The organism is Marinobacter nauticus ATCC 49840 (assembly GCF_000284615.1).
Taxonomy (GTDB): Bacteria; Pseudomonadota; Gammaproteobacteria; order Pseudomonadales; family Oleiphilaceae; genus Marinobacter; species Marinobacter nauticus.
On the sequence record NC_017067.1, the window covers coordinates 3,846,977 to 3,904,647 of the forward strand.

General features: G+C 59.7%; 52 protein-coding genes (2 of these 52 running past the window's edge). 26 read left to right on the forward strand and 26 right to left on the reverse strand.

Annotated features, from left to right (window positions below; translation table 11 throughout):
* From MARHY_RS17705 to MARHY_RS17720, 4 genes are all read left to right on the forward strand, one after another.
* On the forward strand, positions 1-318 hold the 3' portion of the coding sequence (locus tag MARHY_RS17705; RefSeq protein ID WP_014423038.1) for a DUF411 domain-containing protein. The gene continues 132 nt to the left of window position 1, outside the view; 318 of the gene's 450 nt are visible here — the last part of the coding sequence; its start codon lies beyond the left edge, outside the window; its stop codon occupies positions 316-318.
* 136 nt (positions 319-454) lie between these two features.
* Positions 455-2,173 (forward strand): GGDEF domain-containing protein, encoded by a 1,719-nt coding sequence (locus MARHY_RS17710; protein WP_014423039.1) that lies wholly within the window; start codon positions 455-457, stop codon positions 2,171-2,173.
* Positions 2,174-2,244: 71 nt separating this feature from the next.
* Complete coding sequence (locus tag MARHY_RS17715) at positions 2,245-4,227, forward strand: ribonuclease R family protein (protein ID WP_014423040.1); 1,983 nt, start codon at positions 2,245-2,247, stop codon at positions 4,225-4,227.
* Positions 4,228-4,288: 61 nt separating this feature from the next.
* A complete protein-coding gene (locus MARHY_RS17720; RefSeq protein WP_011787196.1) occupies positions 4,289-4,486 on the forward strand; it encodes a hypothetical protein in 198 nt (65 codons plus the stop codon).
* A 12-nt stretch (positions 4,487-4,498) separates the two neighbouring features.
* Here MARHY_RS17720 and yihG read toward each other — a convergent pair whose 3' ends face one another.
* Complete coding sequence (gene yihG, locus MARHY_RS17725; RefSeq protein WP_041655675.1) at positions 4,499-5,410, reverse strand: 1-acylglycerol-3-phosphate O-acyltransferase, YihG family; 912 nt, start codon at positions 5,408-5,410, stop codon at positions 4,499-4,501.
* A 179-nt stretch (positions 5,411-5,589) separates the two neighbouring features.
* Here yihG and MARHY_RS17730 point away from each other — a divergent pair, with 179 nt between their 5' ends.
* The 5 genes from MARHY_RS17730 (at position 5,590) to MARHY_RS17750 (ending at position 11,335) form a co-directional block, all read left to right on the forward strand.
* Positions 5,590-6,741: an alpha/beta fold hydrolase gene (locus tag MARHY_RS17730; RefSeq protein ID WP_011787198.1), complete on the forward strand. Its 1,152-nt coding sequence runs from the start codon at positions 5,590-5,592 to the stop codon at positions 6,739-6,741.
* 162 nt (positions 6,742-6,903) lie between these two features.
* Positions 6,904-7,815, forward strand: coding sequence for a LysR family transcriptional regulator (locus MARHY_RS17735; protein ID WP_014423043.1), 912 nt, complete (start codon positions 6,904-6,906; stop codon positions 7,813-7,815).
* A gap of 116 nt (positions 7,816-7,931) precedes the next feature.
* Positions 7,932-9,149: a Bcr/CflA family multidrug efflux MFS transporter gene (locus tag MARHY_RS17740; RefSeq protein ID WP_014423044.1), complete on the forward strand. Its 1,218-nt coding sequence runs from the start codon at positions 7,932-7,934 to the stop codon at positions 9,147-9,149.
* Positions 9,150-9,269: 120 nt separating this feature from the next.
* Positions 9,270-9,767: a thiol peroxidase gene (gene tpx / locus MARHY_RS17745; RefSeq protein WP_011787201.1), complete on the forward strand. Its 498-nt coding sequence runs from the start codon at positions 9,270-9,272 to the stop codon at positions 9,765-9,767.
* Positions 9,768-10,012: 245 nt separating this feature from the next.
* The gene (locus MARHY_RS17750) at positions 10,013-11,335 is read left to right on the forward strand and encodes an MATE family efflux transporter (protein WP_014423045.1); all 1,323 of its coding nucleotides are present in this window, start codon (positions 10,013-10,015) and stop codon (positions 11,333-11,335) included.
* 3 nt (positions 11,336-11,338) lie between these two features.
* Here the strand turns inward: MARHY_RS17750 and MARHY_RS17755 are convergent, their stop codons facing one another.
* Positions 11,339-11,764, reverse strand: a complete 426-nt coding sequence (locus MARHY_RS17755) for a thioesterase family protein (RefSeq protein ID WP_014423046.1) — start codon at positions 11,762-11,764, stop codon at positions 11,339-11,341.
* A gap of 295 nt (positions 11,765-12,059) precedes the next feature.
* Here MARHY_RS17755 and MARHY_RS17760 point away from each other — a divergent pair, with 295 nt between their 5' ends.
* Entirely contained in the window at positions 12,060-13,697 is a 1,638-nt protein-coding gene (locus MARHY_RS17760) for an MBL fold metallo-hydrolase (RefSeq protein WP_014423047.1), read from the forward strand.
* A 2-nt stretch (positions 13,698-13,699) separates the two neighbouring features.
* Here MARHY_RS17760 and MARHY_RS18655 read toward each other — a convergent pair whose 3' ends face one another.
* On the reverse strand, positions 13,700-13,858 hold the full coding sequence (locus MARHY_RS18655; protein ID WP_014423048.1) for a YqaE/Pmp3 family membrane protein: 159 nt from the start codon (positions 13,856-13,858) through the stop codon (positions 13,700-13,702).
* A 282-nt stretch (positions 13,859-14,140) separates the two neighbouring features.
* Here MARHY_RS18655 and MARHY_RS17770 point away from each other — a divergent pair, with 282 nt between their 5' ends.
* From MARHY_RS17770 to MARHY_RS17780, 3 genes are read left to right on the forward strand one after another with little or no spacing between them, the layout of a single operon-like run.
* Positions 14,141-15,496: a succinylglutamate desuccinylase/aspartoacylase domain-containing protein gene (locus MARHY_RS17770; protein ID WP_014423049.1), complete on the forward strand. Its 1,356-nt coding sequence runs from the start codon at positions 14,141-14,143 to the stop codon at positions 15,494-15,496.
* A gap of 17 nt (positions 15,497-15,513) precedes the next feature.
* On the forward strand, positions 15,514-16,509 hold the full coding sequence (locus tag MARHY_RS17775; RefSeq protein WP_014423050.1) for a DMT family transporter: 996 nt from the start codon (positions 15,514-15,516) through the stop codon (positions 16,507-16,509).
* Positions 16,502-17,059, forward strand: coding sequence for a carbohydrate-binding protein (locus tag MARHY_RS17780; RefSeq protein WP_014423051.1), 558 nt, complete (start codon positions 16,502-16,504; stop codon positions 17,057-17,059). Before MARHY_RS17775 ends, MARHY_RS17780 begins: the two co-directional genes overlap by 8 nt.
* On the opposite strand, the gene MARHY_RS17785 is transcribed toward MARHY_RS17780, so the two are convergent.
* On the reverse strand, positions 17,047-18,228 hold the full coding sequence (locus MARHY_RS17785) for a MalY/PatB family protein (protein ID WP_014423052.1): 1,182 nt from the start codon (positions 18,226-18,228) through the stop codon (positions 17,047-17,049). The two genes, MARHY_RS17780 and MARHY_RS17785, sit on opposite strands and share 13 nt — an antisense overlap.
* 186 nt (positions 18,229-18,414) lie before the next feature.
* Here MARHY_RS17785 and MARHY_RS17790 point away from each other — a divergent pair, with 186 nt between their 5' ends.
* The 3 genes from MARHY_RS17790 (at position 18,415) to MARHY_RS17800 (ending at position 22,877) form a co-directional block, all read left to right on the forward strand.
* Complete coding sequence (locus tag MARHY_RS17790; protein ID WP_011787210.1) at positions 18,415-19,302, forward strand: AEC family transporter; 888 nt, start codon at positions 18,415-18,417, stop codon at positions 19,300-19,302.
* Between the two features lie 28 nt (positions 19,303-19,330).
* On the forward strand, positions 19,331-20,221 hold the full coding sequence (locus MARHY_RS17795; RefSeq protein WP_014423054.1) for a prenyltransferase: 891 nt from the start codon (positions 19,331-19,333) through the stop codon (positions 20,219-20,221).
* 154 nt (positions 20,222-20,375) lie between these two features.
* On the forward strand, positions 20,376-22,877 hold the full coding sequence (locus tag MARHY_RS17800; RefSeq protein WP_014423055.1) for an acyl-CoA dehydrogenase: 2,502 nt from the start codon (positions 20,376-20,378) through the stop codon (positions 22,875-22,877).
* Positions 22,878-22,905: 28 nt separating this feature from the next.
* On the opposite strand, the gene MARHY_RS17805 is transcribed toward MARHY_RS17800, so the two are convergent.
* A complete protein-coding gene (locus MARHY_RS17805; RefSeq protein ID WP_014423056.1) occupies positions 22,906-23,853 on the reverse strand; it encodes a LysR family transcriptional regulator in 948 nt (315 codons plus the stop codon).
* A gap of 244 nt (positions 23,854-24,097) precedes the next feature.
* On the opposite strand from MARHY_RS17805, the gene MARHY_RS17810 reads away from it, so the two are divergent.
* A complete protein-coding gene (locus tag MARHY_RS17810) occupies positions 24,098-25,069 on the forward strand; it encodes a DMT family transporter (RefSeq protein WP_041655213.1) in 972 nt (323 codons plus the stop codon).
* Here the strand turns inward: MARHY_RS17810 and MARHY_RS17815 are convergent.
* The 5 genes from MARHY_RS17815 to MARHY_RS17835 all read right to left on the reverse strand — a co-directional run bounded on the left by MARHY_RS17815 (position 24,994) and on the right by MARHY_RS17835 (position 30,346).
* On the reverse strand, positions 24,994-25,569 hold the full coding sequence (locus MARHY_RS17815) for a gamma-glutamylcyclotransferase (protein WP_014423058.1): 576 nt from the start codon (positions 25,567-25,569) through the stop codon (positions 24,994-24,996). The genes MARHY_RS17810 and MARHY_RS17815 overlap by 76 nt on opposite strands.
* A 35-nt stretch (positions 25,570-25,604) precedes the next feature.
* Entirely contained in the window at positions 25,605-26,237 is a 633-nt protein-coding gene (locus MARHY_RS17820; RefSeq protein ID WP_022991362.1) for a MarC family protein, read from the reverse strand.
* Positions 26,238-26,322: 85 nt separating this feature from the next.
* Positions 26,323-27,321, reverse strand: coding sequence for a 23S rRNA pseudouridine(2604) synthase RluF (gene rluF, locus MARHY_RS17825; RefSeq protein WP_014423060.1), 999 nt, complete (start codon positions 27,319-27,321; stop codon positions 26,323-26,325).
* Positions 27,322-27,416: 95 nt separating this feature from the next.
* A complete protein-coding gene (locus tag MARHY_RS17830) occupies positions 27,417-28,559 on the reverse strand; it encodes a sterol desaturase family protein (RefSeq protein WP_041655217.1) in 1,143 nt (380 codons plus the stop codon).
* Between the two features lie 203 nt (positions 28,560-28,762).
* Complete coding sequence (locus MARHY_RS17835; RefSeq protein WP_014423062.1) at positions 28,763-30,346, reverse strand: flavin-containing monooxygenase; 1,584 nt, start codon at positions 30,344-30,346, stop codon at positions 28,763-28,765.
* A gap of 169 nt (positions 30,347-30,515) precedes the next feature.
* On the opposite strand from MARHY_RS17835, the gene MARHY_RS17840 reads away from it, so the two are divergent.
* Positions 30,516-31,154 (forward strand): TetR family transcriptional regulator, encoded by a 639-nt coding sequence (locus MARHY_RS17840; RefSeq protein ID WP_014423063.1) that lies wholly within the window; start codon positions 30,516-30,518, stop codon positions 31,152-31,154.
* Positions 31,155-31,178: 24 nt separating this feature from the next.
* Here the strand turns inward: MARHY_RS17840 and bamE are convergent, their stop codons facing one another.
* Complete coding sequence (bamE, locus tag MARHY_RS17845; protein WP_041655220.1) at positions 31,179-31,490, reverse strand: outer membrane protein assembly factor BamE domain-containing protein; 312 nt, start codon at positions 31,488-31,490, stop codon at positions 31,179-31,181.
* A gap of 150 nt (positions 31,491-31,640) precedes the next feature.
* Positions 31,641-32,753, reverse strand: a complete 1,113-nt coding sequence (locus tag MARHY_RS17850) for an NADH:flavin oxidoreductase (RefSeq protein ID WP_036148773.1) — start codon at positions 32,751-32,753, stop codon at positions 31,641-31,643.
* A gap of 89 nt (positions 32,754-32,842) precedes the next feature.
* On the opposite strand from MARHY_RS17850, the gene MARHY_RS17855 reads away from it, so the two are divergent.
* Both MARHY_RS17855 and MARHY_RS17860 read left to right on the forward strand, forming a co-directional pair.
* On the forward strand, positions 32,843-33,313 hold the full coding sequence (locus MARHY_RS17855; RefSeq protein ID WP_011787226.1) for a winged helix-turn-helix transcriptional regulator: 471 nt from the start codon (positions 32,843-32,845) through the stop codon (positions 33,311-33,313).
* Positions 33,314-33,470: 157 nt separating this feature from the next.
* Positions 33,471-34,184, forward strand: a complete 714-nt coding sequence (locus MARHY_RS17860; protein WP_014423066.1) for an OmpW/AlkL family protein — start codon at positions 33,471-33,473, stop codon at positions 34,182-34,184.
* A gap of 101 nt (positions 34,185-34,285) precedes the next feature.
* Here the strand turns inward: MARHY_RS17860 and MARHY_RS17865 are convergent, their stop codons facing one another.
* A complete protein-coding gene (locus tag MARHY_RS17865; RefSeq protein ID WP_014423067.1) occupies positions 34,286-35,617 on the reverse strand; it encodes a DEAD/DEAH box helicase in 1,332 nt (443 codons plus the stop codon).
* A 346-nt stretch (positions 35,618-35,963) separates the two neighbouring features.
* Between MARHY_RS17865 and MARHY_RS17870 the strand changes: the two genes are divergently transcribed.
* Positions 35,964-36,803, forward strand: coding sequence for a TlpA disulfide reductase family protein (locus MARHY_RS17870; RefSeq protein WP_014423068.1), 840 nt, complete (start codon positions 35,964-35,966; stop codon positions 36,801-36,803).
* Here the strand turns inward: MARHY_RS17870 and MARHY_RS17875 are convergent.
* Positions 36,778-38,082 carry a hypothetical protein gene (locus MARHY_RS17875; protein ID WP_014423069.1) on the reverse strand — a complete coding sequence of 435 codons (1,305 nt, stop codon included), beginning with the start codon at positions 38,080-38,082 and terminating at the stop codon, positions 36,778-36,780. The two genes, MARHY_RS17870 and MARHY_RS17875, sit on opposite strands and share 26 nt — an antisense overlap.
* 94 nt (positions 38,083-38,176) lie before the next feature.
* Entirely contained in the window at positions 38,177-38,545 is a 369-nt protein-coding gene (locus MARHY_RS17880; protein WP_014423070.1) for a MerR family transcriptional regulator, read from the reverse strand.
* A 79-nt stretch (positions 38,546-38,624) separates the two neighbouring features.
* Between MARHY_RS17880 and MARHY_RS17885 the strand changes: the two genes are divergently transcribed.
* Positions 38,625-39,695 (forward strand): SDR family oxidoreductase, encoded by a 1,071-nt coding sequence (locus MARHY_RS17885; RefSeq protein ID WP_226374362.1) that lies wholly within the window; start codon positions 38,625-38,627, stop codon positions 39,693-39,695.
* A gap of 1 nt (position 39,696) precedes the next feature.
* Here MARHY_RS17885 and MARHY_RS17890 read toward each other — a convergent pair whose 3' ends face one another.
* From MARHY_RS17890 to MARHY_RS17900, 3 genes are all read right to left on the reverse strand, one after another.
* A complete protein-coding gene (locus MARHY_RS17890) occupies positions 39,697-41,223 on the reverse strand; it encodes a flavin-containing monooxygenase (RefSeq protein WP_014423072.1) in 1,527 nt (508 codons plus the stop codon).
* 116 nt (positions 41,224-41,339) lie between these two features.
* Positions 41,340-41,630: an encapsulin-associated ferritin-like protein gene (locus tag MARHY_RS17895; RefSeq protein WP_011787234.1), complete on the reverse strand. Its 291-nt coding sequence runs from the start codon at positions 41,628-41,630 to the stop codon at positions 41,340-41,342.
* A gap of 78 nt (positions 41,631-41,708) precedes the next feature.
* Entirely contained in the window at positions 41,709-42,281 is a 573-nt protein-coding gene (locus tag MARHY_RS17900; protein ID WP_022991375.1) for a YgjV family protein, read from the reverse strand.
* A 114-nt stretch (positions 42,282-42,395) separates the two neighbouring features.
* Here MARHY_RS17900 and MARHY_RS17905 point away from each other — a divergent pair, with 114 nt between their 5' ends.
* Positions 42,396-43,427 carry a histone deacetylase family protein gene (locus MARHY_RS17905; RefSeq protein WP_041655231.1) on the forward strand — a complete coding sequence of 344 codons (1,032 nt, stop codon included), beginning with the start codon at positions 42,396-42,398 and terminating at the stop codon, positions 43,425-43,427.
* A 40-nt stretch (positions 43,428-43,467) separates the two neighbouring features.
* On the opposite strand, the gene MARHY_RS17910 is transcribed toward MARHY_RS17905, so the two are convergent.
* Positions 43,468-44,634: an ABC transporter substrate-binding protein gene (locus tag MARHY_RS17910; RefSeq protein ID WP_050999031.1), complete on the reverse strand. Its 1,167-nt coding sequence runs from the start codon at positions 44,632-44,634 to the stop codon at positions 43,468-43,470.
* Between the two features lie 187 nt (positions 44,635-44,821).
* Between MARHY_RS17910 and MARHY_RS17915 the strand changes: the two genes are divergently transcribed.
* The gene (locus tag MARHY_RS17915; RefSeq protein ID WP_041655233.1) at positions 44,822-45,493 is read left to right on the forward strand and encodes a transglutaminase-like domain-containing protein; all 672 of its coding nucleotides are present in this window, start codon (positions 44,822-44,824) and stop codon (positions 45,491-45,493) included.
* Between the two features lie 81 nt (positions 45,494-45,574).
* On the opposite strand, the gene ahpF is transcribed toward MARHY_RS17915, so the two are convergent.
* The 6 genes from ahpF to betI all read right to left on the reverse strand — a co-directional run bounded on the left by ahpF (position 45,575) and on the right by betI (position 53,389).
* A complete protein-coding gene (gene ahpF / locus MARHY_RS17920) occupies positions 45,575-47,140 on the reverse strand; it encodes an alkyl hydroperoxide reductase subunit F (RefSeq protein ID WP_014423077.1) in 1,566 nt (521 codons plus the stop codon).
* Positions 47,141-47,362: 222 nt separating this feature from the next.
* Positions 47,363-47,926: an alkyl hydroperoxide reductase subunit C gene (gene ahpC, locus MARHY_RS17925; protein ID WP_011787240.1), complete on the reverse strand. Its 564-nt coding sequence runs from the start codon at positions 47,924-47,926 to the stop codon at positions 47,363-47,365.
* A 196-nt stretch (positions 47,927-48,122) separates the two neighbouring features.
* Entirely contained in the window at positions 48,123-49,379 is a 1,257-nt protein-coding gene (locus MARHY_RS17930; RefSeq protein WP_011787241.1) for a BCCT family transporter, read from the reverse strand.
* 171 nt (positions 49,380-49,550) lie between these two features.
* Positions 49,551-51,236 (reverse strand): choline dehydrogenase, encoded by a 1,686-nt coding sequence (gene betA / locus MARHY_RS17935; RefSeq protein WP_011787242.1) that lies wholly within the window; start codon positions 51,234-51,236, stop codon positions 49,551-49,553.
* A gap of 27 nt (positions 51,237-51,263) precedes the next feature.
* Positions 51,264-52,733 carry a betaine-aldehyde dehydrogenase gene (gene betB / locus MARHY_RS17940; protein WP_041655238.1) on the reverse strand — a complete coding sequence of 490 codons (1,470 nt, stop codon included), beginning with the start codon at positions 52,731-52,733 and terminating at the stop codon, positions 51,264-51,266.
* Positions 52,734-52,795: 62 nt separating this feature from the next.
* Positions 52,796-53,389 (reverse strand): transcriptional regulator BetI, encoded by a 594-nt coding sequence (gene betI / locus MARHY_RS17945; protein WP_023008748.1) that lies wholly within the window; start codon positions 53,387-53,389, stop codon positions 52,796-52,798.
* 196 nt (positions 53,390-53,585) lie between these two features.
* On the opposite strand from betI, the gene MARHY_RS17950 reads away from it, so the two are divergent.
* Both MARHY_RS17950 and MARHY_RS17955 read left to right on the forward strand, forming a co-directional pair.
* On the forward strand, positions 53,586-54,395 hold the full coding sequence (locus tag MARHY_RS17950) for an enoyl-CoA hydratase-related protein (protein ID WP_041655249.1): 810 nt from the start codon (positions 53,586-53,588) through the stop codon (positions 54,393-54,395).
* A 153-nt stretch (positions 54,396-54,548) separates the two neighbouring features.
* A complete protein-coding gene (locus tag MARHY_RS17955; RefSeq protein WP_041655677.1) occupies positions 54,549-57,152 on the forward strand; it encodes an EAL domain-containing protein in 2,604 nt (867 codons plus the stop codon).
* On the opposite strand, the gene MARHY_RS17960 is transcribed toward MARHY_RS17955, so the two are convergent.
* On the reverse strand, positions 57,149-57,671 hold the final stretch of the coding sequence (locus MARHY_RS17960; RefSeq protein WP_041655251.1) for a cytochrome P450. Its footprint extends 893 nt past the window's final position; the window shows 523 of its 1,416 coding nt (coding positions 894-1,416); its start codon lies beyond the right edge, outside the window; its stop codon occupies positions 57,149-57,151. The genes MARHY_RS17955 and MARHY_RS17960 overlap by 4 nt on opposite strands.

Below are 57,671 nucleotides of genomic sequence, written 5' to 3' on the forward strand. Positions count from 1 at the left end.
GACCATCTGGAAGAAAATGGTTTTGATGTCACCGCCACCAACAGCGACGACATGGGCAGGATCAAAGCCGAAGCCGGGCTGATTCCGGGTCTGGGCAGTTGCCATACCGCCTTTGTCGACGGTTATGTGATTGAAGGCCATGTGCCGGCAGACGACATCAAGCGCCTGCTGGCGGAAGCCCCCAAGGCCACCGGCCTGAGCGTACCGGGTATGCCGGCGGGCTCTCCGGGTATGGAGATGGGCGACCGGAAAGATCACTACAAGGTTATTCTGTTCAACGACCAGGGCCAGACGCGGGTGTTCAACCAACACAACTGATGGTTGTGCCTGCGAGGCTGGGCTGGGGCGCAGATTGCAAGTCTGCGCCCAAAGTCTGCCTATTTTTTCTACACGATAGCCCCGCTCTGTTCTATGATGGAGTATAGATTCAGAACACGATTGGCAAGGACACATTTTGAGCCTCAAAACCCGCATTCTCGGGCTGGCCGCGCTGTTGATCATAGCGGCAGGAACCGCTTCCTGGCTGGCCTATCGGGCATTATCGGAAGATATTATTGAACGCTGGGGCCAGCAGGTCGCCGAGATCCAGGTACGCTATGACAGCGCCCGACTGTTGCAGTCCCTGGAGCGGGAAATCGGGCTGGCCCGGCAAATGGCCCGCTCCTCCACACTGATTCAGTGGGCCCAGTCACCGGAAGACCCCGCGCTGGAAAACCAGGCCATCCGCCAGATGGAGAGTTTCCGCAGCAACTTCCGGGATAACAGCTATTTTGTGGCCCTCCGCTCCAATGGTCATTACTACTACAACAACGCCTCCAACGATTACGCCGGCGACCAGTTCCGCTATGTGCTGAGCCCGGACAAACCCGACGATGCCTGGTTCTTCCAGCTCATTGACGAAGGCCGCGACTTTCACCTGAACGTCAATCCCGATACCGAACTGGGCGTTACCAAGCTGTGGATAGACGTGCTCATGCGCGATGCCGACAACAACATCGTCGGCATGGTGGGTACCGGCCTGAATCTGGACGACTTTCTGCAGGACATTGTCGACATCGGCCAGGATGGCATTACCACCCTGTTTGTGGACTATAACGGCGCCATCCAGCTGTACCGCGATCGCAACTACATCGATTTTGCCACCATCATCAAACCCGAAGGCCAGAAAAACACCGTGGATCTGCTGTTCGACGATCCCCAGGACAAACAGCAGATTCTGGGCATGCTGCAGATGCTCAAACAGCGTAATGGCGAAGATGGCGCGGTGGAAAGCGGGTTTGTGTCGGTGGATGGCCGCAAGCATCTGGCCGGCGTGGCCTTTCTGCCCGCCATTGGCTGGTTTGAGATTACCCTGCTGGACCTGAACACACTGATCCCCCGGAGCTATCTCTGGCCTCTGGTAGCGGTGTTTCTGGTCAGCCTGCTGGTCACCCTGGTGCTGTTCCACCAGATCATACAGTCCCGCATTCTGCGGCCGGTCATCAGCCTCGAGGAAGCCGTGCACCGGTTACGGGACGGTCGCTTTGATCTTCCCTACCTGCCAAAACCGGAAAACGAGATCGGCCGCCTGGTGGATCATTTCGAAAAAATGTCCCACTCCCTGCAAGATACCACCCGCGAGCTGGAACAGAAGGTGGCCCACCGCACCGAAGAACTGCAGCGTCTGGCCCGGGTCGATGCCCTGACCGGCCTGAAGAACCGGCGGGGCCTGGACGAGGTGATGAATGAGGAAATTCAGCGCGCGGAAAGGGAGCAGAAGGGCTTCGGGCTTCTGTGGCTGGACATAGACCACTTCAAAGCCATCAACGACAGCCAGGGCCATCAGGCCGGAGACGAGATTCTGTGCCGGGTTGCGCTCTGGCTGAAAGCGGCGGTTCGGCCCTACGACCACCCCGGTCGCTGGGGCGGCGACGAGTTTGTAGTCCTGCTCTCACCCTGCGATGCCGCCACGCTGGAGCAGATTGCCTGTCGTATTCGCGCCAGCGTCGAGCAGGAAAGCCAGCGCACCGGAACACCAGTAACCATCAGTGTTGGCGGCTATTTTTGCCAGCCCGGTGAAGATCTCGATGTCCTGCTGCGCAACGCCGACCAGGCTCTTTACGAGGCCAAGCGAAACGGCCGGAATCGGGTCTGTATCCGCACGGGTGCCGGCGAGGCCATTCATCCGGCCTGACAGATCTGACTCGCACTGGCAGAACCGTTATACTCCGCTGCAACACACTTTTTTATTCAGGTTATCTCTTCATGCTCAACGCCGACGCTCTCAATCAGTTGCGCCAGCTGAAAACCGACATCAAACAGAACAAGGTGGTCTTCCCCGGTACCGTCAAGTCCACCAACGGTCGTTTCGGCTTTGTGGCCCTGGATGAAGGGCGGGATGTGTTTCTGCCTCCCGAGGAAATGCAGAAAGTCCTGCCCGGTGATCGGGTCAATGTCACCGAACACGAAGTGGAAAAAGGCAAGACCCAGGGCGTTGTCGACGAGCTGCTGGAATCGCACCTGACCACCTTCGTGGGTCGCTATCTGATCAAGGGCAAAGGCCACTTCGTGGCACCGGAAACCCCGGGCATTAACCGCTGGATTTTTATTCCGCCGAAAGAACGCAAGGACGCCCAGCCCGACGACTTCATCTACTGCCAGATTCACCGCCATCCGATCAAGGACGGCAAGGGCCAGGCGAAGGTGCTGCGGGTGATCGGCAAGGCCGGTGAGCCGGGCATCGAACGGGCCTTCACCCTGGCCAACTTCGATTTGGCCGATGCCTGGCCGGAAGAAGTGCAGAAGCAGGCCGACACCCTTACTGAGGAATCCGTTACCTCACACCGCGAGGGCCGGGAAGACCGTACCGAACAGCCCTACGTGACCATCGACAGTCCCGGCACCCAGGATATGGACGATGCCCTGATGGCCACCCCGAATGCCACTGGCTGGACCCTGTCCATCGCCATCGCCGACCCGACCGCAATGATCGAGCCGGGCAGCCCGGCCGAAGAAGAAGCCTTTAACCGCGCCACCGCCATCTATTTCCCGGGTGAGCCTCTGCCGATGTTACCGGACGCCATCAGCACCCGCCTGTGCTCGCTGATGCCAGAGGTACCCCGGTTGGCCCTGGTGTGCGACCTGCAGGTGAACAACGATGGCAGCCTGGGCGACTACAGTTTTCGCCAGGCCGTCATCCGCTCCCAGGGCAAGCTGAGCTATGAGCTGGTGTCACACCTGATTGAAGGTCGGGAAGACGATGACATCAAGGCCTTGCCCGAAGCCGTCGCCAACAGCCTGGACCAGCTGCATCAGGCCGCCACTGCCCTGCGCAAATGGCGCTCGGAGCACGCGTTACTGAGCAATGATCGCCCCGAATTCCGGTTGCGTCTGGACGAAAACAAGCGGATCCGGGTGATTGAACCGGCAGTGCAGAACGAAGCCCACCGGCTGGTGGAAGAATGCATGGTTGCGGCCAATCGTTGTGCGGCCGATTTCCTGCAAAAGCAGGGGCAAGGCCTGTTCATCCAGCATCCGGGGCTGCGGGACGACCGCGCCGACAATATCCGTAAACTGCTGGAAGGTTACGCCCCACATCTGGCCGAACTGGATGCCACCAGTGCCGAAGGCTTCAAGGCGTTGATGAAACACACCGATGGCCTGCAGGCCGATGTGCCGGTCAAGTCCATTCTCTCGCGCCAACTGGCCCGGGCCGAACTGGGCTTCGAGCCTGCTCCGCATCAGGGTATGGGACTGGCGGCCTACACCACCTTTACTTCACCGCTGCGCAAGTTCTCGGACTTCTACGTGCACCGTCTGATCAAGGCCGCACTCTGGGATCAACCCATCAAGGCCCTGAACCCGCAGCAGCTGGAGAGTCTTCAAACCACCCAGTTCCGCGCCCGCATGGCTGCCAACACCCTGGAGGCCTGGCTCAAGAGCGATTACGCCAAAGGCCTGCCGGCAGATCCTATGGAAGGCACCATTACCCGCACCATGCCGTCGGGGTTTTTCGTCCGCCTGGATTGCAACGGCCTGGAAGGCTTTGTCAGTTGCAAGGATCTGGAGGGCAAGTTCAGCTTTGATCCGGTTACGCTGCGCCTGGTTCACAACAAGAACGGACGGATCTTCCAGCTGGACCAGCGGGTAACCGTGAGTTTTTCCGGTGTGGACGAAGAGCGTCGGCAGATCAACTTCAAACTGCTCGAGGCCGAGGACATTAATCCCGGAACCGACGACAAGGGTTGAAAACCAGCCGGGCAGACACACCGTATCTGTTCAGAGGTCTTCTGTTTTCAGGAGGTGTGTTATGCCCATCAGTCCTCAGGAATTTCTGCGAAAGTACGGCTTCGACAAGGAAGAAGAAGAGCCCGACCACAGCCTGCGCCACAATGCCATGGAGCATGCCAGGCATTTGAAACGCCCCCATGCCGGCACTCCCCATGACTGGGAAGAGTGGGAAAGGTTCAAGAAGGAACACCCGGATCAGGTCGAAGACGACGACTGACCCGGGACGGCATCAGCTAGGGTTCTGGTCCTGCCGGGCCAGCATTCGCCCTAGCCGCTCGTCTTTGGCACGCCACAGATCGCCCAACCAGCCCTTGACGTTGCGGCGGTGCTCGGCGTCCTCAGAGTAATCCCTGCCCTTGAGGTGTTCCGGAATGGCCTGGGTATCAATGGTCATCCGGATCTCCGGCACCCGCCCACAAATGAAGTCCCAGAACGTTGGAGCGCCATCGGGATAGGCAATCGTGACATCCACCAGGGTATCAATGGAATCACCCATGGCATCCAGCACAAAGGCCACTCCACCGGCCTTGGGCACCAGCAAATGCTGGTACGGTGACTTCTGCCGGTCGTGCTTGGCCGGGGTAAAACGGGTGCCTTCCACAAAGTTCATCACGCTCACCGGCGTGTAGCGGAATTTCTCACAGGCCTTGCGGGTCGCCTTCAGGTCATCGCCCCGTTTTTCCGGGTGCTTGATCAGGTATTCCCGGGTGTAGCGTTTCATAAACGGGAAATCCAGCCCCCACCAGGCCAGGCCGATCACCGGCACCCAGATCAGCTGCTGTTTCAGGAAGAACTTCAGAAACGGCGCCTGGCGATTGAACACCCGCTGCATGGCGAGGATATCCACCCAGCTCTGATGATTGCTGAGCACCAGATACCAGCTCTCGCGCTTGAGCTTGTCGGCGCCTTCCACGTGCCAGCGGGTATTGTGGGTGAGCTTCATCCAGCCTGTATTGCAGGCCACCCACGACTCCGAAATCCAGATGATCACGCGGGTGCACAACACCCGGAAACCCTTGTGCGGAATCACCAGCTTGAACACCGCGGGGATATAGAGCAGCAGGCACCAGAACACGGTGTTCAGGCCGAGTAGCAGGGAATTAAGCACGCCAATAACGGGGGCAGGCAGGAAACTGAGCATGGGCATCCTGTTGTGGTTGTTGTTTCCGAAGCCCGCAATCATAGCAACCTGGCAGCCGCTTGGGCAGTGGCCCGAAGTGACCAAAACGCCGACCGGATGTGACAGTCTTGCCATGGCTGGGGGAATGAATCCACTCTATTATCTGACTCCACACGCACCGCAGCTACACTGGACACCCTATGCGCAACCCCCTGAAATCCGCCATCAAGACCTCCTCCGGCCTCGCCCGCCAGAGCGCACTCTACGCTGGCAATGCCTTCGACCGGATTTTCCGGGCGGCCAGCCTGGTACAGGCAGGCCAGACCCCGTTCGAAACCCTGCACAGCAATGGGCTGGTGAGCCTGCGATACTATCCGCCGCTGGAGGAGGATTTCATCGAACTGGATGGCATGGTGATCCCGGTAGAACGCAAGACCCACCGCACGCCGATCGTCATCATTCCTCCTCTGGCCGTGAATATGCTGATCTATGATCTGTTTCCCCAGCGAAGTCTGGTGCGCTTCCTTCGAGCCAGAGGATTTGAGGTCTATCTGATCGACTGGGGTATGCCGGGCCGGGAACATACTCACTACAACATGCATACCTATGTTGCCGAATTCCTGCCGGAGTATCTGAATCGGGTCCGGGAACACAGCGGGGAACAGGAACTGTCACTGCATGGCTGGAGCATGGGCGGCATGTTCACGCTGTTCTACTCTGCCCTCAGCAAGGACCAGCACATCCGCAACGCCATCGTCCTGGGCCTGCCCATCGACAGCCATGCTTCCGGCCTGATTGGCTGGATGTATCAACGGATTGCCGATGTCGCCGAACTGGTGCGCAAGCGAACCGGCTTCCGGCTCCACGACATGAAACCGCACTGGTTCCACACGCCGGGCTGGGCCAACACCATCGGCTTCAAGTTAACCAACCCGGTTGGCAGTGTGATGGGTTACTGGGAGTTGATCGTGCGCCTGGGCGACCGCGAATTCGTCACCAACCATGCCACCACCTCGGCCTTTCTGGACCGGATGGTAGCCTACCCCGGCGGCGTCATCCAGGACACCGTGGTCCGGGTCTGGATTGATAACCAGTTGGCCAAAGGCCAGATCCAGATTGGCGACGACTTCGCGCGACTGGAAAACGTAAACGCCAACTTACTGGCCATCGCAGGCCAGGAAGACACCCTCGCTACACCCGGTGCCGCCAAGCGAGTGATGGACCACGTCAGCTCCACGGATAAGACCTTCCGGGTGGCCCCCGGCGGGCACATGGGGATACTGGCCGGAAGCAAAGCGCCCCGGGCGTCCTGGCTTGAGCTGGCCGACTGGTTGGCCGCAAGGTCTGACTAAGGCGTTGGCCGACCGGCAAGTGGCTCGGAAGACCTTTCCAAAAAACGCTCCTTCGGCACATCCCTGTGGCGCTTCTGCTCCGCCATCCCTGGCTCCGCAAATTTTTGGAAAGGTCTTCCGAACCACTTACCTACATAAGCTTACTGCTTTAAACTGCCACCCATGAAACCTGTTGATATGTTGAGCCTGGATCTGCGATCCCTGGCAACGTTTGTGGCGGTTCTGGATGAGGGCAGCGTGTCCCGGGCTGCGATTCGTCTGGGCGTTACCCAATCGGCGGTGAGCCACACCCTCGAGCGCCTGAGACAGGCCTTCGGCGACCCCCTGTTTGTGAAATCCGGGCGCGGCATTGTGCCCACCGACTACGCCCTGCGCACCGGCCCCCACATCCGCCAGCTGCTGGATGATCTGCGCACCCTGCCCTCCGGGCCGCCCTTCGAACCGGCGTCGGCGGAATTCACCTTCACCATTGCCGCCAACGATTACCAGCGGGATCTGCTTCTGCCCGGGCTGCTCCGAATCCTGCGGCAGCAGGCCCCGGGCATCCGGCTACAGGTGATTCCCTCCGGCATCCCCAACGCTGACATGCTGCGCAAAGAAGCCTGCGACCTGATCATCAGCCCGCACGCACCGGAAACCACGGACATCATGCAACGGGGCCTGATGGCGGACCGCATGGTAGTGTTCTATGACCCAAACCAACGCAACGCGCCGACAGATCTGGCCGAATACCTGAAAGCCGATCACATCGCCCTGATGTTCGCCACCGGCGAACGACCCGGCTTTGAAAACACCCTGCACGCCAAGGGCCTGGACCGCCGCAACGTGGTCACCGTCTCCAACTTCTCCGGCCTGCCCGAATTCCTCCGCGGCACCGACATGCTGGCCACCGCCCCGGAACGCATGAGCGCACAACTCATGCGGGACTTCGCCTGGGTTCCACTTCCCTTCGACTACAAGCCCTTTACCCTGCTGATGCTATGGCACCGAAGGCACCAGAATGACCCGGCCCACCGCTGGGTGCGCAACCAGGTGAATTCGGTTGCAGCGACCATGAACGGGCTGAACGATTAATCAATCAATTTTGTTCATGTATTGCATGAGGCTACAAGCCGTTATCCAAACGCACCATAAACCCTAGACTTCACGTCAATCGTCGACCTAGCGCAACTCTAAAGTCAGGACAAATAGTGTTAGCACTCACAAGTATCTGGACAACCATACTGCTGGCCGCCGCCGTCGCCCTCGGGCCACTGGCCGTGGACATGTACCTGCCAGCATTGCCCCAGATCGGCGCCGACTTCGATGCCGGCACCGATCAGGTCCAGCTGACTCTGAGCGTCTACCTGGCCGGCTTCGCCATAGCACAACTCATCTGCGGGCCGCTGGCCGACCGCTTCGGCCGCAAACCCATCATGATCGGTGGCTTCCTGCTATTTACTGTTGCGAGCATCGGCTGCGCCCTGGCCAACAATATCGAAACCCTGCAGCTGTTCCGGTTCCTGCAAGCCCTGGGCGGCTCCGCTGGCCCTGTGTTGGGTCGCGCCATCATCCGCGACATCTATACCCCCCGGGAAGCCGCCAAAATCCTCGCCCTGCTGGCCAGCATCATGGCCCTGGCACCGGCGGTGGCCCCTACCCTGGGCGGCTTGATGGTCGGCGGTCTCAGCTGGCACTGGATCTTCATCGCCATGGGCGGCTACGCCCTGGTCATGGCGGCGGTCACCGCTTTTGGCATCCCCGAGCCACTGAAACCGGAGTATCGCCAGCCCCTGCGCCTGTGCCACCTGTTCGCCAACTACCGGCGCATCAGCACCGACGCCAGTTTCATTGGCTACACCCTGACCAACGCCGCCATCTACGGAGGGCTGTTTGCCTTCCTGTCTGGCGCGTCCTTCGTGCTGATTGACGTACTGGGGGTTCAGCCCGAGCGCTTCGGCTTCTACTTTGCCGCCATCGTCGTGGGCTACATCGCTGGTAATCTGGGCTCCATCCGACTGGCGCGCTTCCTGGGGCCGGATCAGATCCTGTTCTACGGTCTGATCACCGCCCTTGCCGGCGGCGCCATCATGGCCCTTCTGGCCTACCAACAGGTTTACAGCCCATGGGCGGTAATGATTCCCCAGGCCATCTTCATGGCCGGTACCGGCCTGGTACTGCCCCAGTGCATGGCCGGCGCCCTGGCCAACTTCCCCACCATGGCCGGCTCCGCCTCCGCGCTTTTTGGCTTTATCCAGATGAGCGCCGCCGCCATAGCCGGCGCCATCGTCGGAGCCCTGCACAATGGCACCCCTCTGGTGATGGCCACCGTCATCGCCACCTGCGCCGGCCTGGCCATGATCGGCTACCTGCTGCTGGTACAGCGCTACCCGGCGAAAGCCTTCGAAACCGGAAAAGCCAGCGCCTGAGAGGCTCGCACGAGCATGATCCAGCTAAAGTCGGGGATGAAAAGTCATCCAAAGTAAGCTACACAGAGTAAGTTGCAGAACATAAAGCCAAGGAACTCTCAACAAACTCAGGAGCAGCATATGAGCAACGTCACCCTCGACGGCAACCCCATTGAACTGAGCGGGAAATTTCCCCAGCCGGGCGACAACGTACCGCCCTTCACTCTGACCAGCAGCGGGCTGGAAGAAGTCAAACTCGACAACTGGGCCGGTAAACGCAAAATCCTCAACATCATCCCCAGCATCGACACCGGTGTATGCGCCGCCAGCACCCGCAAGTTCAACGAAAAGGCCGGCAGCCTCGACAACACCGTAGTACTCGTTATCTCCGCGGACCTGCCCTTCGCCGCTTCCCGTTTCTGTGGCGCCGAAGGCCTGAAAAACGTGGAAACCCTGTCCACTTTCCGCAACTACAGCTTCCAGCAGGACTACGGCGTCGCCATCCAGAACGGCCCCCTCGCCGGCCTCTGCGCCCGCGCGGTGGTGGTGCTGGACGAGAACAACAAGGTAATCCACAGCGAACTGGTCAACGAGATCAAGAACGAGCCGGATTACGATGCGGCTTTGAGTGTGCTCTGAGTCAACCCCCCTCTCAAGCCAGTGCCAAACTTACTCCTTCGGCACTGGTAAACCTCCGGGGTTGAGGCAGCCGGGTGGGGATGTCCTTCCAAAAATTTGCGGAGCCAGGGATGGCGGAGCAGAAGCGCCACACGGATGTGCCGCAGGAGCGGTTTTTGGAAGGACATCCCCACCCGGGTGCATGCACTCAATATACAAACTGCTAGAATCCCCGCCACACTCAATACCAAGGCCCTCAAGCTAACGTGCAAAACCACCTGCAAAACGCCTCCCTGGGCCGCCAGCTCTACCACATGACCTGGCCCATGCTCTTCGGCGTGCTCTCGCTGATGACCTTCCAGCTCACCGACAGCGCCTTCGTCGGCCAACTCGGCCGCGACCCGCTGGCAGCGCTGGGCTTTTCCGTGCCCATGCAACAACTGGTCAGCGGCATGTACGTAGGGCTGGGCATTGCCACCACCGCCATCATCTCCCGCACACTGGGCCAGGGCGATGACATGCGCGCCCAACGCCTGGGCGGCCTGGTGGTCGCCATTGGGGCCGGCCTGGCTTTCCTTCTATGCCTGTCGGTCTGGCTCCTGCAAAACCTGATCCTGGACCTGCTCGGCGCCGAACAGGCCCTGCGGCCAGTCATCAGGGAATACTGGGCACCCTGGCTACTCTCCGCCTGGACCGGCGCCATGGTCTACTTCAGCTACGCTGTGTGCCGCGCCAATGGCGACACCCGCCTGCCGGGCTACATGATGATCATCACCAGCCTGCTCAACATCGCCCTGGACCCGCTGTACATCTTCGTGTTCGGCTGGGGTCTGCCCGGCGCCGCCTGGGCCACCATCACCGCCTTCGGCATTGGCGCGCTGATCGTCTACCCGACCCTGCTCAAACGCCAGTGGCTAAGATTCGACCTGCTCCAACTGCAACTGGCTCAGGCTGTACGCCAGCTTGGCGGCATCATGGCGCCGGCCATGGTCAGCCAGCTGATGCCACCTATCTCAGCTATGCTGGCCACGGCACTGGTGGCAGGGTTCGGCTCTGCCGCGGTGGCCGCCTGGGGCCTGGGCACCCGCCTGGAGTTCTTCTCCATTGTGGTGGTGCTGGCCCTGACCATGTCCATGCCGCCAATGATCGGCCGCATGCTGGGGGCAGGAGAAGTCGAGAAGATCCGCAAGCTGGTTCGCATTGCGGTGCGCTTTATCGTGATCTGGCAGCTTGCCATCGGGCTGATCTGGCTGGCCGCCTCCGGCTTCGTCTCTGGCCTGTTCAGCCGCGATGCCGGAGTGCAGGACATTCTGGTGAGCTATCTGCTGCGAGTGCCACTGAGCTACAGCGGGCTTGGCGTGTGTATTCTGATGGTGTCAGTCAACAACGCGCTGGGCATGCCCATGCGCGCACTGTTGATTTCCACCCTGCGGCTATTCGCCTGCTATCTGCCCCTGCTCTGGGTTGGCGGACAACTGGCCGGGCTGACCGGGCTGATGTCCGGCGCTCTGGTGGGCAACCTGCTGGCCGGCACCATGGCCTATAGCCTGTATCGCCAGGGTATGAGCCGGTTGCGCCAGCAGGGGTAATACTCAGGCAAACCGGGCGCGGAAGCTCTCGGGCATGGGGGTTACTTCCCGGCTCTGGTAGTTAAAGAACACGAAACCGTACTTGGCCAGCGCCACTGGTTGCCCGCTGTCGGCCTTGGTCACCCGGAACACGAAATCACCGCCGTATTTGTTGAAATCCATCAGCCCCACTTCAAAGCGCAGCAGGTCCGGGTAGAAGGACTCTCCTTGGTACATGGTAGCGAGATCCGTGACGATGATGCCCACACCATCGTGGCCCGCCTCTTCAATGCCGTGCTCCACCAGGAATTGGGCGCGCGCTTCAGACAGCATGGAGATCAGCGCGTCGTTGCCCAGGTGGTTGGCGCCGTTGATGTCGGTGATGCGCACCGGCAGGCGGGTTTCGAAGGTGAAGGCGGTGTCGGGAAAGTCGAGTTTGATTCTGGCCACTTGGGGTCCCCTGGGGTGCGCTTGGTGCGATTGAGTAATGGGGGTGCATCATACTCCGACCTTTGTCGCTTCTCATCCTGTGGGTTGTTCGGGTATCTTGCTAACAACTATGCGCACTTAAGCTGGCGTTTGTGGCGCTTGGGGATGAGCTTTCCAAAAACCGCTCCTTCGGCACATCCATGTGGCGCTTCTGCTCCGCCATCCCTGGCTCCGCAAATTTTTGGAAAGCTCATCCCCAATCCCCACGCTGACGTTCTGCGCGCACCAAAAACACTAACAAGACTCTGAGAAGCCTATGAACATCCGCCCCGCCGCCACCCTGGTTCTGACCCGTGATACCGATAACGGTATTGAAGTCCTGCTTCTGCAACGCACCTGGGAGGCGGTGTTTCTGCCGGGTTATTACGTGTTCCCGGGGGGTGCGGTGAATGCACAGGAGCCGGAGGGGCGGGCTCATGTGGTGGGTGTGGAGGACGCCGACATCAGTCAGACCATGAGTCTGGATGAAGGCGGGGCGGATTACATGCTGGCGGCGGTTCGGGAGTGTTTTGAAGAGGCGGGGATCCTGCTGGCTCAGGATGCGTCCGGTCAGTTGATTGGCGCCGATCACGGGGTTCACAGTGAGCGAATGGCGTTGTTTCAGGAGGAGATTTCGCTGGCGCAGTTGTGTGCGAAGCATGGTTTGACGGTACCGCTGGACCGGTTGGCATATCTGAGCCACTGGGTGACGCCACCGGGGCCGCCGCGCCGTTTTGATACCCGGTTTTTTGTAGCGGTGGCGCCGGAAGGCCAGGTGGCGAGCCATGATGGTACCGAAACCATTGATCACGTCTGGATTGCGCCGGCTCAGGCGCTTGAGGAACATCGGGCCGGTGCCCGGTTGCTGGGGTTACCGACGATCCGGACCTTGCGGGTACTGAGTGAGTTCGGCACGACCGGCGAGCTGATGCGTTATGCCCACGCCAATCCCCCGGAGGCGTTTCCGGATCAGCCCTGGCCGGCAGCGCGCAAGGGCAAGCCGGTGATGCTGGAACCCAACGCTCCGGCCTATGACGAGGCCGTCAAGCTGGATCCGGAAGGTGAAGGGTCAACCCGTGCGGAGATTGTTCCCGGGGAACCGGTGGAGGTGGCCGCCGGGGTTATCCGGCTGACCGCGCCGAACCCCGGGATGATGACCGGCCCGGGCACCAACACCTATATCCTTGGCCATGAACGTTTTACGGTGCTGGACCCCGGCCCGGCGAACGACGTGCATGTCGAACGGATTCTGGAGCTCACCGGTGGTGTGGTGGATCAGGTGGTGGTTACCCACACCCACATGGACCACTCCCCGGCGGTGGCCCAACTCAAGGCACGTACCGGTTGCCGGGTATTTGGCTGGCCAGCACCCGAGGGAGCGGGGCAGGATCAAGGCTTTACAGCGGATGATCAACCCGGGCATGAAGACCTGATTGTGACCGAAGCGGGCGTCCTGAAGGTTTTGCATACCCCGGGCCATGCGTCGAACCACCTGTGTTATCTGTTGCTGGATCAGGAATTACTGTTTTCCGGGGATCACATCATGCAGGGATCAACGGTGGTGATTAACCCGCCGGACGGCGATATGAAAGCCTACATTGATTCCATGTACGATTTGCTGGCCGAGCCTGTGCGCTTTATCGCACCGGCCCATGGTTTTCTGATGGGCCAGCCTGCGGCGGTGATGGATTACCTGATCACCCACCGGCTGTCCCGGGAACACAAAGTGTGGCGGGCTCTGGAGGCTCTGGCACCGGTCAGTCTCAAAGACCTGACCGCCAGGGCCTATGACGATGTCCCGGCCGCCATTCACGGTCTGGCCGCCCGCTCAGCGCTGGCGCACCTGCTGAAGCTGGAAGCCGAGCACCGGGCGTTTGCCGACGACGGGCTCTGGCACGTGGTCGCGCCAGACTGAGGCTACTTCTTGGCGATCACCCATACCGCGTGCACGATGCCCGGAATGTAACCCAGGATGGTCAGCAGGATGTTGATCCAGAAATGCTTACCGATACCAACCTGTAAAAAGACGCCTAACGGCGGTAACAGAATTGCTACCAGAATTCGCAAAAGATCCATTCAGTTCTCTCCTTGACGGGCGTAAAACAGTCATATCACTGCAAGATAGCAGTGGTATGACATTTCACCATATCGAACCGGGTAAATTCGGCCCGGTTTCATGAAAGTGGCATTAAACCTCTGTCACAGCCGTATTCATGATTGAGGCTCATCCCTATCCTTGGGGCCACATCGTCAGGTAATTGAGGACTTATGCTGCGAGCAAGGCTCAGATATTCCATCACTAGCGCACTCACATCATCACTCCTGGTTTTGGCGACGCCCGCCGTGCTGGCTGAGGCAATGAGTTCCAAGGCAGACGCCACTGCCCTGTTGGTGGCCGATCTGGCGGAAGATGAAAACGTTGAGGATGTTGAGCACTCGGAACCCCGCCGGGGCTCTGCGCAGGCACGCGCCCAGGCTGAGACAACCAGCGAACAGAGCAGCCCGCAGGAACCCCCGGTGGAGGCACCGGAGGCAGCCAACAAGCCCCGTGAAATTGCACCCAATATCGACCTGAAAGAAGTGGCCCCGCTGCCGGAGCCGGAGCCCGAGGCAAGCGATTCCGGGGATTCTGCCGCGCAGCCGGAACCTCAGGCCGAAACACAATCCGGGACAACCGACGCGGCCGGGAGCAACACCCCGGTGTCCCCGGACGATGTTGCCGAGAAGGAACCGGAGCCCGCAGCACCCGTGCCCGCAGAGAGTTTCACACTGCTGGGCAAGGAAATTCTACCCGGTACTGCGACACGACTGGCCTGGTCGCCAGGCATTCAGATTGCCGGGTTGTCCCAGATTACCCCGGTACTGGTGGTCAATGGCGTTAACCAGGGCCCGACCCTGTGCCTGACCGGCGCGGTTCATGGTGACGAGCTCAACGGCATCGAGATTGTCCGTCGTAGCATGTACGACCTGAACCCGGAAAAACTCAGTGGCCGGGTTATCGGCGTGCCCATCGTGAACCTCACCGGCTTTCAGCAGGGCAGCCGCTATCTGCCGGATCGTCGCGACCTGAACCGGCATTTCCCCGGCACCCAGGACGGCACACTGGCCGACCGCGTTGCCCATTCCCTGTTTACCAACGTTATCCGGCACTGCGACATGCTGGTGGATATTCACACCGGGTCACTCAAGCGCACCAACCTGCCGCAACTCCGGGCCGACATGAACAATCCGGATGTCGCCGAATTCACCCGGGGCTTTGACCGGATGGCCGTGGTTCACAGTTCCGGTTCACCCGGCATGTTGCGTACCGCGGCTACCGAAGCAGGAATCCGCACCGTGACACTGGAGGCCGGGGAATCCCTGCGCATCCAGGAACACCAGATCGAAGCGGGGGTAAACAGCCTCAATAGTCTGATGGAAAAGCACGGCATGATTTCCCGCATGTTTGTCTGGGGCGATCCGGAGCCGGTGTATTACGACTCTACCTGGATCCGGGCCCAGCATGGCGGCATCCTGTTCAGCGAAATCAAGCTTGGAGCGACGGTATCCGAGGGCGAGGTACTGGGTTATGTCGCCGATCCAATCACCAACGAACAGCATCCGATTCGCGCCTCCTCGGACGGCCGGGTCATCGGCATGGCGGTGGATCAGGTGGTGATGGCAGGGTTTGCCGCCTACCACATAGGTACGGAGGCACAAGTACCCGGAGAATAGTATGCTAGGCGTTTTCCATGGGCACGGAACCAGCAGGAGACGGAGTGTCTGACCTGAACGCCACAACGCAAAACTCCGGGCAAACCCTGGCCTACATCGGTCTGGTGCTGACACCGCTGTTCTGGGCCGGCAACGCCGTGGTGGCCCGCGGCACGGTCGAGCACATTCCGCCATTGTCCATGTCGTTCTGGCGCTGGGTACTGGCCCTGGCCATTATCCTGCCGTTCGGCTTACCCGGTATCTGGCGCCACCGGCAGGTGATTCGTCAGCGCCTCGGGTCCATGATTGCACTGGCCACCTTCAGCGTTGCCGCTTTCAATTCCCTCCTCTATGTCGCGGCCATGACCACGACAGCCACCAACATCGCGCTGATCAACGCCACTATCCCGATTTTTGTCGCACTGCTGGCCTGGCTGTTGTTGGGTGACCGGACCCGTCCGATTCAGATACTGGGCATTGCCATGGCCCTGGCCGGCATTCTGTGCGTGATTGCCCGCGGCGATGTGTCGGTGCTGACCGGCCTGCAGGCCCAGCCCGGCGATCTGGTGATGGTGGCTGCGGTGTTCAGCTGGGGCCTGTTCTCGGTGCTGTTGCGCCGGCAGGCGGTGCCACTGCCGGCACTGACCTTCCTCACCACGCAGATCCTGCTGGGCACCCTGATTCTCGCGCCGGTCTACCTGCTGGACTTTCTGTTCTTCAGCGGCGGCTTTGCCCTGTCACAAAGTACCGCCCTTCCTCTGATCTATTTTGCGATTTTTCCGGGCATTCTCGCCTACGCCTTCTGGAATCATGGCGTACACAGCATTGGCCCTGCCCGGGCTGCCATTTTCATGTACCTTACGCCGGTTTATGCCTCTGTGCTGGCAGTGGTTTTCCTCGGGGAAAACCTCAGCCTGTTTCATCTGGTGGGTGGACTGCTGATACTCGGAGGCCTGATACTGGCGACCCGAACCGGCCGGCGTCTGTCCCGCCCGCCTGTCACTGCACTGGATAAAGGAGAGCCGAATGACTAGGCAAGCCGCCTCTGCATATTCCTGGCCGGCCATCATTACCCTGATGCTGGCCGCTCTTTCCCTGAACGTCGCAGCAGCACCCTGCGACCCGAATGAGTCCAAATGGGCGCCATCCCGCTACTACCCGGCCGGAGCGGTGGTGCACCATGACGGCAAGTGGTACCAGTCCAGGGAGCTACACCAGGGTCTGGAACCGGGCATTACCTTCGACTGGAAACAGCTCGATTCTGCCCCCGAATGCTCCGGCGAGGCTGCGCCCCCGGCCCCGATCGACAAGTCCGATGTAGAAACCGGGCAAACAGCGCAGACAGACACAGTCACCGGAAGTCCGGATTCACCAGCCTCGGAATCGTCCAGTGACAACGAACTGTGCGAGCAGCCCGACCAGTGGCTGTTCTCAGAGAGCTACACCGTGGGCAGCGAAGCCAGCCATGGTGGCAAGATCTGGAAGGCGATCCGCCCGACCAGCGGCGATATGCCCGGGATGAATACGCCGCCGCGCTGGCAATTGGTTGAAGATCACTGCTCTCTGGAAAATCAGCTGCCCTGAAGGGCGACCTCAATACGGTCGAGAATCTTCGCCAGTACCGCTCTCGGGCAGCCGATGTTCAGCCGCATGAAACCGCTGCCTTGGCTGCCGAAACTGAGCCCCGGATTGAGGCCAATCCCCGCCTGTTGCACGAAAAAGCGTTTCAGGGCGGTGTCGTCCAGCTTCAGGCCCCGGCAATCGAGCCAGATCAGGTAGGTGCCTTCCGGCGCCGAGGTGCGGATACCCGTGAGTCGGCGGTCAACCTCCTGCACCACGAAATCGCGATTGCCCTTCAGATAGGCCATCAGATCATCCCGCCAGGAACCACCATGGCGATAGCCTGCCTCGAACCCGGCGATGCTGAACGGGTTACACTGCGGCAGGTGCAGCCGTTCGAACACCGTTTTCATGGCCTTGCGGCGCTCCGGATCCGGAATCACCAGGGCCGACAGGCCCAGCCCGGGCATATTGAAGGTCTTGCTCGGCGCAACCGCGGTTATCAGCGCATCATCCCCTTCGGCCAGGGTCGCCAACACCCTATGAGCGGGCTTGTCTGGATAGGTAAGATCGCAGTGAATCTCGTCCGACAGCACCACCAGGCCATGACGGCGCGCGATGTCCAGCACCTGAACCAGTTCCGCCTCGCGCCAGACCCGTCCCACCGGATTATGGGGTGAACACAGCAGCAATACCTTGGCATCCGGCCGGGCGGCGCATTGCTCCAAATGCTCCAGATCCATGCGGTAGTCACCGGTTTCGTCTGCCATCAAAGGGTTTTCGATCACGGTCCGGCCGGTATCCCTGACCGAGCTGAAAAACGGCGGGTACACCGGCGGCTGGATAATCACGCCCTCTCCGGGTTGGGCAAAGGCCAGGCAGGCCGCGTTGAGGGACGGCACCACCCCGGGCGCCATGACAATCCAGTCTCGCTGGATGCTCCAGCCATGACGGCTTTCAAACCACTGGATCATGGCCTCATAAAGGCTGTCCGGGAACAGGGTATAGCCATATACCGGATGCTGCGCCCGCTCGGTCAGCGCACGGGTGACCGCTTCCGGGGCCGGGAAGTCCATATCGGCGACCCACGCCGGTATCACATCGTCACGGCCGAATACCGCCTTGCGGGCATCAAACTTTACCGAACAGGTGTGCTCTCTGGCGATGGGCTGATCGAAAACGCTGCCATTCATGGGGGCTCCGCTTGCTGTCTCCGTGAAAACGCTATTGTGGTGGCCCGGTGCCGCCGTCGCAACCGACGCTTTGGCTCCGGCTTTGGTCGAAGAGCCATGAATTTCGCTTGCCCAATCCACCCGATGCTTGCGAACCTAACGGATTAGTCACCTGCGTTGACCAAAAACAATAATCGGAGCCCTTCCATGATTGGCCAGATTCTTTCCACCATGCTGCCGGTATTCCTGATTGCCGGCTGCGGCGCCTTGTACGGGCGTTACCGGACACCGGATATTCAGGGCCTGAATGTGCTCAACATGGAACTGTTCGTGCCCATGCTGGTGTTTGCGGTACTGGCAGACCAGCAGGCGCCCTTGCAGGAATACGGTTGGCTGGCGCTGGCCGCCACGGTGGTGGTTCTGGGGTCCGGTGTGATTCTGTATCCGGTGGCCAGGCTGCTGAAGCTGAACCTGAAAACCTTCCTGCCACCGATGATGTTCAACAACTCCGGCAACATGGGGATTCCGATTCTGGTGCTGGCATTCGGGGATGCGGCGCTGCCTGCGGCCATTGTGCTGTTCATCGTGGAAATGCTGCTGCACTTCTCGGTAGGCCTGTACATGCTGGACCCCCACACCTCCATTATCCGCCGGCTACGGTTGCCCATCGTATTCGCCAGCATCGCCGGCCTGGCGGTGAATCTCAGTGGTATCCCGCTGCCGGGTTGGCTGCTGGAAACCCTGAACATGCTTGGCGGCGTGTGCATTCCACTGATGCTGTTTGCCCTGGGCGTCCGCATGCTGGATGTCGATTTCAGTGACTGGAAACTGGGGCTGATCGGCGCCATCGCCTGCCCGCTCTCCGGACTCATTCTGGCCTGGCCAATGATTGCACTGCTGGATCTGCCGGGGCTGCAGGTCGCCAGCCTTTGGGTCTTTGCCGCCCTGCCACCGGCCGTACTGAATTACATGGTGGCCGAACAGTATCAGCAGGAACCCCACGCTGTGGCCTCCCTGGTGCTGCTGAGCAACCTGGGCAGTCTGGTGGTGATGCCCATTGTGCTGGGCTTGGTATTTGCGGCGGGCTACGTGTAAGCTTCTCCGCAATCCGGAGAGTTGATCAATGTCAGAAACCCTTGCGGTGGTCCGCGCGTCCCGCCCGAACTTTTTACTGCTCGCCCCATTGTGTGCCGGCCTGGGCCTGGCCGTCGCCTGGCAACAGGGCCAGGCGCCCGAACTTTTACACACCTTTCTGGTTTTCCTTGGCGCCGTACTTGCCCATGCGGCGGTGAATCTGCTGAACGAATACGACGATTTTCGCTCCGGCCTCGACATGATCACCGAGCGCACCCCGTTCTCCGGTGGCAGCGGCGCCCTGCCCGAGGTGCCGTCTGCAGCCCGGCGCGTGCTCTGGGCAGGTCTGGGCACACTCGCGGTGGTGGTTACCATCGGTCTGTATTTTCTCTGGCTGCGGGGTCTGCCTCTGCTGGTGCTCGGAGCGGCCGGTGTGGTGCTGGTGCTCACCTATACCCGCTGGATTACCCGCTCCCCACTGCTGTGCCTGCTGGCACCGGGCATGGGGTTTGGTCCCATCATGGTGCTGGGCACCGTTATCGCGCTTGGGGCAAACATCGATACCACCGCCCTGCTGGTGTCTCTGGTGGCGCTCTTGATGGTCAGTGAGCTGTTGCTGATCAACCAGATACCGGATGCAGAGGCCGATCGAGCGATTGGCCGGCGCCATCTGGTGATTACCCTTGGCCCCGAAAAAGCCGCCCATCTGGTGGCTGGCCTGTTGCTTGCCAGCTATGGTGTCATCGTTGCCGGTGTGGTCAGTGGCTATCTGGCAATGACCAGCCTTATCGCCCTGGCACCGCTACCGGCAGCAATCTGGATCAGTCTTCGACTGCCTCGTGTACTGGCGATGCCAGACCAGCTCAACCACGTGCTGGGCGCCAACGTGGCGGTACTGCTGTCCACACTGGCGCTGCTGGTAACCGGGCTCAGCCTTTGAGCCTGAACCGCTGGGGCTCCGTAAAGAATCTGTAAATCAAGAATTCGATTCTCCCACGGGCTTTTACCTCGCTAACCGCTTGCAACTGACTGAACTTTGACCGATGGTAAGAATCAAATCTGTCTGATTTCATTCATGATATGGAGGTCTGCCCATGAGCGTTCTGCTCCTCGTTCTCAGTGCCCTGGTACTGATTTACTTCAGTATCGGTGGCAAAACTGCCGCCCTCATCATGTCCGTCGCTACCCTGATTGGTGTCGCTCAGGACGACTGGCACATTCTGAGTTTTCTGATCGGCGGCATCCTGCTGGCTTTGGCACTGCTCGTAACCCTCCCTGGCGACCTGCGCCTGGATAAACTCAGCCGGCCACTGCTGGGCTGGGTTCGCAGTCGCTTACCAAAACTGTCTCCCACCGAACAGGAAGCCCTCAACTCCGGCTCCGTTGACTGGGACGGCGAACTGTTTTCCGGCCAACCTGAGTGGAACAAGCTGCTGGATGCCGCGCCCGCTCACCTGACCAGTGAAGAACAGGCGTTTCTTGATGGCCCGGTGGAAGAACTGTGCAAGATGCTGGACGACTGGCAGATCACCCACGAACACTACGATCTGCCAGACAAAGTGTGGAAGTTCATTCGCAGCAAGGGCTTCTTTGGTCTGGTGATTCCCAAAGAAGACGGCGGCCTGGGTTTTTCCAACACCGCCCATTCCGAAATCGTCATGAAGATCTCCACCCGCAGCGTGTCTGCGGCGGTGACCGTGATGGTGCCCAACTCCCTCGGTCCCGGCGAGCTGCTGATGCACTATGGTACCGACAAGCAGAAACAGCACTACCTGCCTCGCCTGGCCGGGGGTGAAGAAATCCCCTGCTTTGCCCTGACCTCTCCGGTCGCCGGCTCCGATGCTGGCGCGATTCCGGACAAAGGCATCGTCTGCAAGGGCGAATGGAACGGCAAGGAAGTGCTGGGCCTGAAAGTGACCTGGAACAAGCGCTACATCACCCTGGCGCCGGTCGCTACACTGATCGGCCTCGCCATCAAGGTTTACGACCCCGAGCACCTGCTTGGTGAGCAGGACGAAATCGGTGTCACCTGTGTGATGGTGCCGCGGGATACCGACGGCGTGAATGCCGGTGCCCGCCACCTGCCCATGAACACGGTCTTCATGAACGGCCCAACCTGGGGCACCGAAGTCTTCATCCCCATGGAACAGGTAATTGGCGGCCAGGACATGCTCGGCAAGGGCTGGAAAATGTTGCTGGAATGCCTGTCCATCGGCCGCTCCATCTCCCTGCCCGCTCTGGGCACCGGCGCCGGCAAGCTGGCCAGCCTGGCGACCGGTTCCTACGCCTACACCCGGGAGCAGTTCGGCCGCTCCATCAGCCAGTTTGAAGGCGTACAGGAAGCCCTGGAACCCATTGCCGGCTACACCTACATGATGGACGCAGCCCGCCTGCTGACCGCCGGTATGCTGGACCGGGGCGTTCGCCCGTCGGTACCTTCAGCGGTGCTGAAATACCGCAACACAGACCTGATGCGGGAAGTGATCAACCACGCCATGGACGTGGTCGCCGGCCGGGGCGTTATCACCGGCCCCCGCAACTTCCTGGCACGGGCCTACCAGGCCGTGCCTATCGGCATTACCGTGGAAGGCGCCAACATCCTGACCCGCAGCCTGATGGTCTTCGGCCAGGGCGCCATCCGCTGCCACCCCTTCATTGTTGAGGAAATCGAAGCGGCGGGCATGGAAAACCAGGATCAAGCCGCGAAGAAGTTCGACGGCATCTTCTACCGCCACCTGGCCCACACCACCCGCAATGCCCTGCGTGCATTCGTTCTGGGCCTGAGTAAAGGCTGGCTGGAAAGCGCACCCCGCCAGGGTGACATCCAGAAATACTACCGCCAGTTGGGCCGTTTCTCGGCCGCCTTTGCCCTGATGACCGACGTGACCCTGCTCACCGTCGGTGGCGGCCTGAAAGCCCGCCAGCGGCTGTCTGGCCGCATGGCCGACTGTCTCGTACAGCTTTACTACGCCACCGCCGTGATCAAGCAATGGCATGAAGAAGGCTATCCGGACGACCAACGGGATCTGGTGGAATGGTGCCTGCAAACCTGTCTGCACGACCTGCAGGACTCCATGCGTGAAGCCATCATAAACTTCCCGGTGCCCGCCCTGCGCTGGCCGCTGCGGCTGATGGTCTTCCCGCTCGGCGCCACCGGCCTGAACGGCCCGGATGACAAGCTCGGTGCCAAAGTGGCGGCTACCATCGTGAAAGACACGCCTGTGCGCCAGCGCATCAGCCGGGGAACCTTCATCAATGCCGATCCCAGCGACCCGCTCGGACGTGTACTCAACGCCTATCGATTGGCGAACGAAACCGAGGAATCCCGTCACAAACTGCACGAAGCGATCCGCAGCCGGGACGAAGACGAAGTGGATGGCATCGCCCTGCTGATGGGCCACCAACGCAAGGAACTGGTGGACTGGGCCTGTGCCCAGGGCATTGTCAAAGCAGAGGAGTGCCCGAAACTGGAAGAAGCCCTGACGGCACTCTATGACGTCATCCGCGTAGACGCCTTTGATGCCGACGGATTGAAATCCCTCGCCAAAAGCGCCAAAGGCAAGCGCAAAGTGGTGGAGCGGCCGTCCAAAGGCTGAGCTTCGCCACCCTCTCATTGAGGGGCGGTCACTCGCCCCTCAAGCCACCCCGAATTGCCTCATCCACCAACCACCGGCGCAGCGTCTGAATCCCGCGTTCCCGCCGGCGGCTGGTCTTCCAGGCAAAGTAGAATTTGTCGCCGGTTACCACCGAATGCGTCGGCAACCGCACGAAATCTTCGGAATCCTTCCGGGTACTCAGCATGTAGTCATTGGTCAGGGCAATGCCCTGATGAAACCGCGCCGCCTCAAGTGCCAACAGCATATGGCTGAAGTGCTGAACGCGAGTGCCCGTGGGCATCAATTCACTTACCGCGCTGTACCAGGCCTCCCAGTCTCCGGCCGGTCGGTCGAAAATGCTGTGAGTGGATAGCAGCGGAAACCCCGCCATCTCACCCGGCGACACCGGTTGCTCATCCCGCCGCTCCGGCTCCACATCCCGGCCCAGCTCCCGGCGCATACGTTGCCAGTAATCCTGACTACAGACCGGAAACAGCCGCTCCTCGTACAGCAAATCGTAACTGTAGGCCCGGGAATCCCGGTGAATGGTGATGAAACAATCCGCCACCCGATCCGACAACACCGGGTTCTCGCTACTCATCTCCAGCGCCAGATCAATCTGCGGATGCAGCCGCTGCAAATCCGGCAACCGGGGCACCAGCCAGCGCACGGCGAACGAACTGAACACCGACAACCGCAATCGACTCTCCTCATGCCCCAGCAACTGCTCACTGGCCCGCTCAATCTGAAGCAGAGCCGAACCAATGGCATCGAAATACTGCCGCCCCTCATCGGTCAACGTCACGCGACGACCGGAGCGCCAGAACAACCGCTCGCCCAGATAGGTTTCCAGCTGTTTGATCTGGTGGCTGACCGCGCTCTGGGTGATGGCCAGTTCTTCCGAGGCCGCTGAAAAACTGTTCAGCCGGGCGGCAGCTTCAAATACTGGGAGAGCTTTTAGAGGTGGGAGTCTCATCGTTGCTTGTTATCTAATTTTCTAATGGATGGGGAATATTGATCATTTTATCGGATAGTTAAGCACGCCTAGAATCCACATCCAAGGTCAGGGGGTGTGTCGGCGGACTTGCTTCCGAAAATGTTCGTAGCCATGGATGACGGAGACAAGCGTACAGGGATGTACTAGCAGCGGTTTTCGGAAGCAAGTCCGCCGACACACCCGTGCACTCAAGTTAGCGGATTTCAGGAAAAGGAGCACCACAGTGTCAGGCAAAACCGTCAACAGCGCCATTCTGCTGCTGGTCATCGGCAACGCCATGGCCATACTCTCAGACGTCTTCATCAAACTCCTGGACCCCGGCGCCCCCGTCTTCCAGTTCGCCTTCCTGCGTTGCGTCCTCACCCTGGCGTTCCTGCTCCCGCTCGCCCGCAAACTCGACCGCAACAACCTCTTCGGCGGCCTGAAAATCCACGCCATCCGCGCGCACATCCATCTGGTCGGCATCGTCTGCATGGTGGTGGCACTGACCAACCTGCCACTGGCCACCGCCAACGCCCTGTTCTACGCCGCGCCCATCCTGGTGATGGTACTGTCCGCCGTATTCTTCAGCGAAAAACTGACTCCGCTCAGTGTGACTGCTGTGTTCAGCGGCTTTGCCGGCATCATCGTCATCCTGCGACCGGTGGACTTCAACTGGGCCGTCATCGCCGCCCTCGGCTCTGCCTTCGCCCTGGCCATCAACGCCGTCATGGTGCGCCAGTTGCCCAAGGAACAAACCACCGTCCACAAACTGTTTCTGAACTACCTGCTGATCGTCCCGGCGGCCGCTGCCCTGGCACTCTGGGAAGGCGCGGCCTGGAACCCGCAGATCCTGATCAGCGCTGCCGGCTCCGCCCTGTTCATCCTGGGCTACAACATCACCGTGTTGCTGGCCTACCGGCAGGTAGATGCCAACCAGGTCACCAGCGCCGAATACACCGGGCTGATCTGGGCGGTCGCCATTGGCTGGATCTGGTTTGGTGAGGTGCCAGACCTGTGGTTCCTGGCGGGCAGCCTGATGATTGTGGTGCCGCTGGTACTGATTGGCCTGCGGCACCGGAAGCGGTCACCCGCCCGGGGATTCAACCCGGCGGAGCGGGAGACCGCCGGGGAGACAAATCAACGGGGTAGCCGTTCTTCCGCCCGAAGACAGGCCTCGATGGCAAAGGTGTGTGAACAATCATCACCCAGCTGACGCAGCGAATCCGCCAGCCTGAGCAAATACTCCGAATTGGGGCCGCTAGGCCCCGTGGCGAGGGCAATCTGCCGCGCAATGTCCGCTTCCGGTGCCTCGCCCAGAAAGGCCTCATTGTCTACCGTAGCGATGTACACCAGCCCCTCGGCATGACTGCCATCGTCAAAGGTCATGGTGGTGCTGAAGCGCAGATAGCCGTTCTTTTCCCGCACATCCAGATACTCGAAGACGTTGGGTGACACCCGATAGGCTACGCCCTTGCATACGGCATCGGGCTGCTCAATCAGCGTGACCACCCGCCCGGGCGCTTCGGGGGTGCCACGGTGATCATGAGAACCCTGCCAGAACCGACGAGCCCAACCGCGAATGGCTGCCGGGCGCTGCTCCAGGAACGGGAAATCCACTTTGTAGATCAGCGAGCCATAGCCGAAGAGCCAGATGGCCTCGATGCCATCAAAATTGAACCGGCTGCGATTAAGCTCAATGGTGTTCGCGGGCATGACTCATCCCATCCAGAAATAACGACCGGATTGTCTCAGGCGCCCGAGGTACTGGCAATGAAGCCGGCAATACCGGTCAGCACGATTTCTGCCGCCATCGCGGAAAGAATCAGGCCGCTGATCTTCGACATAATGTTCAGGCCGGTCTTGCCCAACGCTTTCTCCAGATAACCGGACAAGCGAAGCAATCCCGCCAGAATCAGCAAGCCCGACACCAGGCCCAGCAGACCACCGGCCACTTCTGGCACCGCTTTAAGCTCGGCGCCGTAAACCATGATGGCACCAATGGTCGCCGGGCCAATCATGACAGGAATGGCCAGGGGCACCACCGCGATGTCATCCCGATCCTCTTCGGGCAACCCGGTGGCGTGGTTACGGGTGCCACTGTTCACCAGACTGATGGCGGTGAGGAACAGCAGACTACCGGCACCGATGCGGAAGGAGTTCAGGGTGATGCCAATGGCGTTGAACAACAGCGGGCCGGCGAAGAACAGGATCACACCCAGAATAAAGGCCGAGACACAGGCCCGACGAATAATGGAGGTTTTCTCCGCCATCGAGAGCCCCCGAGTGAGGGCCAGGAACATGGTGACCACGAAAAATGGCGCCAGCAGGAACAGGAATCGGATGGTGCTGCTGAGATAGGTAGAGAAAAACGTTTCAAACATTCGGGCAAATCCGGCACAGGGTTAAAGCCGGTAAGCATAGCGCCAGAAAGGCTTTTTTGCCGTAAGGAAGAGAACCTATGGGTACTCAACGTTTCTTGATGGACGGCTTGCGGGGCTTGCCCGGTTTCGATGGCTTACCCTTGGACCCCGGACCACGACCACCCGGCTTTGGGCCGCCACCGGGTTTACCAGAGGGCCGTCTACCGGGCCCGGAACCGGGGCCTTTTCTCCCTTTACCAGCCGGTGACTTCCCGCCAGCTTTTGCGCCAGCCCGCGCCGGTTTGCCACCGGGCCCCGGGCGAGCGCCCCTCGCACCCGCCGGCTTCTTCCGGGGCTTGCTGCCAGCTGGCTCCGTGGCCTCGGACGAGGAATCCCGGATGGCATCGAACAGTACCGCCAGTTCCTTCTCCGTCAGATCCCGCCAGGCACCCACCGGCAACCCCTGCAGACTGACGTTCATGATGCGCACTCGCTCCAGCCTGGTCACCTCGTAGCCAAAGTACTCCGCCATACGGCGAATCTGGCGATTCAGGCCCTGAACCAGGGTAATGCGGAACACAAACCGGGACACCTTTTCGACCTTGCAGCGCTTGGTCATGGTCCCCAGAATCGGCACACCGTTACTCATTCCCTCTACGAATTCCCGGGTGACCGGCTTGTCGACCGTGACCAGGTATTCCTTCTCGTGATTATTGCCGGCGCGCAGGATCTTGTTCACCAGATCGCCATTGCTGGTCAGGAAAATCAGCCCCTGGGAATCCTTGTCGAGCCGGCCAATGGGAAAAATCCGTTCACTGTGGCCGACAAAACGCTGGATGTTGTCTTTCTCCGCGCTGTCGGTGGTGCTGACAATACCCACCGGTTTATTCAGAGCAATGAACACCAGATCTTCTTCGTCTCTCGGCTCCACTACCTGGCCGTTGACCTTCACCACATCTCCGGGCAACACCTGATCGCCCACCTGGGCCCGGCGGCCGTTGATGTGCACGTTGCCCTGCTCGATGAACCGGTCGGCATCCCGACGGGAGCACATACCGCTCTCGCTGATGTATTTGTTCAGTCGGGTTGAGGTTCGGTTGGCCATGACATCCTGCCGGTTTCAGATGATGGGTGAATGCGAGCCGGGCAGCACGCAACCCGCGCATCATCCCATTGCATCACCGTGACGGCAACTGCCGGTCACCGCCTGCGGAACGGGTAGAACAGCTGCCCCAGATAGGAACCCGGCAGTTTCTGGGTTGTGCCATACTCCGCTGGCCAGTGCGCTTTCGGGAAATGATAGGTGCCGAACAGCCGGTCAAAGAGCACCGTGTGTGCCGAGTAATTGGTATCGATGGCCGGCTTCTCTGAGCTGTGGTGCCAGTGGTGGAACTGCGGCGTTACCAACAGGTACTTGAGCGGCCCCCAGGGCACATTGAGATTGCTGTGGATGATGATGGCCTGCAGCGCGGCAAACGTGACGTAGATATCCAGCGCTTCCTTGCTGGCCCCGAGCAGATACAGGGCCAGCATAACCAACCCACGCTCAATAAATATCTGAACCACATGCGCACGGGAACCGGCCAGCCAGTCCATGGTTTCCACCGAATGGTGGACGGCATGGAACAGCCACAGCCGCCGGACTTCATGGAATACCCGATGCTCCCAATACAGCACGAAGTCGGCCACCAGAATCAGCAGAACCACCTGCAGCCATAGCGGCGTGCTCTGGATAGCCGCCTGAAGACTGTCGCTGGCCACCCATTCAAAGCGCGTTACCAGGAAGTTGCCAAACAGCAGAACCGCTGAGATCAGCAGGTGATTCAGGCAGAAGTAAAAGAAATCCAGCCCCCACTGATCCCGCAAGATGACCTGCTCCCGATACTTCGGAAAGAGCTTCTCCAGGCTGGTAAAGACAATGGTGGAACCCAGAAAGGCCAGAATCAGCCAGTCCACGCCGAGCGACAATGGTTTCGGCTCCACCGGCCCGACCGGGACGTTGTAGCCACCCAGGGCAAACGCGATCAGCGTCATGGCAATACCTGCAGCGCCAAGCCGTTTGCGCCGATCAAGAATGAAGGTGGTAATGCCGAAAAACAGGGAGAACCACATACCGTACTTCAGGACATCCTGAAGCGCCTCGGCATCATACGCGGCACGAAGATCAGTGGTGGTCAGATAGGAAGGGAACAGGTAGGCGAGCACCGCCGCCAGGCTCAAGCCACCGAGAAATATCGAAAAATACCCGGGGATTCGTCCATTCCGAAAGCGAAGTTCTTTTTCCGGGCGGGGCACTACCACCCGCTCGCGGTACTGGTAATCGGTATCCTGTTCCGTATTCATGCGTTCCCTGCTGAAATTTCAGGCTTAGCAACAAGCGCCGAATAACCAAGGGCGCCAGTTCATGATCCGTGTTCCAGTGGATCGGGGTGCTTATGGTATTTCAGGAACGCGAAAACTACCAACCACTCGTTGGGGTGGTGTGGCTTACATCATATTCATAGCGCCCGAAGCATCCTGCCTCGGGCGCATCATTATCTACCGTTTTAACCAGCCAACGCCGGCTCCGCACCCTGCTCCATCACCTCCGCCGATTCACACACATACTGCTCGGCATCAAACCGCCGGGTCTGCTGCCGGAACTGCCAGGTGAAGCCCGGCCACAAGGTGGTGTTCTTGCCGTTCTCGTTCACATACCAGCTCTTGCAACCGGTCTGCCACACGGAGTCGCCGAGTTTGGCGTGTATAGAGGCGTTGTACTGGCTGTAGGCATCCTCTTTTACTTCCACGCTCTTCCAGCCTCGGTGGTCCATCTTCTTGATGGCATCCAGCACGTACTGCACCTGGGACTCGATCATGTACACCATGGAGCTGTGGCCCAGCCCGGTGTTGGGGCCCATCAGCATGAAGAAGTTTGGAAAGCCGGCCACGGTGGTGCCTTTGTAGGCTTCCGCACCCTCGCGCCAGGCGTCGAGCAGATCCTGGCCACCACGGCCGAAGATCATGCCCCGGGGGATGGGTTCCTGGGCCTTGAAGCCGGTGCCATAGACAATGCAATCCACCGGGCGCTCGTTGCCATTGTTGTCAATGATGGTGTTACCTTTCACTTCGCGAACGCCGTCCGTCAGTACGTCTACGTGCTCCTGGTCCAGGGCCGGGTAGTAGTTGTTGGAGATCAGCACCCGCTTGCAGCCGAAGTGGAAATCCGGCGTCACTTTCTTGCGCAGTTCCTTGTCCTTGATCTGGTTGCGGATGTGTCGACGGGCCTGCAACTCACCGACTTTCAGAATGCGCGGGTTACCCACGAAGCCAAGCACCCGGGCTTCCAGCATCCAGTAAATGCTCTGGCGGAACGCATTCAGGGTTTGCGGGAACCTGCGGAACATGGCCCGCTCCAATGGCCGGATTTCCCGGTCAGGCTTGGGCATGATCCAGGGCGGCGTGCGCTGGTAAAGGTCCAGATGGGCGGCCTCTTTGGCAATTTCCGGCACGAACTGGATGGCCGAAGCACCGGTGCCGATAACCGCCACCCGCTTGCCACGAAAATCGTAGTCATGGTCCCAGTTCTGGGAGTGGAAACTGGCCCCCGTGAACGTGTCTATGCCCTTGATCTCCGGATACGCGGGGGTGCTCAGGCCGCCCATGCCGGACACCAGAATCTCACTTCGCAGCTTGCGGATTGGCGGCAGGGCCTTGTCGCTGCGATCCAGCTCATCCCCGGGCTTCAAACCTTTCTTTTCCATGTAGTCCCAGAGTTTTGCACTGTTGCAGGTTTCCACAACCCAGCCCGAGGTGGCCTCATCCCAACGGGCACCCGCCACGTGGGAATTGAAACGAATGTGATCCATCAGGCCGTATTTCTCGGCGCAATGCCGCAGGTACGCCTGAATCTCCGGCTGGGGAGCAAACATGCGGGTCCAGTTCGGATTCTGCTCGAAAGAGAAGGAATACAGCGCAGATTGGACATCGCAGGCGCAACCCGGGTAGTGGTTATCGTGCCAGGTGCCCCCGACGTTGCCGCTCTGCTCCAGAATCACGAAGTCGTCAAAGCCGGCCTCTTTCAACTTGATGGCCATGCCCAGGCCGGAAAATCCGGTGCCGATAATGGCGATCTTGGCGGTTTGTTTCATTGCTGCACTCCTGTGTGGCCTGAAGGGCCTTGCCTGTTGTTGTCGGTGTGGTCATCATGACCAGTAGACACATGTATACCGGTCAAAGTAGACACCTGTATACCCACTCGCACAGGAATGGCCCTGAGTGACAGGTTGTTGGCCCAACGCCCAAAGGAAACACGACTCGATGCAACGACTTGCCGGCGGAAAACTGAAACTGGTCCAGGCCGCACTAAGGCTGATTACCCAAAGCCGCAGCCTGACCTCTCTGGGCCTGCGGGAACTGGCCCGGGAGGCGGGGTTAAATCCGAACACCTTTTACCGGCACTTCCGCAATCTGGACGAATTCGGTTTGCAGGTGCTGGGGTATATCGCCGAGGACATGAAAGCCGGCGTGCGGCAGTTGCGGCAGATGGCGGATTCCTCGGAACAGGCCTCCCACGACACCGTCACCTTTGTGTACCACTACTTTCTGGCCAACCCGGCGGCAACCACGGTGGCGGTCAGGGAACTGCACGGCCCGTCGCCCGTGTTACGCCGGGCTCTCGAAGCACAGCTGGACGCCAGCGCCCGGGAAATGGCCGAGGATATTCTGGAACGCGGGCTGGTGCCCGGTGTCGATGAGGTGGTGGTACAGGAGATTTCCAACATGACCATCCGCTACATCCTGTTCCGGGCCATGGACTATATCGAGAAGCCCGAGCAGCGGGAGCGGATTCAGGTGGAAACGGAGCGGTTCATCAACCGGCAGTTCCGGGGGGCATTAATCGAGGAACTGGATTCCGGGCAGATTCTGGCGCTGAAACAGGCGCCGGCCGCTAATTGAGGTCAGGCCGGCGCCCGGGAGCTTTTATTCGGTGGTGTTGTATACGTAAGAGGATACCGTGCCGTCGTTATTGAAACGGACCACCAGATCCGTGGTTTCATCGTCACCAAAGGCGGACCAACGATACTTGCCGTAAGTCCAGGTGCGCTTGCCGTCTTCAATACCGGTGCGCCAGGGCTCACCAAACATCTCCTGTATCTCGGCGCGGGTCGTCTCACCGATCGTTATCTGGTCGACATTATGAGTCGCAAAATCCCGGCCAACGCTGGCGCAACCCACCAGGGTGACCAATACCGCAGCCAGCCCAGCCAGTTTAAGATGACGCATCAAAGCCATATCCCACTCCTTGTCTGGTGAATAGCAACAATCTGCCTACAGCATAGCGTTTCTGGCGATTGCTGCGATTACGAACCGGACAGATTTCAGACACAAAAAAGCCGCGGGCCCGAGGGCGCGCGGCAGGCACGATCGAAGGGGTAGGATCGATCAGTAGAGTTTTGCCAGAGATTTCCTGGCGAAGGCTTCCACTTCGTTCAGGCGGCCTTCTTTCACTTTCACCAGCCACTCTGGGTCTTGCAGCAGGGCACGGCCAACCGCGATCAGATCGAATTCACCGTTGTTCATGCGTTCAACCAGCTCATCGATGCCAGACTGCTCGACTGACTCTTTCTTGCTGGCGAAGGTGCCGCTGATGAAGTCTTCGGTCAGGCCCACACTGCCAACCGACATGGTCGGTTTACCGGTGATCTTCTGGGTCCAGCCGGCCAGGTTCAGATTGGAACCTTCGAACTCCGGTTCCCAGAAGCGGCGGGTGGAAGCGTGGAAGATGTCGACACCGGCCTCCGCCAGAGGCTTCAGGAAGCGCTCCAGTTCCTCGGGGCTATTCACCAGTTTTGCTTCGTAGTCCTGCTGCTTCCACTGAGAGAAGCGCAGCATGATCGGGTAATCCGGGCCCACGCGGTGGCGCACTTCCTCGACGATTTCCACCACAAAGCGCAGGCGGTTTTCCAGGCTGCCGCCGTACTCATCGTCGCGCTGGTTGGTGCCTTCCCACAGGAATTGATCCAGCAGATAGCCGTGGGCGCCGTGGATTTCCACACCGTCGAAGCCCAGAGCCTTGGCATCCTGGGCGGCATCACCGAAGGCCTTGATAACGTCCTGAATGTCTTCTCTGGTCATGGCCTTGCCGTTGGGCTTGCCAGGCGCAAACAGGCCTGAAGGGCTGTAACCGGGAACAGAGGGATCCGGCTCGATACCTTCCTTGCGTACCGCTCCCACGTGCCAAAGTTGCGGGAAAATGGCGCCGCCGGCTTCGTGCACGGCATCCACCACTTTCTTCCAGCCCGCCAGGGCTTCGTCGCCATAGAAGGCCGGTACGTTCGGGTAACCGTTGGCAGCCGCGTGGTTCACGACAGTGCCTTCGGTAATGATCAGGCCAACACCGGCCTCGGCGCGGCGGCGATAGTAGTCCACCACATCCTGACCGGGTACACCCTTAGGCGAGAAATTGCGGGTCATCGGCGCCATGGCTACGCGGTTGCGCAGCTTGAGGTTATGAAGTTCAAACGGCTCGAACAAAGGACCAAGATTCATACTCATGTGATGTGCAACCTCATCAATTTGGTTTCGTAAAGCAACCCTATTAAATCCGGTTTCAAAATGCAACCCTATTCGGTACACTCCCCTACATGGCCAGAAAACGTTTTGATGACTCCAACTGCTCCGTCGCCCGCGCACTGAATGAAGTGGGGGACTGGTGGTCGCTGCTGATTGTGCTGCACGCCATGTACGGCACCCGCCGATTTGTGGATTTTCAGCAGCAACTGGGGATTGCCAAGAACATTCTGTGCGACCGACTGGCCAAACTGGTCGACAACGAGGTCTTGCGCAAAGTGGACGTGGGCGAGCATGGCTCACGCTTTGAGTACCGGCTTACAGAGAAAGGCCGCGACCTGTTTCCGGTGGTGGTGGCTCTGCGCCAGTGGGGCGACAAGTGGAACCCGTCTCCGGACGGCCAGCCCCTGGACCTCCGGGACCGCGATAGCGGCCAGCCAATACAGCCGGTCACCGTGCAGAATACCCAGGGTCAGCCCCTGTCCATTCGGGACGTATTTGTGCCCAGCGATGAAGACAAGCCCCTCGACGAAGCCCAGGGCTGACCATCCGCAATAGCCGCATTCCCACCTTTTCTTGAGTTGAATCAAGACTTATTGGCCAGTCGCGCTGCCTTCCGCCATTTCTTGCGCTAAATCAAGATTGCCTGTCCGGATGTCATTACATTTAAGCCATCGATCTTTCATGGATAAGGAGATGGCTATGTCTCGTGGTTTTAAACTCAGTGTTCTGGCTGCGGCCGTAATGGCAGTGGCTCCTGCAGCTCAGGCTTTTGAAGCGGGTGATTTTGTTCTGCGTGCGGGTGCGGTTCATGTCGCGCCGGATGACTCCAGTGATTCCATCACCGTAGGCGGCGCACCGCTGCTGGGAGCTGGCGTGGATTCCAAGGTCAGCGTTGACACCAACACCCAGCTGGGCCTGCGTGCAACATACATGGTGACCAATCACCTGGGCCTGGGCGTACTGGGTGCAACCCCGTTCAAACACAACATTAACGGTGGCGGCGACCTGCCCGGCGACCTCAAGCTTGGTGAGACCAAGCATCTGCCACCTACCCTCACGCTGCAGTATTTCCCGATGGCGAGCTCTTCCGCTTTCCAGCCGTACGCAGGCGTGGGTGTGAACTACACCGTGTTCTTCGAAGAGAAAACCAGCAGCAATCTGGATAACGCGTTGGGTGTGGCATCCAGCGAACTGGAACTGGACGACAGCGTTGGCGTCGCCGTTGAAGTAGGCATGGATTACATGCTGAGCGAGAACTTCGGTCTGAACGCCGCGATCTGGTGGGCCGACATCAACACCGACGCCAGAGTCGATGTGTTTGATGCCAACGGAACCAAACTGGCAGAAACCGACGAATTCGAAGTCGAAATCGACCCCATGGTCTACATGGTAGGTTTCACCTACAAGTTCTGATCCGCACTCCCGGTAGCTCCCACGGTCTGTCGGCTACCGGATGGTGCGTTCTCCTGCGCGGGGCTTCGGCCCCGCCTTTTTTATGTCAGGAGAAACGGTTTTCAGGCGCTCTGGCGTTGAGCCGGGCGACCACTTCTACCCTGCCCCTGGCCACGGCCCTGTCCTTCGCCCTGACCACCACGGCCACGACCGCCGCTACGACCAGTCGGCTTCGGGCCAAAGCTCTTACCATTGCCACCCTGAGGGCGACGATTCCGCGCCTTGCTCGGGTCTGCTTTGGCCTTGGGCTTCAGCGGCAGGTTGTTTTTCGGCTCGAAGCCTTCCACTTCCTTGCGCGGAAGCTGCTTCTTGATCAGCTTCTCGATACCCGCCAGCAGCTTGCCTTCGTCAGCACTGACCAGTGACAGGGCATGGCCACTTTCACCGGCACGGCCGGTACGACCAATGCGGTGCACGTAATCTTCCGGCACGTTCGGCAGTTCAAAGTTCACCACTTGCGGCAGCTGTTTGATATCCAGGCCACGGGCAGCAATGTCGGTGGCGACCAGTACGCGCACTTCACCGGCTTTGAAATCCGCCAGGGCACGGGTACGGGCACCCTGGGACTTATTGCCGTGAATGGCGGCAGCCGTGATACCGTCTTTCTCCAGCTTCTGGGTCAGGCGGTTGGCGCCGTGCTTGGTACGGGTGAAAACCAGTACCTGATCCCAGTCGTTGTCACGCACCAGCTTGCTCAGCAAGGCTGTCTTCTGGCTCTGGTCAACCGGGTAAACGGACTGCTTCACTTTCTCGGCGGTGGTGTTACGGGCCGCCACTTCCACCTGCACCGGGTTATCCAGCAGGCCCTGGGCCAGGGTACGGATTTCGTTGCAGAAGGTGGCGGAGAACAGCAGGTTCTGGCGCTTGGCCGGCAGCAACGCCAGGATCTTGCGAATATCGCGGATAAAGCCCATGTCGAGCATGCGGTCGGCTTCGTCCAGCACCAGGATTTCCACTTCGTTGAAGCGCACCGCGTTCTGCTGGTACAGGTCCATCAAACGGCCCGGTGTGGCCACCAGTACGTCCAGGCCCTTGCGCAGCTTCATCATCTGCGGGTTGATCTTTACACCACCAAAAACCACAGCGGCCTTGGTGGGTACGTATTTGCTGTAAAGGTTCACGCTATCGTGTACCTGGGCGGCCAGCTCACGGGTAGGTGTGAGAATCAGGGCGCGGGGGCCTTTGCCAGTGCGGGGATTTTCCGCCAGGCGCTGCAACAAAGGCAGGGTAAAACCAGCGGTTTTACCGGTGCCGGTCTGGGCCGCGGCCATTACATCTTTGCCAGACAGCACCGCAGGAATCGCCTGCTGCTGGATGGGAGACGGGGTTTCATAACCCTGATCGGCGGTGGCACGGACCAGCTGCTCGGACAAACCGAGAGAAGAAAAACTCATATACGATGTACTCTTGATTGATTCTGCCTCCACGAACACCGTCGTCGGCGAATGCGGGCAGATGCCATGAAAGTCATGGAATAAAAGACGACTACGGTCACTCGCCGGGTTCGGGGTGACGTCCTCTGACAGGTCGTATGAAATGGTTCGCAAGGCGGCTTTAAGCCGGAAACTGCGGAATCCCTAGAGGCAGGATGCAGGCACGGTAACAGAGCACCCGGCAAATAGCTATAGGTGGTTTTATTGGCCGGCCTTCATTTTCAGGGTGATAAATGGAACTCTGACAGGGCCCGGCGGTCATTAGCCGCCGTATGCTACTAAAAACTCACCGATTTCCGGAGATTCCATGCTCAGCGTAGGCATCGGCCCCCTCAGCCTGTCCATCGGACACCTGCTTCTCGTTCTGGCCTTCGTGGTTGCCCTGGTGGTTGGCGCCCTGATCGGCCGGAAAGAGAAAACGCCGGTGGCCGGTACCCTGGCCGATATCTTTCTGGTGGCCATGGTCAGTGCCCGCATCGGTTTTGTGGTGCGCTACTTCAGCGAGTATCAGGGCGACTGGCTGGGCATGATCGACATCCGCGACGGCGGGTTCGACCTGGTGACCGGCCTGATTGCTGCGTTGGCCTTCACCGGTTACCTGATGTGGAAACGGGCGGCCATACGCCGGGCGCTGGGCTCGGCGGTCGCGGCTGGCCTCATCATCTGGGGCGGTATGTCTGGCATTATTGCGCTGATCAACCAGCAAACCCGGGGCCTGCCGGAAGTGGCACTGACCGATCTGAACGAACGCCCGGTAGACCTGGCCAGCCTGGCCGGTGACAAGCCCACGGTGGTCAATCTCTGGGCCACCTGGTGCCCGCCATGTATCCGCGAGATGCCGGTGCTGGAAGACGCCCAGCAACGCTACCCGAACGTGAACTTTGTGTTCGCCAATCAGGGCGAACACCCGGAAACCATCCGCAAGTTCCTGATGGCACAGAACCTGAACCTGAGCCACGTACTGAGCGACAGGCAGAACCGGTTTGGCCGGGTAGTCGGCAGCCACGGCCTGCCCACCACCCTGTTCTACAACGTCGAGGGCCACCTCGTGGATACCCATATGGGCGAACTGTCCCGCGCCAGCCTGGCCCGAAGCCTCGAGCGCTTCGACCCGGCTTACCTCAAGCCAGCCACAGGGTCAGACTGAAGCCCAGAAGACTGGCTGCGCAAAGCCCCGACAGCGACAACGCCAGGCTCCAGCGAAACGAGGCATCCCTTGTCCGGTATCCGGTCAGCCGTTCCATAATCAAAGCATTGGCCGCAAAGGGCGTGCCGAAGGCGGTAATACCCCAGCCAGTAACCATGGCGATGGCCAGGCCGAGCTGAGCTGCGCCCGGCCACAGCGAACCCAGAATACCGCCAATGAGGGTAGCAATAATAATCGGGTTCATACCCGCCAGTCCGGCAGCAAAAAACACCCAGGGTACACCGGCCGCCAGCAGCGCCCAGAGCCACACAGGCAATTCCGGCTGACCGCTGATCTGGCCCAGTACCACGCCACTGAGCACCGCCCCGATAAACGCCGAGCCACCAACAATGGCCAGCTCATTGCTGACATTGGCCATGCTGGCCAGGGGCGGATTTTCCCGCTTTAACCAACCCAGAATCCGGTACAAGAGTACCGCTGCCAGACAGCTCAAGGCCACCGCATGGGCATAACTCAACCCGAACCGGTGGCTGAGCCAGAGTACACCCACGCAGATCGCCAGAATCAACCCACCAAACCGCAACCAGCTACCCGCGCCAGCACGGTTAACGCTCCGTTCTGTGCTTTGCAACGGTTCCGGTTCTCGCCAGTGCAGCCCCGCCAGCACCATCAGCACGGAAAACGGTACCGCCAGTAACAACAGCGAAAGCAGACTCACCTGCGGCAACAGCGTCAGGGTCAGCACCACCGAAATGGACAGGGGCGAAAACATGGGGGCGACACCAAACCCTCGCAAAACAGCCCGGGTGGCATTGCGGGTAGATTCGGAATCGCCATTGCGACGGATACGCTCGCCCACCAAGCTGCCCACCACCGCCACCGAACCAAAGTTCAGGGGAACAGACACCAGCGAAGTGCCGAACGCGAGGCTGAGGTATCGGGCCAGCGGCTTACCACCAAACAGACTGACGGAAATCTGTTGCAGGTCCTCGGTGCGGGCCAGCACATTCGACAGCAGCATCACCGCCAGCATCAGGCCGGCCAGCCGGGTCATGTTGCCGGATGCGGTCTCAATCAGCTCCGGGTCATAGCCCAGGGCAAAAACCAGCATAACCAGCGCCACGACAAACACCACCCGGGGCACGTTGCGCATGTCCTGCCAGCCCAGCAAGACGGTCGCACCCGCGGCGGCGGCCCCCAGATAGGTCATACCCGGCAGGCTCGCCAGAATGGCAGAGAGTAAGGCAACGTAGGCTAACGCGGAGCGAAGTGGCAGCAAGACCGTTTCCCGGACAGATCAAAGGAACCCGAATAGATCGTCTATGTTAAGGAAGCTACTTTTACCGCGCCATCAGCAAATATGAGGATAGCCATCAAACCAGCCCGTGCTCCCTGGCACTGGCTTCCAGGCGGGCCTGCTCCTGCTTCAACAACTTACTGACGGCCTTCAGCTCACGAATCCGGGCATCCACCAGGGTCCTCTTACGGGCCATCACCGCCGCACCCTGCAGGCAATCAATCCGGTCCGAGCGAACCGCATCCAGCAACTCACGGATTTCGTTCAGCGAAAAACCCAGGCTCTTGAGTTGCCGCACCATCGCAACACGCGCGACGGCCTGCTCCGGGTAGTCCCGATAGTTGTTTCCGCTGCGGCCCACCTCCCGGATCAGCCCCTGTTTTTCGTAGTAGCGCAGGGTATCCCGGGTTATCCCGGTGCGCCGTTCCAGTTCCGATATCCTCATGCCAAGCACTCTCCCTGTTGACCTTCGAGCATACTCCATACTTTAGGCTGCGTTCGACTCAATGAACAAGGAACGCACCATGACCATCATGATCACCGGCGCCACCGGTTTTATTGGTAAATATCTTTGCCTCACCCTGTTGCAGCAGGGGCATGACGTGAAGGCACTGACCCGCTCCAAGTCCAGCCTGACCCAGCTCACCGACTTTCTCGAACAGCAGGGCGTCGCCATGGAGCGGTTTTCCGCCCTGGAAGGCGATCTGGAAAAGCCGGATCTGGGGCTGGTCACCTTACCGAACGGCATCGAATGCATCGTGCATCTGGCCGCCCGGTTCGCCTGGAACCTGCCCGAGCACGAGGCCCGTCACACCAACGTTACCGGCAGTCTTCGGGTGGCGGAACTGGCCCGCCACCTGAACTGCCGGCTGGTGTTTATTACGGGGTTCATGCTCGCCAACGAGGCACACCTGTCACGCCAGGGCATTCAACTGAGTCACCCGGAGCAGACCGACTGGAGCCAGGTGTACCGGCGGGCCGGTGGCTATGAGGCGAGCAAACTGGAATCCGCATTCCGCTTGCGGGAATTCGTGGCAAGGCACGGGCTGAATGCGGTCGAAGTACAGCCAGCGACGGTGGCGGGCCACGGATCAACGGGGGACCTGGACCCGGCCCAACCGCTGTACAGCTTGCTCGACAACCTCTACCACGGGCGACTGGCCGTGATTCCGGGGTCGCCAGAGCACTGGTTGCCATTGATTCCGGTGGATAGCCTGGCCCAACTAATTGCAGCGGCCTGCACGGCCACTCACGTACCCGATACGCTGTTGGCGCTGGACCAGAACACACCCAATCTGGCGGGGCTGTTACAGGCCGCGGCGCAACTCCTGGGCAAGCCTGGTCCGCGCAGGCATCTTCCTATCGGCGTGATGAAAGCTCTGCTGGCCATACCTGGCTTGCCCGGGCTGCTGAAGGTGGCCCCGGAGTCCCTGGCGTTTATTCAGACCTGCCGTTTCGACACATCCCGTACAGAGCAGTTTCTGGCGCAGCAGAACGTGCATTTACCGCCGTTCGCTCAGTACCTGGAGGCAAGCTGCCGACACTACTGCCAACGTCTCGGTGTCGGCGGAGGACCGGTAACGATCGGGGCCTGACTCAGGCCCCGAACAGAGCCGAACGCAGCGGGCGAAGGAAACCGGATGAACGGCCTTCGCTCGCGCGACTGGGTTGGCCATCAAACTCAAGATAGCCGTCTTCGATGGGATCGAAGCGCAGGATCTTCACATCCTGCAGATAGTTCTGGGAGGCTTTCCACGGGCCGTGGGTGCCCTGACGCGGCAACCGGTCTTCTGCCCGCTTGATATAACCCGCGTCGAGGGAACCGAGAATGGTATCGTCTCCCTTACTGTTCTCGGTGTCTCGTGCCACGGCCACCTGATGGCCGTTACGATCCATGTGGTTGATCAGCCGGCACAGGTACTCACTGGCAATATCGGCTTTCAGGGTCCAGGAAATGTTGGTGTAGCCAAAGATCATGCCCGCGTTGGGTACGCCTTCCACCATCACATTCTTGTAGATCACCTTGTCCTTGAGCGCCACCTCCTGGCCATCCACACGGGGCGTGATGCCGCCCAGCATCTGGATGTCCAGGCCGGTAGCCGGAATGATGATGTCGGCTTCCAGCTCCTCACCCGACTTCAGGCGAATACCGGTTTTGGTGAAGCGCTCGATATGATCGGTCTTGATGGAGGCGGTACCGGCCTTGATTGCCTCGAACAGGTCACCATCTTTCACCACGCACAGGCGCTGGTCCCAGGGGTTATAGTCCGGGCTGAAGTGGCGCATGTCGGCCTTGCCCTTGAGCTGCCGTTTGATCACCGACAGAAAGAGCCGGCGCATGGCTTTCGGGCTCTTGCGCGAACGCTCATAGAGCAGCCGGGAAATCGAAATGTTGCGGGCGCGGGTTAACCGGTAGGCCGTCTTTTCCGGCAGGACTTTCTGCAGCGCCAGGGTGACTTTATCGGTTGATGGCAACGGCATCAGATAGGTGGGCGAACGCTGCAGCATGGTAACGTGTGCGGCCTTCTCTGCCATGGTGGGCACCAGGGTAATTGCCGTGGCACCGCTGCCAATCACCACCACCTTCTTGCCCGAGTAATCCAGATTCTCCGGCCAGTGCTGGGGATGGACAATCTGCCCTTTGAAGTCAGCTTCGCCCAGGAAATCCGGTTTGTAGCCCTGATCATAATTGTAGTAACCGGTACAGCCCACCAAAAAGCTGGCGGTGTAGGTTTCCTGATCGCCGGTCTGCTCGTTCTCAGCGGTCAGGGTCCAGCATTTGTCGGTGCTGGACCAGTCCGCAGTCTTCACGGCCACGCCGTAACGAATGTGGCGCTCGACATCGTTCTCTTTCGCGGTTTCCGCGACGTAGTTTTTGATCGACGCGCCATCGGCCAGCACCTTGCCGCCCGTCCAGGGCCGGAAGTTATAACCAAAGGTGAACATGTCGGAATCCGAGCGGATACCCGGGTAACGGAACAGATCCCAGGTGCCACCAAGGGACTGGCGGCGCTCCAGTATGGCGAAACGCTTGCCGGGGCATTCCCGTTTCAGGTGACAGGCCATGCCAATGCCGGATACTCCGGCGCCAATGATCAATACATCATAATGCTGTTTAGCCATATCCTGCCCTCTCGGAATCCGATCCGTTTCTTGTAATCACGTGTAGAGAATCACGATAGCGCAGGCCGACAGCTCCGGGAATTGGCCAATCTGCGCTCAGGATATGGCTGTTTGAGTCAGTCGTGGTGACCGATTGGCCCCTCTTTGAACAGGAATTCCCGAAGGTACTTGTCCATGGTCGGATCCTTCCGCCGAATCCACTCAAGCACCATGGCCGCGTGTTCTTTCTCCTCGTCGCGATTGTGTTCAAGAATCGCTTTGAGTTCCGGATCCTTGCAGGCATCCACCCGCTGGTTGTACCAGTCAACGGCTTCAAACTCTTCCATCAGCGAACTGACGGCCCGGTGCATATCACGGGTGTCGTCTGTCAGTTCACCCACCGGCTCATGATAACTGTCGTTTGCCATGCATCACTCCTGATTGGCGGTTACTAGGTGCCCGTTGGCACCCTTAGACCATAGCCAAAGCCAGCGACGACGACAAACTTACCCGCGCTCTTCTCCCGACCGTGGCGCCTGCAGATCAAGCCCGGGATATTGTTTCTGCAACCGGTACAGCCGGATGATGGTAATGATGTTGGTAACCAGCACCATACCCTCAGCCAGGGTACCGCCGACGGATCCGATCACCAGGTTATTGAGCATCCAGGCCAGCGCCGCCAGCCCCAGAACAATACGAAGGGGAATACCCCGGAGCATGAACATGCCCACTGTGCCGAGAACGGCGGCGGTGAGGGGGAACACATCGGTAGCAGACGTCCAGGTTGCCCAGGCCACCAGCAGATTGACCACCAGCATGGCCGCCATGATCAACCCGTTGCCCTGGTACCGGCGTGCCAGGGCAATGCGCAGGATCACCAGTACCGTCAGGGCCGCCGCCGTCCAGCTCTGAAAGAACGCGAACATCAGGGCGAAGGCCACATTGGCCGAAATCAGCAGGACCAGCAGGCGGTCGTCGTTCTTGTTGGCAAAACCGGCAATACAGAACCCCAGGGCCACCAACCCACACAGCTGCCCCAACCCCTGGCTGAGCGTAAGTCCGGCAACCAGTTCTGTCATAGCGGTAATCCCCTCTCCCGATGCTGCGCCCCAGCCTGCCACACTTACGGGGTTTGAGCCATGCACAAACCTGTGCCAGAGTGCTTCCACGTTGATATCAAGGATTCGCGCCCTATGAAAACCGTCTTCTCCCCGTTGCACAGCCGGCGCCATGTGCGCACCGAACTTGATGGCGGCCTGCTGATCGAACCCCATGAAAAACCCTCAAGGGCCGAGACCATCCTGGCCAGGGTGAAAGACCAGGCCCTGGGCGAGATTCTGGAGCCGGAAGAATTCGGGCTGGCACCGATCCAGCGCGTGCACACAACGGATTACGTGGCGTTTCTGGAGACCTGCTGGCAGGACTGGCTGGCTGCGGGTAAGCCCGGCGAAGCCATTCCCGCAGTATGGGCTGGCCGGGGCATGCGCCACCGGGTTCCCAAGGACATTGATGGCCGCCTGGGCTATTACAGCTTTGCCGCCGAAACCTCGATCTCGGAGGGCACCTGGGAAGCCGCCCGTGCTTCCGCCAACGTGGCCCTGACCGCCCAGAAACTGGTGGCCGATGGTGAGCGCGCTGCCTTTGCCCTGTGCCGACCACCCGGGCACCACGCCCACGCCGACCTGTTCGGTGGCTACTGCTTCTTCAACAACGCAGCTATCGTGGCTCAGGCGTTCCGGGACCAGGGCTACGGCAAGGTTGCTATCCTGGATGTGGACTTCCATCACGGCAATGGCACCCAGGCCATTTTCTATGACCGGGCCGATGTCCTCACCATCAGCCTGCACGGCGACCCGGATCTGGTGTTCCCGCACTTTCTCGGGTTTGAAGACGAGCTCGGAGAAGGTACCGGCGAAGGCTACAACCTGAACATCGTCTATCCGCCAGGAACACCCTACAGCACCTGGAGCCAGGGCCTGGAAACCGCTTGCGAACGCATTGAAGTGTTCAAGCCCGATGCCCTGGTGGTGGCGCTGGGCGTGGACACCTTCGAGCACGACCCCATCTCGTTCTTCAAGCTGGCCTCGGGCGACTACCTCAGCCTGGGGCAGCGCCTGGCGCAGCTGGGTTTGCCCACCGTGTTTACCATGGAAGGCGGCTACGATGTGGACGCCATTGGCGTGAATGCGGTGAATGTCATGCAGGGCTTTGAGGGAAAATCCTGAGTAATACTGGCGACCGGAGGGAGCCCCTTCCTCCGGCGCGCTACCTGCCACCCTGCTTCATCAACGCCGCCGAAAAGCCGTCCATTAATCGCTCGGCACTCACAGGCACCTCGCGGAGCTGCGAATTGAACACCCGACTGAACGCCCGGAAATCCACAGCTTTCCAGTTTTCCGGCGCAAGCATGTGGGCGATGTCGTCCACGTTGTCGGCAGTCGCTGCCTGAAACTGGTAGTGCATCGAGGCCGATTGTCCGCTATCTGCAAAATCGTATCCCCGGTGATAGTCGTGCACCAGCAACAACGCCAGCCCTCCACCCATGAAATGCCGGCCAAGACTGACATACAGATCGCCCGCGCGAATCGCCGCAAGCGCTTCCGGCTCCCAGTCAATGCCACCCACTACCAAGTCATTGCCAGGGCGTAAGCCCGCGCGCCGGGCAGCATCCATGGCCCCGAACGCCATGCCGTCGCTGGCGCTCCAGATTGCAGCCGTATTCGGATACCGCCGCAACAGCACCGATGTTTTGTCTCTCGCCTCCTGCTCGCTCCAGTCGGCACGAACGGACTGCAACAGTTCAGAGCCTGCACCATCCGTCGCTTCAAGCAGCCCGAGACTGCGATCACGAGCCGCAGAGGAATCCAGGGTGCCAGTCAGTGCAACAACAGGCACCGGCTCATCAGACCTGACCAGGTTGAGCGCCCGTGCGCGCTGGTCGAGCATCCTGGCCAGTATTTGACCACCGGAGACATTATCGACCCCCAGATGGCCAATCCAGTTCTCCAGTTTTTCTCTGGGCGCGGAACCCACCTTCTCTCGCGCGGCCTCTGGCACCGCAGTGTTAAACGAGAACACCTTAACGCTTTGCCGGCGCGCATAATCCAGGATCTGAGCAGTTACCTGCTCCTTCCACATGATGATCAGGTAATCGGGTTTCTCCTCCCGACTGAGAACTTGCTGGACCAGCTTCAGATAACTGAGCCGATGCCGCTCCTCATCGAACAGGACGTCAAACTCAACCTCCAGGTCCGCAGCCACCTGCTCCATGAATCCTGCAACCATGTGCCAGAAACGGGAGGTATCCGGTGACAGGAACACGACATTCGGGAGCGTGTCCGACGCACTCGGGTTTGGGAGCGTATCCGCATCCGCCACCCGACCAACGGTGCCCAGAAACAGGCTGATCATCAGTACAACACGTAAAACCATGCAGCTCCTTAGCCGTCGGCAAATCTTGCCGGTCAGTATAACGAACAATACGGTATCCGCATCGACCTCTGCCCAGATGATCGAACCCGGTGCCTCTGGTCACCCGGATTGGTGGAAAATGTCATTGCCTGTAGCTTGCTAATCGGGAGATCATCAGCCAACCATGCGCAAACTCTGGATGCCCGGAATGGAAAACTACCTGAGAGCCACCCCCTTCTTCGACTACGACCATCCCGCCGTCGAGGCCTGGGTCCAGCAGCACCTGGCCGGCGTATCGGACGAGCCGGTGGCACAGATCAAGGCGCTGTATCTGGCGGTGCGCGACAGCATCCAGTACAACCCCTACGTGTTCAGAACCGAGCCACGCACGCTCTCGGCCAGTTACGCGCTGGAATCGGGCGAAACCTACTGCATTCCCAAAGCCGTGCTGCTGGGTGCTGCAGCCCGCTCCATCGGCATTCCCAGCCGGCTGGGCCTGGCGGATGTACGTAACCATCTTTCCAGCCCGAAGCTGATTGAGTGGCTGCGTTCCGACATTTTCCGTATGCACGGCTTTATCGAGCTGTATCTCAATGGTCGCTGGGTGAAGGCCACACCGGCCTTCAACCGACAGTTATGCGAGCTGATGAAGGTAGAGCCCCTGCCGTTTGATGGGGTGAACGACTCGGTCTTCCAGGAATTCACGGAAGACGGCCAGGCGCATATGGAATACATCAACGATCACGGCGTGTTCGACGATGTGCCCTTCGACTTCATCGTTGACGGCGTTCGCCGGGCCTATGGCCACTTGTTTGAAGCGGATGGCCAGCCCCAAACCAAGACGGGCAGCCTGGAACAGGACATCTCGGACCGTTCCTGAAGCCATAAAAAAAACCGGCAGCCCACTTCCCGTGGGCGCCGGTTTCAGGGGTCAGCCTGAATTCAGGCTTGTGAGAACAGCTTACTCAGCAGAGTTACGGATCAGGAAGTCGAAGGCGCTCAGGGCAGCCTTGGAACCTTCACCCATAGAGATCACGATCTGCTTGTAGGGCACGGTGGTGGCATCGCCTGCCGCGAACACACCCGGGATCGAAGTCTCGTTACGATCATTTACGATGATCTCGCCGTGCTGGCTCAGTTCGATGTCGCCTTTCAGCCACTCGGTGTTCGGCACCAGGCCGATCTGAACAAACACGCCTTCCAGCTCAACGTGATGCGACTCACCGGTGGTACGGTCGGTGTAGTTCAGGCCGCTGACCTTGCCATCGGTACCCACCACTTCCGTGGTCTGGCCAGACGTAATGATCTTCACGTTGTTCAGGCTACGCAGTTTCTTCTGCAGCACTTCATCGGCACGCATCTGCTCGCCAAACTCGATCAGCGTCACGTGGCCGACAATACCTGCCAGGTCGATGGCCGCTTCCACGCCGGAGTTACCACCGCCAATCACCGCTACGCGCTTGCCTTTGAACAGCGGGCCGTCGCAATGCGGGCAGTAGGCCACGCCCTTGTTGCGGTACTCTTCCTCACCCGGCACACCCATCTGGCGCCAGCGGGCACCGGTGGACAGAATCACCGTGCGAGCTTTCAGAGAGCCGCCGTTGGCCAGGCGTACCTCGTGCAGGCCTCCGGTCTGCTCGGCCGGAATCAGCTTCTCGGCACGCTGCATGTTCATGATGTCGACTTCGTATTCGTTGACGTGCTGCTCCATGGCCGCCACCAGTTTCGGGCCTTCGGTGTAAGGCACGGAAATCAGGTTTTCGATGCCCATGGTGTCGGCCACCTGGCCACCAAAACGCTCAGCCGCGATACCGGTCGCAATGCCCTTTCGTGCGGCATAGATAGCCGCAGCAGAACCTGCCGGGCCACCACCGATCACCAGAACGTCAAACGCATCTTTCTGGTTGATCTTACGAGCTTCTTTTTCAGCCGAGTTGGTGTCCAGCTTGGCCGCAATCTCTTCCAGCGTCATCCGGCCCTGGCCCCAGGGCTGGCCATTCAGGTAAACACTGGGTACCGCCATCACTTCACGCTGCTCAACTTCGTCCTGGAACAGGGCACCGTCAATGGAGGTGTGCTTGATGTTCGGGTTCAGCACGCTCATCAGGTTCAGGGCCTGAACCACGTCCGGGCAGTTCTGGCAGGACAGCGAGAAGTAGGTTTCAAACTCGAACTCACCTTCCAGCTCCTGAACCTGCTGGATCACTTCCTGAGACGCCTTGGATGGATGGCCACCCACCTGCAGCAGGGCCAGCACCAGCGAAGTAAATTCGTGGCCCATGGGAATACCGGCAAAGCGAACGCCAATGTCGGTGCCTACACGATTGATGGCGAAGGACGGACGACGCACCTCAGTCGATTCCTCGGTCCGCAGGCTGATCTTCTCGGACATCGGCTCGATTACTTCCAGCAGCTGCTTGAGCTCCTCGGACTTCTTGCTGTCGTCATAGGCTGCCACCAGCTCAATCGGCTGCTGCAGCTTTTCCATATAGGCCTTCAACTGTCCTTTGATATTGGCATCCAACATGTTTGGTATTCCCCTTTATGTCGTGAAACTAAGTTTCTGAATTCAATAATGAATCGTTATCTGAAGTTATGATTAAGATACGGCCAGACGGTTCGTTGCTCAAATTGATTGACCCAAACCTTCTGATAGGCCATACCTATAAAATTCAGTCGTAACGATTGATAGATACAAAAAAGGCCCGCAGTGCGGGCCTTTCTGTAAGTTTCACCGAATCGGGGAAACTTAGATCTTGCCAACCAGGTCCAGAGACGGAGCCAGAGTTTCTTCGCCTTCTTTCCACTTGGCCGGGCAAACTTCGCCAGGATGGTTGCGAACGTACTGGGCGGCTTTAACCTTGCGCAGCAGGTCGTCGGCGTCACGGCCGATGCCTTCGGCAGTGATTTCAACAGCCTGGATGATACCGTCCGGATCGATCAGGAAGGTAGCGCGGTCTGCCAGGCCCTGGCCTTCACGCATAACACCGAAGTTGTTGGTGATGGTGCCAGTCTGGTCGCCAACCATGTAGTAGTTGATCTTACCGATGGTCTCGGAAGTGTCGTGCCATGCTTTGTGGGTGAAGTGAGTATCAGTAGATACAGAGAACACTTCTACGCCCAGCTTCTGCAGCTCTTCGTACTTGTCAGCCACGTCGCCCAGCTCGGTCGGGCACACGAAGGTGAAGTCGGCCGGGTAGAAGAAGAAGATGGCCCACTTGCCTTTAACGTCGGCTTCAGAAATTTCTACGAACTCGCCCTGCTTGAATGCGGTGGCGTTGAACGGTTTGATTTCGCTGTTAACGATACCCATCTCAGAATAACTCCTGTCGGTTCATTTAACTGATGGTTTGGAAACGATGCACAAGATACGGGTTTGACCATCTGAGTGAAAATTGATTATTTCCAATCTCAGCATAGGCATAGCCTATATACAGCCATCAACTTCGGCTAAACATGGCGGCCAAAAGCCTTCCGGGCCTTCAGCCACCTGCCATTGATATGGGGCCTTAACCTGCAAGTTCAATCTTGCGGAAGTCCAGAATATTTTCTTTTGGTGACGTTTGGATGGCAGCCACCTCTGAACGTTTCCTGAGCAGTATATAACCAAAGCAACCAAAGTAGAGTGCAATCACCAGCGCACCCACCCACTGAATCCGCAGGAAATCCAGCTTGAACAACATGGTCAGCCCGACCATGGCCACCAGGTTGAAGAGCACATAATTCACCCGCCCCAGGCGTTGCGCCGTGAGGTTCAGGTTATCGGTGTAGAGCCGGATCAGGGAATCCAGGGAATTGATGACCATCAACACGCCCACCGAGATCATGGCGATGTTGGTGAAGGCGGCAATCTTCAGCCCCTCCGCGTGATAGTAATAGAGCACGCTGAACCACACGCCAATGGCAACGGACGGCACAACCAGCATGGCAATCAGCAGCTGCCAGGTTTTGATACCACTCACGAAACGCGCGGTGAACTGACCAATCATGATGCTCCAGGCAAACCACCAGAACAGATAAAACTCGTGGTAGTCGTTGATGGGCAGGACAAAGTGATGGATGTTGGCAAAGTACTCACCGAGCATGCCGGCGGTGCCAAAGAAATCTGCCGGCGAGCCTTTACCCATAACAAATGCCCGGAACCACATACCCGCAATCAGGGTAATGAACAGCACACTGGAACCAACACTCAGAATACGGATGTATTTGACCTTGGAGCTGGAATACACAGCCAGCGCAATGGACAGGAACACGATGAGGTAGAACGCCGGCACCACCGATTCACCATCGCCCAGTTGCGGCAGATACCAGGGCAGATTCACCAGCAGCAGGTAAGCGGTGAACGCGCAGGTGCCGATAATCACCACGTTGTTGACCAGCTTCACCATCGGAATCTCGAAGAACTTCACCCGCGGCTCAATGATGGCAAAGTAGAAGCAGGTCAGGAAATAGAAGCCCCAGATCAGGAAGGCCCAGAACCCGAACTCAATGGCCAGCGGGTTGGCAAAGGCGTATTCCGGGTTTTCAGAGACATTGCCGTAACCACCGAACTCGGTAAGCGGGAACATGATCAGCCCCACATCCAGACCGGAGGTGAACAGGATGGCAATGAAGGTCAGCGTGCGAACCGGCGTAACGCCGATGCACTGCATATCCCACCACCGATACAAAATCAGGGCGATGGCGGCGAAGGTAAAGATCAGGCCTGTGGATAACCAGAGTGTCATGCGATCTCCCTCCGGTTGTTCCTTGTCATTGTAGTGCACAGCATGGGTGTTCCTCCTCTACTTTGTAAGCGCTGCTTCTTTCGAATCGGACACAAACCCAGGACTTGCCTATCAGTCGCCCGAAAACGGCGGGATGCCGTCGCGCTGATAGGGAAATCCTGAGGGCTTGCTACCCGGGCACCTTGCGTACCCGGGCCGGGACTGCGGTCGCTAGGCCAGCGACCGTTTCGCTTGTCCCGGACGTTGGCGCGCCTGCCATTGGTCATCCATGAAGACCGGCGCGTCCGAAGGTTGCAGGGGCTCCCTGCCCCGGATAAGGTCGGCTGCCCGCTCGGCCACCATGATGGTGGGCGCGTTCAGGTTGCCATTGGGTATGGTCGGGAAGATGGACGAATCCACCACCCGCAGATTCTGGATACCGCGCACGCGGGTTTCCGGGTCTACCACCGCCAGCGCATCAGTGCCCATCTTGCAGGAACAGGACGGGTGATAAGCGCTCTCCACCGCCTGGCGCACGAAGGCATCGATCTGCTCATCGCTCTGCACATCCACACCGGGCTGGATTTCTGCACCGCGGTACTCGTCCATGGCCGGCTGGTTGATGATCTCCCGGGTCAGGCGCACGCAGTCGCGGAAGCCTTCGCGGTCGGCCTCGTGTTCCAGGTAGTTGAAACGGATGCGCGGGGCCTGTTTGGGGTCGGCAGACTGCACATGCACAAAACCCCGGCTCTTCGGCTTGTTATGACCAATGTGGAGCTGGAAACCGTCGCCATCAAAGGCTTCGCGGCCGTCGTAGCGCATGGCCGCCGGCAGGAAATGGTATTGCAGGTCCGGCCATTCAACGCCGGCCTTGGAGCGGATAAAACCACAGGACTCGAAATGGTTGGTGGCCCCCAGGCCATCCTTGCGCAGAATCCAGCGCACCCCGATCTTGAGCTTGTTCCACCAGTCCAGTTTGCCATTCAGGGAGACCGGCTTCTGGCAGCGGAACTGGAAGTAGAACTCCAGGTGATCCTGCAGGTTCTCACCCACGCCCGGCAGCTCATGCTTCACCTCAATACCGGCCTGCTCCAGCACTTCGCGCTTGCCAATACCCGAAAGCTGCAACAAATGTGGCGAGCCAATAGAACCGGCCGACAGAATCACTTCCTTGGCGGCTTTGGCCTCATGCACCTGGCCGCCCTGCTCATAGCGCACGCCGGTGGCGGTTTTGCCCTCCAGAAGGACCTTATGCACCAGGGCATGGGTGACCACCGTCAGATTCGGCCGCGCCATGGCCGGGCGAAGGTAGGCGTTGGCGGTGGACCAGCGGCGACCGTTCTTCACGGTCATGTGCATGGCGCCAAAACCTTCCTGGCGGGCACCGTTGTAATCATCGGTCTCCAGATAACCGGCATCGACGCCGGCCCGGATGAACGCTGTATACAGCGGGTTGCGCATGTTATTGCCGTTGTTCACACCCAGGGGGCCGGAATTCCCCCGGTAGGCATCGCCGCCGAAGGCCCAGGTTTCCGCCTTCTTGAAATAGGGCAGCACGTTACGGTAGTTCCAGCCGTCGGCACCTTCAGACTGCCACTCGTCGAAATCCCGGGCATGGCCACGGACATACACCATGCCATTGATGGATGACGAACCACCCAGCACCTTGCCCCGGGGGCAATGCATGCGGCGATTGTCCAGATACGGCTCCGGCTCGGTCTCGAACTGCCAGGCGTACTTCTTGGTGTTCATGGGAATGGACAGCGCGGTGGGCATCTGGATGAAGATGCTCTTGTCACTGCCACCGGTTTCCAGCAGCAGCACCCGGTTTTCACTGTCCTCGGTCAGACGGTTAGCCAGCACACAACCGGCTGAGCCCGCACCCACAATGATGTAGTCGTATTGGTTTTCTTTCATACGCGTTCTCCTCTGTGGCCTGCGGGGTTAAAACGGGGCGTCGATGTCTTCCATGCCCACATACACCGACTTGATCCGGGTGTAGTGCGCAATGGTCTCGCGCCCGTTCTCACGACCGATACCGGAGAGTTTGTAGCCACCCACCGGCATTTCCGCCGGGGAGGCACCGTAGCTGTTGATCCAGCAGATGCCGGCCTGGATCTGGTGAATCACCCGGTGTGCCCGGCGGATATCATTGGTGAACACACCCGCGGCAAGTCCGGTATCGGTATTGTTGGCACGGGCAATCACCTCGTCTTCGTCGCGGAAGGTGAGCACAGACATCACCGGCCCGAAGATCTCTTCCTTCACGATGGTCATGTCGTCGGTGCAGTCGGTGAAAATGGTCGGTTCCACGAAATAGCCGCCCTGAGAATCCTCCGGCTCAAAGGCCCGACCGCCGTGGCTGAGCGTGGCGCCTTCGGCCAGCCCTTTGCTGATGTAACCCAACACCAGTTCCTGATGCTTTTTGGAGATCAGCGCGCCGAAGTTGGTGTCCAGGTTCATCGGGTCACCGGCCTTGATGTTCTTGCGGGTGCGCTCCAGCAGGCGCTCGATAAAGCGCGGGTAGAGATCCTCGTGCACAAACACCCGGGTACCGTTGGTGCAGATCTCGCCCTGGGTGTAGAAGTTACCCACCATGGCGGCGGAGATGGCGTTCTCCAGGTCCGCGTCGTCGAAAATGATCAGCGGCGACTTGCCACCCAGTTCCATGGTCACGTCTTTCAGCGACGACGCGGCGGCGGCCATCACCTTCTTGCCGGTGCCCACCTCGCCGGTGAACGACACCTTGGCAATCTCCGGGTGATGGGTCAGCCACTGGCCCACTTCGGCAGCGCCCTGCACCACGTTGAACACGCCCGCCGGCACACCGGCTTCGATAAAGATTTCCGCCAGCTTCACCGCGCCCATGGGCGTTTCTTCGGATGGCTTGAAGATCATGGCGTTGCCGCAGGCCAGGGCCGGGGCCGACTTCCAGCAGGCGATCTGGATCGGATAGTTCCAGGCACCAATGCCCGCACAGATGCCCAGCGGCTCCCGGCGGGTGTAGTAGAAATCGCCACCCAGATCCTGCTGGTTACCTTCGATGGACGGTGCCAGGCCGGCAAAGAACTCAATGGCATCGGCGCCGGTCACCACATCCACAGCTTCCGCTTCCTGCCAGGGTTTACCGGTGTCACGCACTTCCACTGCCGCCAGCTCGTCATTTCGCTCGCGGAGCAAGGCCACCGCGTTCAGCAGAATGCGGCTGCGCTCAATGGCGGGTGTGGCGGCCCACTGGGCAAAACCGGCGCGGGCGCTCTCGATGGCGGCCTGTTGCACAGACTCATCCGCCACTTCCACTTCATAGATCACCTGGCCCGTGGCCGGATTCATCACCGGGAAGGTCTCGCCGGTGCTGTTGGCCAGAAACCGGCCGTGGACAAAGTTCTGAACCACAGGAAGAGATGCAGACATAGCGCGTTGGTAACCTCTGTTCGGTGTCTTCAGGCCTTGTGGGCCGTGGAATTCAAATTGGCTCAGGCGCCAGCCCGGGCCAGTGTCTCGTGGACAAACTGCTTGCACAGCCGCTCGCCGGCTTCAAAGCTCTCGGCCGGGTCCAGGCTCAGGGCACTGCGCAACCAGAACCCGTCGATCATCGCCGCCGTTTGCCGGGCCGCCGCTGTCGCCTCGGCCTGCGGCAGCACCTGCGCGAAGGAATAACGCAGGTTGCTGTACAGCCGGGCGTTGTTGATCTGCTGCAAACGCTTCAGCCCCGGCTCGTGCATTGAGCGGGCCCAGAAGCTGAGCCAGGTTTTCGCCGCCAGCGCCGAACGCTGGAACTCGGAAAAGTTGGACTCGATGATGCAGTCCAGCCGCTGAGCCGGGGAGCGATCGGTTTTCGCCATGCGCTCCCGCAGCTCCTTGCCTAACTGGTCCAGCAGGTAGCGCAAGGCGGCCTCAATCAGCCCCTGCTTGCCCCCGAAATAGTGGCTGATGATGCCGGACGACATTCCCGCCCGCTTGCTGATGCTCACGATCGTGGTGTTCTGCATCCCCAGTTCAGCGATGGACTCCATGGTGGCGTCGATCAGTTGCTGGCGGCGGGTGTCTTTCATTCCGACTTTCGGCATGGGCTTTCCATCCAATCTTTATTAATTGAACGTTCAATTAAATTAAAGGCTACAGAAACGTGACAGGGATTTCAAATTTGATCAGAAAACCACCACATCTCCTCATTACACTGGATGCGTCTTCCACCAAAGGTTGCTGGCAACCGCCGGCCAGTCAGGACACAATCGGGGCAACCGCGAACAACAAGGAGCCACTATGAGTACCCTGCCCCAACTCACCGATGCCCTGCTGACTCTGGAAAACCGAGTGGCCACGCTCACCATGAACCGCCACGACCTGCGCAACGCGCTCACCGGCTCCCATCTGATCGACGATATAGTTGTCACAGCCGAGTGGGTGAACCGCTGCGAGGAGGTATCCGTACTGGTGATCACCGGTGCAGGCTCGGCCTTCAGTGCCGGGGGTAATATTCGCGATATGGCCGAACGGGGCGGGGACTTCGCAGGCGACCCGGCGGAATGCGCCGAGCGCTACCGAAAGGGTATCCAGCGCATTCCCCTGGCACTGGACGCCGTGGAAGTGCCGGTGATTGCGGCGGTGAACGGCCCCGCCATCGGCGCAGGATTTGATCTGGCCAACATGGCGGATCTTCGCCTGGCCGCAGACAACGCGAAGTTTGGCGAAACCTTCCTGAATCTGGGCATCATTCCCGGTGACGGCGGGGCCTGGTTCCTTCAACGCCTGATCGGCTATCAGAAAGCGTTTGAGCTGACCCTGACCGGCCGCGTGATCGACGCCAACGAAGCCAGACAGCTTGGTATCGTGATGGACGTGGTGCCTGCCGATCAGCTAATGGACGCGGCCATGACACTTGCCAGAAGTATCGCCCAGCAGCCCGCCAAGGCCACCCGGCTGACCAAGCGCCTGATGAAAATGGCCCAGCGCACGGAACTGCGGGATTTCCTGGATATCTGCGCCTGCTTCCAGGGCATGAGCCACAACGAACCGGAACACCTGGAAGCCGTCAACCGCATGATGGAGGCGCTCAGCCGGAAGAAGCAGTAAAACCGCAAGACGCATCAATTACTTAGCAATATGACACATTTTGCTACATTAAAAACCGCACGTGGCGCTTCCCTCGCGGCCCAGCATTGCTAGACTGACGGGGTAGACATAACAATAAACAATGTCAGAGTTGGCTAGCGAGGTCGGCTTTTGGTGAACCTGCAACACGCATGTCGCACGGTCCTGGTTGTACTGCTCGTTCTGTGCAGCCAAGCCGCCTATGCCAATTCGCCAACCGTTGTCATCAGCGCCGAACAACCCATTGCCAGCCAGTTCCAGTACTGGGAAGATCCTGATGCCTCCGCCTCCCTCCAGGACGTGCTGGCACTGCCAGACGCCCGCTGGAGCCGCCAGCCGGATGGCAAAGCCACCCTGGGCATTACCTCCTCCGTATACTGGCTCCGAATCCCTGTCGAAAATGCGGCCGACACCCGGCTCAATCTGGTGGCAGAACTCGGCTACTCGCAGCTGGACGATGTCCGGTTTTATCTGCTGGATGGCCGCACCGTCACACGGACACTGGAAACCGGGGATACCCGGCCCTTTTACCCCAGGGATGTAAACCACCCCAACAACCTGTTGCGGTTTGCGCTGGAACCCGGAGAGACCACCACGCTGATGATTCGGGTGGCCACCCAGGGGACCATGGTGCTGCCCCTGACCATCTGGCGCGAACACGAGTTTTTCGAGTCGGTCGCTGATGAACAGAAGCTGCATTTTTTCTACTACGGCTGCCTGTCCGTCATCATTCTGATCAACCTGGCGGTCTTCCTGACGCTCCGGGAAAAGCTCTACCTGTTCTATGCGCTCGCCATTTTCGGCTACCTGGCGTTTTTTGCGTCCATCCGCGGGTTTTCATTCCAGCACCTTTATCCCAACGCGCCCGACCTTCATGCCCATGTACTGATGTTGTCCATGCCATTCCTGGCCATGTTTTCCATTCTGTTCTGCATGGAATTCCTGAAGGTGCGACAGCACAGCCCCCGGTTACGGAAGGCGCTCATTGCCATGCTGGTGTTTGAAATCAGCTATTTTGTGTCGGTTCCTTTCATGAGTTACAACACCGGGATCCAGCTCGCCTCGGTGTCTGCGCTGGTGTTCTTTTCCCTGCTGCTGGTCGCCGGCCCGATTGCCTGGGCCGCCGGCGTACGCGCCGGCATATTCTTTACCCTCGCCTGGACCCCATTAACCATCGGTGTGCTCGCCACCTCCGGGCGTGCGCTGGGCCTGTTTCCGGAAACCTTTTTTACCGAATACGCCATGCAGATTGGCTCCGGGCTGGAAGCGTTCATTCTCACGCTGGCCCTGGCCGACCGACTGTACCGGGAGCGGGAACAGAAAATACGGGCCCAGGCCGACAGCCTGCGACAGGAAAAAGCCCACAGCGAAGCCCAGGACCGCCTGAACGACGTCATGAGCCACGATCCGGTTACCGGCCTGCCCAACCGGAACCGGTTTGAATGGATGATCGATGAAGAGCTTCGGGCCCACCCGGAGCGCCGCTACATGGTCGGCGTCGCCCGTATTACCCGCCTGAAAGACATCAACCGCACCCTGGGCCTGGAGCGCAGTGAGCGGCTGTTACGATCCATCGCCGAGCATATGTCCGCACTGGCCGAACAGCTCCCCTTGCTGCACACCAGTGTCGACCAACAGGGCCGTGTGGAACGGGTCTACCAGCTCTCCGGCGACAGCTTTGGCCTGTTGGTCGACGTGGAACGGGCGGGCGACAATTTCCTGCCCCTGGACCAGGCCCTCAAACAACTGGCCGAGCCGGTACTGCTGGACCACCTGGCCATCGAACCGCACCCACGATTTGGGGCCGCCAGTTATCCCGAGCACGGCCGCAAAGCCAGTGAACTGATCCGCAATGCCCATGTCGGTATGGAAATGGCGCCCCACGGCCCCTTTGAAACCGGCTTTTACTCACGCAGCAACGATATCTACGATGAGCGCAGGCTTACCCTGATGTCGGACCTCAAGGAAGCCCTGACCAGCGGCACCACCGAACTTCACTATCAACCCAAAATGGATCTCCGCAGCGGGCAGATCATCGGCTTTGAAGCCCTTATCCGCTGGCAGCACCCGGAGCGTGGCTGGGTACCTCCGATTGATTTCATTCCGCTGGCAGAGAAAACCGGGGTGATCACGCAGCTCACTCACTGGGTCATCGACCAGGCCCTGAGCGATCTCCGTACCCTGCAGAAGATACAGCCAGGCCTGGGGATGGCCATCAATGTCTCGGCGCGGGATCTGCTCTCGGCGGGACTGGAAGAACAGTTCGCCCAGAGCCTGGCGCGGCATCAACTGGAGGCCGGCCATGTCACCGTGGAACTCACCGAGACGGCCGCCATGGACGACCCTGAGAAGGGGCTGGAGGCACTGGGCAGACTGTCCGCCCTGGGCCTGCGTATCTCCATCGACGATTTCGGGGCCGGCTATTCGTCATTGTCGTACCTGAAGCAGATCCCCGCCTCGGAACTCAAGCTCGACCGCACCCTGGTACACGACATCCAGGCCAGTGACAGCGCCCGGGTGATTGTCGAGACCGCCATCACCATGGGCCACACCCTGGGCTATCAGGTAGTGGCCGAAGGCGTGGAGAGCGGCCAGGACGCCGCCCGCCTGAAAGCCATGGGCGCAGACCTGTTGCAGGGCTTCTGCCTGTGCCGCCCGCAATCGCTGACAGACACCGTCGACTGGCTGGAAAAACAACGGCAGCCTGAAGAAAGTCGCAACGCGAGCTGGTCGGATTAACCAGCCGCGTCCCGCTTACCCAGCCGGACGTTCATACGGGTATAGCCGCGCACAAAATTGGACTGCACGTATTCCGGCTCATCCACCACCTCAATCCGGTCAAACCGGGCGAGCAGTTCCTCCCAGAGAATCCGCAGCTGCATCTCCGCCAGCCGGTTGCCCATGCAGCGGTGCACCCCGAAGCCGAAGGCCAGATGCTTGCGGGCGTCTTTCCGGTCAATGCGGAACTGGTCCGGGTCTTCGATGGCCCGCTCATCCCGGTTGCCGGAGGCGTACCACATCACCACTTTGTCGCCCTTGCGGATGGTCTGGCCCCGGAGCTCAACGTCCTGGGTCGCAACCCGGCGCATATAGGCCAACGGGGTTTGCCAGCGGATGATTTCCGACACCATGGACGGGATCAGCGAGGGGTCCTGCTTCAGACGATCGAATTCCTGAGGGAACCGATTCAGGGCCAGCACCCCACCGGTCATGGAATTGCGGGTCGTGTCGTTGCCGCCCACAATCAACAGCACCATG

What these genes read in the sequence shown, in the direction of transcription:
- MARHY_RS17715 (WP_014423040.1), top strand. Translation starts at nt 2,245, where the DNA reads ATGCTCAACGCCGACGCTCTCAATCAGTTGCGCCAGCTGAAAACCGAC.
- MARHY_RS17720 (WP_011787196.1), top strand. Translation starts at nt 4,289, where the DNA reads ATGCCCATCAGTCCTCAGGAATTTCTGCGAAAGTACGGCTTCGACAAG.
- yihG (WP_041655675.1), bottom strand. Translation starts at nt 5,410, where the DNA reads ATGCTCAGTTTCCTGCCTGCCCCCGTTATTGGCGTGCTTAATTCCCTG.
- MARHY_RS17730 (WP_011787198.1), top strand. Translation starts at nt 5,590, where the DNA reads ATGCGCAACCCCCTGAAATCCGCCATCAAGACCTCCTCCGGCCTCGCC.
- MARHY_RS17735 (WP_014423043.1), top strand. Translation starts at nt 6,904, where the DNA reads ATGAAACCTGTTGATATGTTGAGCCTGGATCTGCGATCCCTGGCAACG.
- tpx (WP_011787201.1), top strand. Translation starts at nt 9,270, where the DNA reads ATGAGCAACGTCACCCTCGACGGCAACCCCATTGAACTGAGCGGGAAA.
- MARHY_RS17760 (WP_014423047.1), top strand. Translation starts at nt 12,060, where the DNA reads ATGAACATCCGCCCCGCCGCCACCCTGGTTCTGACCCGTGATACCGAT.
- MARHY_RS18655 (WP_014423048.1), bottom strand. Translation starts at nt 13,858, where the DNA reads ATGGATCTTTTGCGAATTCTGGTAGCAATTCTGTTACCGCCGTTAGGC.
- MARHY_RS17770 (WP_014423049.1), top strand. Translation starts at nt 14,141, where the DNA reads ATGAGTTCCAAGGCAGACGCCACTGCCCTGTTGGTGGCCGATCTGGCG.
- MARHY_RS17775 (WP_014423050.1), top strand. Translation starts at nt 15,514, where the DNA reads ATGGGCACGGAACCAGCAGGAGACGGAGTGTCTGACCTGAACGCCACA.
- MARHY_RS17780 (WP_014423051.1), top strand. Translation starts at nt 16,502, where the DNA reads ATGACTAGGCAAGCCGCCTCTGCATATTCCTGGCCGGCCATCATTACC.
- MARHY_RS17785 (WP_014423052.1), bottom strand. Translation starts at nt 18,228, where the DNA reads ATGAATGGCAGCGTTTTCGATCAGCCCATCGCCAGAGAGCACACCTGT.
- MARHY_RS17790 (WP_011787210.1), top strand. Translation starts at nt 18,415, where the DNA reads ATGATTGGCCAGATTCTTTCCACCATGCTGCCGGTATTCCTGATTGCC.
- MARHY_RS17795 (WP_014423054.1), top strand. Translation starts at nt 19,331, where the DNA reads ATGTCAGAAACCCTTGCGGTGGTCCGCGCGTCCCGCCCGAACTTTTTA.
- MARHY_RS17800 (WP_014423055.1), top strand. Translation starts at nt 20,376, where the DNA reads ATGAGCGTTCTGCTCCTCGTTCTCAGTGCCCTGGTACTGATTTACTTC.
- MARHY_RS17805 (WP_014423056.1), bottom strand. Translation starts at nt 23,853, where the DNA reads ATGAGACTCCCACCTCTAAAAGCTCTCCCAGTATTTGAAGCTGCCGCC.
- MARHY_RS17815 (WP_014423058.1), bottom strand. Translation starts at nt 25,569, where the DNA reads ATGCCCGCGAACACCATTGAGCTTAATCGCAGCCGGTTCAATTTTGAT.
- MARHY_RS17820 (WP_022991362.1), bottom strand. Translation starts at nt 26,237, where the DNA reads ATGTTTGAAACGTTTTTCTCTACCTATCTCAGCAGCACCATCCGATTC.
- rluF (WP_014423060.1), bottom strand. Translation starts at nt 27,321, where the DNA reads ATGGCCAACCGAACCTCAACCCGACTGAACAAATACATCAGCGAGAGC.
- MARHY_RS17830 (WP_041655217.1), bottom strand. Translation starts at nt 28,559, where the DNA reads ATGAATACGGAACAGGATACCGATTACCAGTACCGCGAGCGGGTGGTA.
- MARHY_RS17835 (WP_014423062.1), bottom strand. Translation starts at nt 30,346, where the DNA reads ATGAAACAAACCGCCAAGATCGCCATTATCGGCACCGGATTTTCCGGC.
- MARHY_RS17840 (WP_014423063.1), top strand. Translation starts at nt 30,516, where the DNA reads ATGCAACGACTTGCCGGCGGAAAACTGAAACTGGTCCAGGCCGCACTA.
- bamE (WP_041655220.1), bottom strand. Translation starts at nt 31,490, where the DNA reads ATGGCTTTGATGCGTCATCTTAAACTGGCTGGGCTGGCTGCGGTATTG.
- MARHY_RS17850 (WP_036148773.1), bottom strand. Translation starts at nt 32,753, where the DNA reads ATGAGTATGAATCTTGGTCCTTTGTTCGAGCCGTTTGAACTTCATAAC.
- MARHY_RS17855 (WP_011787226.1), top strand. Translation starts at nt 32,843, where the DNA reads ATGGCCAGAAAACGTTTTGATGACTCCAACTGCTCCGTCGCCCGCGCA.
- MARHY_RS17860 (WP_014423066.1), top strand. Translation starts at nt 33,471, where the DNA reads ATGTCTCGTGGTTTTAAACTCAGTGTTCTGGCTGCGGCCGTAATGGCA.
- MARHY_RS17865 (WP_014423067.1), bottom strand. Translation starts at nt 35,617, where the DNA reads ATGAGTTTTTCTTCTCTCGGTTTGTCCGAGCAGCTGGTCCGTGCCACC.
- MARHY_RS17870 (WP_014423068.1), top strand. Translation starts at nt 35,964, where the DNA reads ATGCTCAGCGTAGGCATCGGCCCCCTCAGCCTGTCCATCGGACACCTG.
- MARHY_RS17880 (WP_014423070.1), bottom strand. Translation starts at nt 38,545, where the DNA reads ATGAGGATATCGGAACTGGAACGGCGCACCGGGATAACCCGGGATACC.
- MARHY_RS17885 (WP_226374362.1), top strand. Translation starts at nt 38,625, where the DNA reads ATGACCATCATGATCACCGGCGCCACCGGTTTTATTGGTAAATATCTT.
- MARHY_RS17890 (WP_014423072.1), bottom strand. Translation starts at nt 41,223, where the DNA reads ATGGCTAAACAGCATTATGATGTATTGATCATTGGCGCCGGAGTATCC.
- MARHY_RS17895 (WP_011787234.1), bottom strand. Translation starts at nt 41,630, where the DNA reads ATGGCAAACGACAGTTATCATGAGCCGGTGGGTGAACTGACAGACGAC.
- MARHY_RS17900 (WP_022991375.1), bottom strand. Translation starts at nt 42,281, where the DNA reads ATGACAGAACTGGTTGCCGGACTTACGCTCAGCCAGGGGTTGGGGCAG.
- MARHY_RS17905 (WP_041655231.1), top strand. Translation starts at nt 42,396, where the DNA reads ATGAAAACCGTCTTCTCCCCGTTGCACAGCCGGCGCCATGTGCGCACC.
- MARHY_RS17910 (WP_050999031.1), bottom strand. Translation starts at nt 44,634, where the DNA reads ATGGTTTTACGTGTTGTACTGATGATCAGCCTGTTTCTGGGCACCGTT.
- MARHY_RS17915 (WP_041655233.1), top strand. Translation starts at nt 44,822, where the DNA reads ATGGAAAACTACCTGAGAGCCACCCCCTTCTTCGACTACGACCATCCC.
- ahpF (WP_014423077.1), bottom strand. Translation starts at nt 47,140, where the DNA reads ATGTTGGATGCCAATATCAAAGGACAGTTGAAGGCCTATATGGAAAAG.
- ahpC (WP_011787240.1), bottom strand. Translation starts at nt 47,926, where the DNA reads ATGGGTATCGTTAACAGCGAAATCAAACCGTTCAACGCCACCGCATTC.
- betA (WP_011787242.1), bottom strand. Translation starts at nt 51,236, where the DNA reads ATGAAAGAAAACCAATACGACTACATCATTGTGGGTGCGGGCTCAGCC.
- betB (WP_041655238.1), bottom strand. Translation starts at nt 52,733, where the DNA reads ATGTCTGCATCTCTTCCTGTGGTTCAGAACTTTGTCCACGGCCGGTTT.
- betI (WP_023008748.1), bottom strand. Translation starts at nt 53,389, where the DNA reads ATGCCGAAAGTCGGAATGAAAGACACCCGCCGCCAGCAACTGATCGAC.
- MARHY_RS17950 (WP_041655249.1), top strand. Translation starts at nt 53,586, where the DNA reads ATGAGTACCCTGCCCCAACTCACCGATGCCCTGCTGACTCTGGAAAAC.